The sequence below is a fragment of the Streptomyces sp. NPDC058663 genome, from assembly GCF_042716745.1.
GTDB lineage: Bacteria > Actinomycetota > Actinomycetes > Streptomycetales > Streptomycetaceae > Streptomyces.
Map to the genome: position 1 here is coordinate 111,956 of NZ_JBHXRV010000012.1, position 54,920 is coordinate 166,875.

General features: G+C 73.3%; 28 protein-coding genes (1 of these 28 cut by a window edge). 13 read left to right on the forward strand and 15 right to left on the reverse strand.

Annotated elements, in window-relative coordinates:
* The 3 genes in view from ACFWVV_RS11655 to ACFWVV_RS11665 are tightly spaced (at most 4 nt apart) and all read right to left on the reverse strand, a layout consistent with a single transcriptional unit that may run on beyond the window.
* A protein-coding gene (locus tag ACFWVV_RS11655; RefSeq protein ID WP_384346551.1) for a xanthine dehydrogenase family protein molybdopterin-binding subunit crosses the window boundary here: on the reverse strand, positions 1 to 2,068 show its 5' portion. The gene continues 317 nt to the left of window position 1, outside the view; the window shows 2,068 of its 2,385 coding nt (coding positions 1–2,068); it begins with the start codon at positions 2,066 to 2,068; its stop codon lies off the left edge, out of view.
* Between the two features lie 4 nt (positions 2,069 to 2,072).
* Positions 2,073 to 2,684, reverse strand: coding sequence for a (2Fe-2S)-binding protein (locus ACFWVV_RS11660; RefSeq protein ID WP_384346548.1), 612 nt, complete (start codon positions 2,682 to 2,684; stop codon positions 2,073 to 2,075).
* A 2-nt stretch (positions 2,685 to 2,686) separates the two neighbouring features.
* Positions 2,687 to 3,580 carry an FAD binding domain-containing protein gene (locus ACFWVV_RS11665; RefSeq protein ID WP_384346545.1) on the reverse strand — a complete coding sequence of 298 codons (894 nt, stop codon included), beginning with the start codon at positions 3,578 to 3,580 and terminating at the stop codon, positions 2,687 to 2,689.
* Positions 3,581 to 3,870: 290 nt separating this feature from the next.
* Between ACFWVV_RS11665 and ACFWVV_RS11670 the strand changes: the two genes are divergently transcribed.
* A complete protein-coding gene (locus tag ACFWVV_RS11670) occupies positions 3,871 to 5,577 on the forward strand; it encodes a PucR family transcriptional regulator (protein ID WP_384346542.1) in 1,707 nt (568 codons plus the stop codon).
* A gap of 206 nt (positions 5,578 to 5,783) precedes the next feature.
* The gene (locus ACFWVV_RS11675) at positions 5,784 to 6,605 is read left to right on the forward strand and encodes a hypothetical protein (protein WP_384346539.1); all 822 of its coding nucleotides are present in this window, start codon (positions 5,784 to 5,786) and stop codon (positions 6,603 to 6,605) included.
* Positions 6,606 to 6,699: 94 nt separating this feature from the next.
* On the opposite strand, the gene ACFWVV_RS11680 is transcribed toward ACFWVV_RS11675, so the two are convergent.
* Positions 6,700 to 7,503: a GntR family transcriptional regulator gene (locus ACFWVV_RS11680; protein ID WP_384346536.1), complete on the reverse strand. Its 804-nt coding sequence runs from the start codon at positions 7,501 to 7,503 to the stop codon at positions 6,700 to 6,702.
* A 166-nt stretch (positions 7,504 to 7,669) separates the two neighbouring features.
* On the opposite strand from ACFWVV_RS11680, the gene ACFWVV_RS11685 reads away from it, so the two are divergent.
* Positions 7,670 to 8,533 carry a (2Fe-2S)-binding protein gene (locus ACFWVV_RS11685; RefSeq protein WP_384346533.1) on the forward strand — a complete coding sequence of 288 codons (864 nt, stop codon included), beginning with the start codon at positions 7,670 to 7,672 and terminating at the stop codon, positions 8,531 to 8,533.
* Positions 8,534 to 8,754: 221 nt separating this feature from the next.
* A complete protein-coding gene (locus ACFWVV_RS11690) occupies positions 8,755 to 9,825 on the forward strand; it encodes a DUF2637 domain-containing protein (RefSeq protein WP_384346530.1) in 1,071 nt (356 codons plus the stop codon).
* Between the two features lie 102 nt (positions 9,826 to 9,927).
* Here the strand turns inward: ACFWVV_RS11690 and ACFWVV_RS11695 are convergent, their stop codons facing one another.
* From ACFWVV_RS11695 to ACFWVV_RS11705, 3 genes are all read right to left on the reverse strand, one after another.
* Positions 9,928 to 10,464: an ATP-binding protein gene (locus tag ACFWVV_RS11695; RefSeq protein ID WP_384346527.1), complete on the reverse strand. Its 537-nt coding sequence runs from the start codon at positions 10,462 to 10,464 to the stop codon at positions 9,928 to 9,930.
* A 212-nt stretch (positions 10,465 to 10,676) separates the two neighbouring features.
* Complete coding sequence (locus ACFWVV_RS11700; RefSeq protein ID WP_384346524.1) at positions 10,677 to 12,419, reverse strand: pyruvate dehydrogenase; 1,743 nt, start codon at positions 12,417 to 12,419, stop codon at positions 10,677 to 10,679.
* A gap of 75 nt (positions 12,420 to 12,494) precedes the next feature.
* Positions 12,495 to 13,649 carry a protein phosphatase 2C domain-containing protein gene (locus ACFWVV_RS11705; protein ID WP_384346521.1) on the reverse strand — a complete coding sequence of 385 codons (1,155 nt, stop codon included), beginning with the start codon at positions 13,647 to 13,649 and terminating at the stop codon, positions 12,495 to 12,497.
* Between ACFWVV_RS11705 and ACFWVV_RS11710 the strand changes: the two genes are divergently transcribed.
* Positions 13,597 to 13,923, forward strand: coding sequence for a hypothetical protein (locus ACFWVV_RS11710; RefSeq protein ID WP_384346518.1), 327 nt, complete (start codon positions 13,597 to 13,599; stop codon positions 13,921 to 13,923). The genes ACFWVV_RS11705 and ACFWVV_RS11710 overlap by 53 nt on opposite strands.
* Positions 13,924 to 15,405: 1,482 nt before the next feature.
* Here the strand turns inward: ACFWVV_RS11710 and ACFWVV_RS11715 are convergent.
* Positions 15,406 to 19,212: a S8 family serine peptidase gene (locus ACFWVV_RS11715; protein ID WP_384346515.1), complete on the reverse strand. Its 3,807-nt coding sequence runs from the start codon at positions 19,210 to 19,212 to the stop codon at positions 15,406 to 15,408.
* A 194-nt stretch (positions 19,213 to 19,406) separates the two neighbouring features.
* Here ACFWVV_RS11715 and ACFWVV_RS11720 point away from each other — a divergent pair, with 194 nt between their 5' ends.
* Positions 19,407 to 20,387: a helix-turn-helix domain-containing protein gene (locus ACFWVV_RS11720; RefSeq protein WP_384346810.1), complete on the forward strand. Its 981-nt coding sequence runs from the start codon at positions 19,407 to 19,409 to the stop codon at positions 20,385 to 20,387.
* A 335-nt stretch (positions 20,388 to 20,722) separates the two neighbouring features.
* Here ACFWVV_RS11720 and ACFWVV_RS11725 read toward each other — a convergent pair whose 3' ends face one another.
* Together ACFWVV_RS11725 and ACFWVV_RS11730 are read right to left on the reverse strand one after the other, a co-directional pair.
* Positions 20,723 to 22,180, reverse strand: a complete 1,458-nt coding sequence (locus ACFWVV_RS11725; protein WP_384346512.1) for a DNA-3-methyladenine glycosylase 2 family protein — start codon at positions 22,178 to 22,180, stop codon at positions 20,723 to 20,725.
* A 251-nt stretch (positions 22,181 to 22,431) separates the two neighbouring features.
* Positions 22,432 to 23,241: a TioE family transcriptional regulator gene (locus ACFWVV_RS11730; RefSeq protein WP_384346509.1), complete on the reverse strand. Its 810-nt coding sequence runs from the start codon at positions 23,239 to 23,241 to the stop codon at positions 22,432 to 22,434.
* Between the two features lie 58 nt (positions 23,242 to 23,299).
* Here ACFWVV_RS11730 and ACFWVV_RS11735 point away from each other — a divergent pair, with 58 nt between their 5' ends.
* The gene (locus tag ACFWVV_RS11735; protein WP_384346506.1) at positions 23,300 to 24,502 is read left to right on the forward strand and encodes an erythromycin esterase family protein; all 1,203 of its coding nucleotides are present in this window, start codon (positions 23,300 to 23,302) and stop codon (positions 24,500 to 24,502) included.
* 137 nt (positions 24,503 to 24,639) lie between these two features.
* Here ACFWVV_RS11735 and rsgA read toward each other — a convergent pair whose 3' ends face one another.
* Positions 24,640 to 25,767 (reverse strand): ribosome small subunit-dependent GTPase A, encoded by a 1,128-nt coding sequence (gene rsgA, locus ACFWVV_RS11740; protein ID WP_384346503.1) that lies wholly within the window; start codon positions 25,765 to 25,767, stop codon positions 24,640 to 24,642.
* 415 nt (positions 25,768 to 26,182) lie between these two features.
* Here rsgA and ACFWVV_RS11745 point away from each other — a divergent pair, with 415 nt between their 5' ends.
* The 3 genes from ACFWVV_RS11745 to ACFWVV_RS11755 all read left to right on the forward strand — a co-directional run bounded on the left by ACFWVV_RS11745 (position 26,183) and on the right by ACFWVV_RS11755 (position 32,583).
* A complete protein-coding gene (locus tag ACFWVV_RS11745; RefSeq protein ID WP_384346500.1) occupies positions 26,183 to 29,197 on the forward strand; it encodes a type 2 lanthipeptide synthetase LanM family protein in 3,015 nt (1,004 codons plus the stop codon).
* A complete protein-coding gene (locus ACFWVV_RS11750; protein WP_384346498.1) occupies positions 29,194 to 29,403 on the forward strand; it encodes a hypothetical protein in 210 nt (69 codons plus the stop codon). The genes ACFWVV_RS11745 and ACFWVV_RS11750 overlap by 4 nt, the downstream gene beginning before the upstream one ends.
* A gap of 276 nt (positions 29,404 to 29,679) precedes the next feature.
* Positions 29,680 to 32,583: an AAA family ATPase gene (locus tag ACFWVV_RS11755; protein WP_384346495.1), complete on the forward strand. Its 2,904-nt coding sequence runs from the start codon at positions 29,680 to 29,682 to the stop codon at positions 32,581 to 32,583.
* Between the two features lie 15 nt (positions 32,584 to 32,598).
* Here ACFWVV_RS11755 and sbnB read toward each other — a convergent pair whose 3' ends face one another.
* From sbnB to ACFWVV_RS11770, 3 genes are all read right to left on the reverse strand, one after another.
* Positions 32,599 to 33,588 (reverse strand): 2,3-diaminopropionate biosynthesis protein SbnB, encoded by a 990-nt coding sequence (sbnB, locus tag ACFWVV_RS11760; RefSeq protein ID WP_384346492.1) that lies wholly within the window; start codon positions 33,586 to 33,588, stop codon positions 32,599 to 32,601.
* Entirely contained in the window at positions 33,582 to 34,601 is a 1,020-nt protein-coding gene (gene sbnA, locus ACFWVV_RS11765) for a 2,3-diaminopropionate biosynthesis protein SbnA (protein WP_384346489.1), read from the reverse strand. The genes sbnB and sbnA overlap by 7 nt, the downstream gene beginning before the upstream one ends.
* A gap of 65 nt (positions 34,602 to 34,666) precedes the next feature.
* A complete protein-coding gene (locus ACFWVV_RS11770) occupies positions 34,667 to 34,885 on the reverse strand; it encodes an MbtH family protein (RefSeq protein WP_384346487.1) in 219 nt (72 codons plus the stop codon).
* Positions 34,886 to 35,132: 247 nt separating this feature from the next.
* Here ACFWVV_RS11770 and ACFWVV_RS11775 point away from each other — a divergent pair, with 247 nt between their 5' ends.
* On the forward strand, positions 35,133 to 44,663 hold the full coding sequence (locus ACFWVV_RS11775; protein WP_384346484.1) for an amino acid adenylation domain-containing protein: 9,531 nt from the start codon (positions 35,133 to 35,135) through the stop codon (positions 44,661 to 44,663).
* A 179-nt stretch (positions 44,664 to 44,842) separates the two neighbouring features.
* Here the strand turns inward: ACFWVV_RS11775 and ACFWVV_RS11780 are convergent, their stop codons facing one another.
* Entirely contained in the window at positions 44,843 to 46,177 is a 1,335-nt protein-coding gene (locus tag ACFWVV_RS11780; protein WP_384346481.1) for an MFS transporter, read from the reverse strand.
* Between the two features lie 133 nt (positions 46,178 to 46,310).
* Between ACFWVV_RS11780 and ACFWVV_RS11785 the strand changes: the two genes are divergently transcribed.
* Positions 46,311 to 53,606: an amino acid adenylation domain-containing protein gene (locus ACFWVV_RS11785; protein WP_384346478.1), complete on the forward strand. Its 7,296-nt coding sequence runs from the start codon at positions 46,311 to 46,313 to the stop codon at positions 53,604 to 53,606.
* Between the two features lie 34 nt (positions 53,607 to 53,640).
* Positions 53,641 to 54,627 carry a TauD/TfdA family dioxygenase gene (locus tag ACFWVV_RS11790; protein WP_384346475.1) on the forward strand — a complete coding sequence of 329 codons (987 nt, stop codon included), beginning with the start codon at positions 53,641 to 53,643 and terminating at the stop codon, positions 54,625 to 54,627.
* Positions 54,628 to 54,920 lie beyond the last annotated feature (293 nt).

Genomic DNA, 54,920 nt, shown 5'->3' on the forward strand with positions numbered 1-54,920 from the left:
CCGACAGCGGGTTGAGCGCCTTGCCGACGTCCTGCGCGCAGGCCAGTTCGATGACCTTGACCAGGCCGAGCTCGGTGTCCACCTCGACGACCGCGCGGTGTGCGGCGAACGAGTACTGGACGTGGCCGTTGCCCTGCCCGGTGCGCAGGTCGAAGGCCTCGGTGGGGCGGTGGCGCCACTCCTCCTCGATCTCCACCGACTGGTCCTCCAGTACGTCGACCAGGTCGGCCAGCACCTCGCCGCCGTCGGTGACGACCTTGCCGCCCTCCAGGAGCAGCTCGGCGGTCGCCCAGGCGGGATGGTAGGAACCGAACTTGCGGCGTCCGATCTCCAGCACCTGCTCACGGACGAGCTCGCAGGAGTTCTTCACCGCGCCACCGGTGACGTAGGTCTGGCGGGAGGCGGAGGAGGAGCCCGCGGAGCCGACCTGGGTGTCGGCCGGGTGGATCGTCACCTGGGTGACGCCGAGCTCGGTGCGGGCGATCTGCGCGTGGACGGTGACGCCGCCCTGGCCGACCTCCGCCATGGCGGTGTGGACGGTCGCGACGGGCTCGCCGTTGATGACCTCCATCCGGACCTTGGCGGTGGAGTAGTCGTCGAAGCCTTCGGAGAAGCCGACGTTCTTGATGCCGACGGCGTAGCCGACACCACGTACGACGCCTTCGCCGTGGGTGGTGTTGGAGAGCCCGCCGGGCAGTGCCCGGACGTCCGCGGCCTCGCCGGCGGCCAGCCATTGCTGCTCCGGCGGCATCGGCATCGCCTTGACGCGGCGCAGCAGCTCGGCGACCGGGGCGGGCGAGTCGACGACCTGGCCCGTGGGCATCAGGGCGCCCTGCTCCATGGCGTTGATCTGGCGGAACTTCACCGGGTCCATGCCCAGCTTGGCGGCCAGCTTGTCCATCTGCGCCTCGTAGGCGAAGCACGCCTGGACCGCGCCGAAGCCGCGCATGGCACCGCAGGGCGGGTTGTTGGAGTAGAGGGCGATGGCCTCGATGTCGACGTCCTCGACGATGTACGGGCCGACGCTGAGCGAGGACGCGTTGCCGACGACCGCCGGGGAGGCGGAGGCGTAGGCGCCGCCGTCGAGCACGATGCGGCACTTGAGGTGGGTGAGCTTGCCGTCCTTGGTCGCCCCGTGCTCGTACCAGAGCTTGGCGGGGTGGCGGTGGACGTGGCCGAAGAACGACTCGAACCGGTTGTAGACCATCTTGACCGGCTTGCCGGTGCGCACCGCGAGCAGGCAGGCGTGGATCTGCATCGAGATGTCCTCGCGCCCGCCGAAGGCACCGCCGACGCCGGAGAGCGTCATGCGGATCTTCTCCTCGGGCATGCCGAGGACAGGGGCGATCTGCTCCAGGTCGGAGTGCAGCCACTGGGTGGCCACGTACAGGTCGAGGCCACCGTCCTCGGCGGGCACCGCGAGACCGGACTCCGGGCCGAGGAAGGCCTGGTCCTGCATGCCGAAGGTGTACTCGCCGTAGACGATGACGTCGGCCTTCTTGGCGGCCTCGTCGGCGTTGCCGCGCACGATCGGCTGGCGGTGCACGATGTTGGGGTGCGGGACGTGGCCGGCGTGGTGGTCGTCGCGGTTCTCGTGCACCAGGATCGCGTCGGGTGCGGTCGCGGACGCCTCGTCGGTGATGACGGGCAGCTCGCGGTACTCGACCTTGATCTTGGCTGCGGCGCGGCGGGCGGTCTCCGGGTGGTCGGCGGCGACCAGCGCCACCGGCTCGCCGTGGTGGCGGACCTTGCCGCAGGCGAGCACCGGGGTGTCCTTGAACTCCAGGCCGTACGTCTTCTGCGCGGTGGGCAGGTCGTCGTACGTCAGCACGGCGTATACCCCGGGGAGCGCGACGGCCTCGCCGATGTCGATGGAGACGATCTCGGCGTGCGCGACCGTGGAGCGCAGGGTGTGGCCCCAGAGCATGTCCTCGTGCCACATGTCGGAGGAGTACGCGAACTCGCCCGTGACCTTCAGGGTGCCGTCGGGGCGGAGCGTGGACTCGCCGATGCCGCCCTTGGTCTTGGTGCCCTGCTTGATGTTGGTGGGTGTTCCTGTGACGCCCATGGTCCTAAACCGCGCTTTCCTGGAGTCCGTGGCCGTCCTGGCGGGCTGCGGCGAGGCGCACCGCGTCCAGGATCTTTTCGTAACCGGTGCAGCGGCAGAGGTTGCCGGAGAGCGCCTCGCGGATGTCCGCGTCGGACGGCGAGGGGTTGCGCTCCAGCATCTCGTCGGCGGCGACCAGCAGACCGGGGGTGCAGAAGCCGCACTGCACGGCGCCCGCGTCGATGAACGCCTGCTGGATGGCGGAGAGCTCCCCCGCCTCGCCGCTCTGCCCGTCGGAGGGCTTGGCCTGCCAGCGCTGGGCCGAGTCGACGCTCGTGCCGCACGCCTTGGAGGCGCAGGCGCCGCCCGGGTGCGCGGCGTCGCGGTGCTGGGCGTAGTCGGCCAGGCCCTCGACCGTGACGACCTCGCGGCCCTCGACCTGACCGGCCGCGACCAGACAGGCGCAGACCGGGACCCCGTCGAGCCGGACCGTGCAGGAACCGCACTCGCCCTGCTCGCAGGCGTTCTTGGAGCCGGGCAGGCCCATCCGCTCACGCAGGACGTACAGCAGGGACTCGCCCTCCCAGACGTCGTCCGCCTCGTGCTTACGGCCGTTGACCGTGAAATTGACGCGCATGGTTACGCAGCTCCTTCCAGCGTCGTGCGAGCGGTCTCGCGGTACTGCTCCCAGGTCCAGCCCAGCGTGCGGCGGGCCATGATGCCCACCGCGTGGCGGCGGTACTTGGCGGTGCCGCGGACGTCGTCGATCGGGTTGCAGGCACCGGAGGCGAGCTCCGCGAACTGCTTGGCGATGGACGGCGTGATGATCTTGCCGCTCTCCCAGAAGCCGCCCTCTTCGAGCGCGGCGTTCAGGAAGTCCTCCGCGGCGCGGGCGCGCAGCGGGGTGGGGGCGGCGGAGCCGATGCCGGTCTTCACCGTGCGGGACTGGGGGTGCAGCGCGATACCGAAGGCGCACACCGCGATGACCATCGCGTTGCGGGTGCCGACCTTGGAGAACTGCTGCGGGCCCTCCGCCTTCTTGATGTGCACGGCCTTGATCAGTTCGTCGGGCTCCAGCGCGTTGCGCTTGACGCCGGTGTAGAACTCCTCGACCGGGATGAGGCGGGTGCCGCGCACCGACTCGGCCTCGACCTTCGCGCCGGCGGCCAGCAGCGCGGGGTGCGAGTCCCCGGCCGGGGAAGCGGCGCCGAGGTTGCCGCCGACGGATCCGCGGTTGCGGATCTGCGGCGATCCCACGGTGTGGGAGGCGAGCGCGAGCCCGGGGAGCTCGGTGCGCAGGTGGTCCATGATCTGGGTGTACGGAACGGAGGCGCCGAGAATCACGTTGTCCTGGCCCACCTCCCACTCCCGCAGCTCACCGATGCGGTTGAGGTCCAGAAGGTACTCGGGACGACGGTGGTCGAAGTTGATCTCGACCATGACATCGGTGCCACCCGCGATGGGGACAGCGGTGGGGTGCTCGGCCTTGGCGGCGAGCGCCTCCTCCCAGCTGGCGGGGCGAAGGAAGTCCATGAGTGGCTCTCTCTTCGTGTTCGGGGGCGACTGTTCAGTTGCTGGTGCCACGTGGCTCGGAACTGCTGCTTAACGTCCTGTTCACGTGGTGGTGGCCCAAGTACACAAGCCGGGGGGTGCGGGGTGCAGTCACCGAAACCATGAAGGAGTTGGCTGGTCGCCCGTCTCGTCTTGTAGATTCGAACGAAAGGCGGAGAACAGCAACCTCTCCGCAATTCACAGTTTTCACCAGCCACACGGTCCGCGCGGCCTGCGGCGGGACCCCGACAGAGAATGGCGGCGACACGACGATGCGGCTGCGCGCCCTGCTGGAAACCGATGCGCTCGGCCTGCGCCTGCTGTGCGGCGAGGACGAGCTCGACCGTACGGTCCGCGGCGTCATGACGACCGACCTGCGCGATCCGAGCCGCTACCTCTCCGGCGGTGAGCTGGTCCTGACGGGGCTCGCCTGGCGGCACGGCCCCGAGGCCTCCGAGCCGTTCGTACGGATCCTGGCCGGGGCCGGTGTGGTCGGTCTTGCGGCGGGCGAGGCGGAGCTCGGCAGCGTCCCCGCCGACCTGGTCGAGGCGTGTGCCCAGCACCGGCTGCCGCTGTTCTCCGTCGCCGAGTCCGTGGCCTTCGCGACCATCACCGAGTACGTCGTGCGTCAGGTGTCGGGCGAGCGGGCCGGGGACCTGGCTGCGGTTGTCGACCGGCACCGGCGGCTGATGACCTCGGGCCCGACGGGCGGCGGCCCCGAGGTCGTGCTGGACCTGCTCACCTCCGACCTGGACCTGCACGCCTGGGTGCTCTCGCCGGTGGGCCGCCAGGTCGCGGGCTCGGACACCCCGCTGCCCTTCGGGGTCGGTCCGGCGCTGGCCGCCGAGCACCTGGCGGCCAGCCGCACCGGCCGCCGCAGCCCGCACCGGGTGACGCTCGGCGGGGTCACGTACTCGCTGTTCCCGATCCGGGGGGCGGGCCGGGGGCCTGCCGCGCTCGCCGGTACGGCGGCGTCCCGGGACGTGCGCGAGAGCGTCCTGTCCGACTGGCTGCTGGCCGTGGAGGCCGACGCGGGCGACTGGCCGGCCGCCCGGCTGGACCTGCTGCAGGGCGTCACCCAGCTGATCGCCGTGGAGCGCGACCGCCGCGACGCGGCCCGCACGGTACGGCGCAGGCTCGCGCAGGAAGTGCTGGAGCTGGTCCAGACGGGTGCCGCGCCCTCCGAGATCGCCGCCAGGCTGCGCGTGGCCGCCCCGGTGCTGCTGCCCGGTCTGGGCGCGGCCCCGCACTGGCAGGTGGTGGTGGCCCGCGTCGAGTGGGAGGGCGGCGAGGTGGAGTGCGGCCCGGCGGCGCAGGCGCTCCTCGAAGAGATCTTGGTGGATCCCACCGTCGCGGCCGACTCGATGGCGGCCGCCGCGGAGCCCGCCGACCGGATCGCGGTCGCCCACAGTGGCGAGGAGGCCATCGCACTGGTGCCGCTGCCCGCGGTCGCCGCCGACCATCCGGAGGGCGGCGAGAGCCCCGGGCTGCACGCGGAGACGCTGCTGGCCGCCGTGCAGGCGCCGCTGTCGGGCGGCCTCGCGGACGACGGGCGGCTGACCCTCGGGGTGAGCGCGCCGGTGCACTCCGCGGAGGGCCTGCGCGGTGCGCTGGAGGAGGCGCGGCACGCCCGCCGGGTGGCCGCCGCGCGCCCGGGGCGGGTCGCCGCCGCCGGGCACCACGAGCTGGCCTCGCACGTGCTGCTGCTGCCGTTCGTGCCGGACGATGTGCGCCGCGCCTTCACCGCGCGCCTGCTGGACCCGTTGCGGGACTACGACAGGCGGCACCGGGCGGAACTCATTCCGACGCTGGAGGCCTTCCTCGACAGCGACGGTTCGTGGACGCGCTGCGCGGCCCGTCTCCACCTGCACGTCAACACCTTGCGCTACCGCGTGGGCCGGATCGAACAGCTGACGGGCCGTGATCTCTCGCGCCTGGAAGACAAACTGGACTTCTTCCTGGCCCTGCGCATGAGCTGACGCCCGGTCACCGCTCGAACGGGGCCTCGTGACGCCGTTGCGGGGCCCGCCCTTTGTGAAAAAATTCACCCGCACTCTTGGCCCGATGGTCATTTCATGCTGTGATGCGCGCACGACCGCACGTTCCGCCGGCGTCCCACCCGACGCCCGGCGGGCGTCCGACCGGTCGCACTTCACAGCTCGATGGCGCGCTCGGGGAGGGCAATGTGGCGGACACCGCCATGTCGGATTCCGGTTCGGGGACAGATTCCGGTGCGGGTACGGGGGAGCTCGGTACGGGGGCCTTCGAGGGGGGCGGCGGGCCGCTCCAGACAGCCGTGTGGCGGCTGCGCTCCCGGGGCTGCTGGGCGGATGCGGCGGCCCTGCTCGAAGCGCGCCCCGGCGCGGGGCCCGCGCTCCAGCGGGCGGCCCTGCTCGTCGAGCGCTGTCTGTTCACCGAACAGGGGTGGCCGGAGGCCGAGGAGGCGCTGCGGGGGGCCGAGGCGCTGGCCAAGGAGGACGACGAGCGGGGCGGCGCGGCCTGCGAGCGCGGGCACCTGGCGTACGCGTCGACGGTGCTGGGCGTGCGCGACCGGGCCGACGAGGCCCGTTCCGCGCTCGGCAGGGCGGCGGCCCTGCTGCACCCGAACTCGGCGAACCGTCCGCTCCTGGACTTCCGCCGCGGACTGGTCGCCGAACACCTGTCCGACTCGCCGCAGTCCGCGCGGGCCGCCTACCGCCGGGCGCACGCCGGCGCGACCACGCACGACAAGCCGCTGCTGCTCTCCTTCACCTGGCGGCACCTCGCGGGGCTCGCCCTGCGCGAGGGCGAACTGGCCGAGGCCCGTCACGGGTTCGCCGAGTCCCTGCGGATACGGGAGGAACTGGGTTACCTGGTCGGTACGGCGCCCGCGCTCGCCGCGCTGGCGGACGCGGAACCGGAACCCGAGGCCACCCGGCTGCGCGCGGAGGCCTCCCGCCTCTTCCACCTGCTGGGCGGCGTCCCCACCTGGCTGGCCGCCCAGCTCGCCCCACCGGCCGCGATCTGACGGCACGGCGGGGCGGCGGGCCGGTTGGCCCCAGTGACGCCGGCCGCGCCGAGCTGGAGCGGCCCGCGCGGGGCGGCGCCGGAGCGCACGGCTGTCAGGCGCCCGTGAAGTGTTCTCGTACGAGTGATTCCACCACCGGCAGGTCCTGGGCGATCAGGGCCTCCAGGAGCGCCAGGTGTTCGGCCGCGTCGGCCACCAGGTCGGCCCGGCGCACGGCGGGGGCGCCCAGCAGGGGCCACTGCGCCCGCCGGTGCAGGCCGGCCGCGATGTCGACGAGCTGGGCGTTGCCGGACAGGGCGAGGACCGCGCCGTGGAAGGCGCGGTCCGCCTCCGCGTAGGCCGCCGGGTCGCCCCCGGCAGCCGCCGCCGTGGCCGCCTCGGCCAGCGGGCGCAGCGCGCGCCACTGGCCGGGGGCGACCGTGCGCGCCAGCGCGAGCATGGTCGGCACCTCGATCAGTGCCCGTACCGCGGCCAGGTCGGCTAGGTCCGACGCGGCGCGCGCGGTGACCCGGAAGCCCCGGTTGGGGACCACCTCCACCGCGCCTTCCAGGACGAGTTGCTGCATGGCCTCGCGGACCGGGGTGGCCGACACGCCGAAGCGGGCGCCGAGCGCCGGCCCCGAGTAGACCTCGCCGGGGGCCAGTTCGCCGCTGACCAGGGCGGTGCGCAGGGCTGCCAGGATCTGTCCGCGCACGGAGTGCCGCACCAGACGCGGCGCGGCGGGCCTGCGGGACGGGTCTCCGTGGTCGCCGTGGGGGTGGTCGCCGTGGCCGCCGTGGGGGTGATCGCCCCGGGCGCTGCCGTCGCGGCCCTGGCCGGCCCACTGCCCGGGAACCCGCTCCGGGGCGTGCGGACGCGCCGCCGGGGCGTGCCCTCGGGGCTGCTCCACCTGGTCCACCTCCGTTGTGCGCGCGTCTGTCCGTGTGCAGCAGCCTAGGGCCTGTCCGTCGGCGCAGGCCGGACAGGCCCCCAGGTGGCGGGCCCTTCAGTTCAAACCTCCCGTTGATCGGGTAAGGTAAGGCTTACCTGCACACGACCCGTGATTCGATTCGGTGGTCCCCTGCATGACCGTCTCCGCTCTGCTCCGCTCCCGTACCGCCGCTTCCCCGGTGGCGGAGGCCTACGCGCGCCTCCACGAGGTCTTCCCCGGCCTGGTCGTACGGGAGCCCGCGGACGGCGGATGCGTCCCGCGCGGCGGCGGCTGGGTGGGTGCGGACGAGCTCGCGGCCGGCGGTCCGGCCCTGGACGCGTTCCTGGCGTGGGACGACGCCCAGGTGCTGCGCGACTACAAGCAGCGGGCCCGCCCCGACGTGATCGCCAGCTTCGCCCTGCACCGGTACGCCTGGCCCGCCTGTTTGCTGGTGACCGTCCCGTGGTTCCTGCACCGCCGGGTGCCCCGCGTCCCCGTCGCGGACGTCGCCTTCCAGCGGGCGCGGGGCCGGATGGCCGTACGGGTGAAGGACTTCGCGTGCCTGCCGGACGATCCGGCCGCCGCACTGCCCGGCGCCCGCGTCGTGGCGGACGAGGAAGCCCTCCGGGCGGAGGTGCGGGACGCGCTGGCGGAGCACCTGGAGCCGGTGCTGGCCGGTTTCGGGCCGCGGATGCGCCGGCGGTCGCACGCGCTCTGGGGCATGGCCACGGACGAGATCGTCGAGGGCCTCTGGTACGTGGCGCATCTGCTCGGCGAGGAGCAGCGGGCCATGACGGAACTCGAACTGCTGCTGCCCGGCGCGACGGCGCCGTACCGCGCCTCCGCGGGCTTCCGCGAGCTGACCGGTCCGAACGGCGAGAAGCTGCCCACCAGGGACCGCGCGGCCTGCTGTTTCTTCTACACCCTGCGCCCCGAGGACACCTGCGTGACCTGCCCCCGGACCTGCGACGAGGACCGGGTGCGGAAGCTGCTCGCGGAGCCCGTAACCTCCGGCTGATCGCCACGCCACCCGTGCGGGTGGCGCTATTCGAACTCAACTCGGCCCACCAGAGCGGGGGTTCGAGTTTTTGCCCCTCATCCGCATGGTGCGGAGTCCCGTTGGCGTTCTCTTGTCCCGAATCCCCTTGTGCTCCTGGCGAGGTGGGCCAATATGTCGCCGAAACGCACTGGGCGCGATCCGCGGTCCGGCCGCAAGCGCTGACGCAAAGGGACTCCGCAATGAGAATGACCGACATATCGCTGGACTGGCTGCTTCCTGGCGTCGTGATGATCGCGGGTGTCCTGGCAGCGGTCGCGGTAATCGCGCGCGGCAAGCGGGCGGGCCAGAAGGCCGCCGGGTCCCAGGAGGACTCGTGGGAACGCAGCGAGGAGCGGCGCAGAAGGAAAGAGGCCTTCTACGGAAGTGCTTCCTACGTCCTGCTGTTCTGCTGTGCCGCGGTCGCCGCCGCCCTGTCCTTCCACGGGCTGGTCGGCTTCGGACAGCAGAACCTGAACCTGACCGGAGGCTGGGAGTACCTGGTCCCGTTCGGCCTCGACGGCGCGGCGATGTTCTGTTCCGTGCTCGCGGTGCGGGAGGCCAGCCACGGCGACGCGGCGCTCGGCTCGCGACTGCTGGTGTGGACGTTCGCCGGGGCCGCCGCCTGGTTCAACTGGGTGCACGCGCCCAGGGGGTTCGGGCACGCGGGCGCACCGCACTTCTTCGCCGGGATGTCGCTCTCCGCGGCCGTCCTCTTCGACCGGGCGCTCAAACAGACCCGGCGGGCGGCGCTGCGCGAGCAGGGTCTCGTCCCCCGCCCGCTGCCGCAGATCCGGATCGTACGGTGGCTGCGGGCACCCAGGGAGACCTTCGGGGCCTGGTCGCTGATGCTGCTGGAAGGCGTACGGACGCTGGACGAGGCGGTCGACGAGGTGCGCGAGGACCGGCGCCAGAAGGAGCAGAACCGTCTCCGCAGGCGGGAGCACGAGAAGCTGGAGCGGGCCCAGTTGAAGGCCATCAACCGGCAGCACCGTGCCTGGGGGCGCCACCGCAACGGCCGCCAGGTCGACGTCCCCGCTCTGGGGGCCACTGGATCGGGCTCCGCGCCGCATGCCGTCGCGGAGCCCGCCATAGCAGAACCCGGACAGCTGCCGCTTCGCTCCCGGCCCTCCCTCCAGGCCGTGAAAGGCGCTGGGAACAAGGGAGTTGACGCGAGAACGGTCGATCTGACCGCCGAGGACGACACCCAGGCCCTGCCCAGGCTCGACTCGTTGGAACAGAAGCTCAAGGACCTCGAGCAGCAGTTCGGTTAGCCGAGCAGCGGGTCCGCCCGCGCGCAGAGCGGCGGGGGCCCGGACCGGTCAGGCACCGGCCGGGCCCCCGTCGGGTCGGGCACCTGCTGGACCCCCGTCCCGTCAGTTACCGGCTGGGCCCCCGTCGATTTCGAACCACACCACCTTGCCGAGGTCGCCGCCCAGCATCCGGATGCCCCAGGCGTCGGCGAGCCCCTGCACCAGGAAGAGGCCACGGCCGTGCGTGCCCTCGTCGCAGTCCGCGAGCAGCGGCTCCGGGAGCCGCTCCAGGTGGTCGCGCACCTCCACGCGCAGGACCGTCCGGTGCAGTGTCGCCGTCAGCTCCGCTTCCCTCGCGGTGTGGATGAGCGCGTTGGTCACCAGTTCACTGGTGAGCAGTTCCGCGACGTCCGCGCAGCCCGGGCGTCCCCAGTGGCGCAGCAACTCGCGTAGTGCGTGCCGCACTTCGGGCACGGCGGACAGGTCCGCCCTGCCCAGCCGGCAGCGCAGACCGGGTGCTTCCCGGCCTGTCGTGCCCTTGCCCTCGGTGCCTGTCGTCGTCCGTCCGCCGACGGCCCCCGTACTGCCTGCCCTCGCGTCTCCCGACGCCGGGCGGCCGTGTGCGGCCGGCCCCGCCCGGCCCGGCTGCTGTCCCGTCATAACCCCCACCCACACCCCGGTTCGGTCCCTTCTGCCTCGGACTCCGTCCAGAAGTGGATGCCCCGCTCACAGCGCCGCACGCGTGTCCGGCGGGTAGGGCGTACGGACCGGGCGGCACGTTTCGCCCCTTCGCCCGATGGGCGACTGCCGTTCTGGGCGTACCGCATGCGGGGCGGCCTCGGGGACGGCGCCCGTTCTGCGGGACGGGCGTCTCAGGGACGCGGCACGTTCCGCAGGTTGGAGCGGGCCATCTGGGCCATCCGGCCGACCCCGCCCTCCAGCACGATCTTGCTCGCGGACAGGGCGAAGCCGCTGACCATGCCGGCCTTGATGCGCGGCGGGATGGAGAGCGCGTTCGGGTCGGTGACGACGTCGACGAGGGCCGGGCCCCTGTGCCGGAAGGCGTCCTTGAGCGCCCCGGCCACGTCCTTGGGCTTCTCGACCCGCACCCCGTGCGCCCCGGCGGCGCGGGCGATGGCCGCGAAGTCGGTGGGGTGGTGGCTGGTGCCGTACGAGGGCATGCCGTCGACCAGCATCTCCAGTTCGACCATGCCGAGCGAGGAGTTGTTGAAGAGGACGACCTTCACCGGCAGGTCGTACTGCACCAGGGTGAGGAAGTCACCCATCAGCATCGAGAAGCCGCCGTCGCCGGACATGGAGACGACCTGCCGCTTGCGGTCGGTGAACTGGGCGCCGATGGCCTGCGGGAGCGCGTTGGCCATGGAGCCGTGCGAGAAGGAGCCGATGACGCGGCGCTTGCCGTTGGGTGTGAGGTAGCGGGCCGCCCAGACGTTGCACATACCGGTGTCGACGGTGAACACCGCGTCGTCGTCCGCGAGTTCGTCCAGGACCGAGGCCACGTACTCGGGGTGGATCGGGGTGTGCTTCTCGACCTTGCGGGTGTACGCCTTGACGACCCCGTCGAGCGCGTCGGAGTGCTTCTTGAGCATCTTGTCGAGGAACTTGCGGTTGCTCTTGGCCCGCACCCGCGGGGTCAGACAGCGCAGCGTCTCACGCACGTCGCCCCAGATCGCCAGGTCCAGCTTGGTGCGCCTGCCCAGGTGCTCGGGGCGTACGTCGATCTGCACGGTCCGTACGTCGTCGGGCAGGAAGTCGGTGTACGGGAAGTCGGTGCCGAGCAGGATCAGCAGATCGCACTCGTGGGTGGCCTCGTAGGCCGCGCCGTAGCCGAGCAGACCGCTCATGCCGACGTCGTACGGGTTGTCGTACTGGATCCACTCCTTGCCGCGCAGGGCGTGCCCGACCGGGGACTTGATCCGCTCGGCGAACTCCATCACCTCGGCGTGCGCACCGGCCGTGCCGGCCCCGCAGAAGAGGGTGATCTTTTCGGCGTCGTCGATGAGCTGTGCCAGTTTGGCGACCTCGTCCTCCCCCGGCCGCACGGCCGGGCGGGAGGTGGCGAGGGTGAGTTCGGCGCCGCCCTCGCTGACCGGCTCGCCCGCCACGTCGCCGGGGAGGGTGACGACGCCGACGCCGCTGCGGCCGATCGCGTGCTGGATCGCGGTCTGCAGGACCCGCGGCATCTGCTTGGGGCTGGAGATCAGCTCGCTGTAGTGGCTGCACTCCTGGAACAGCTGCTGCGGGTGCGTCTCCTGGAAGAAGCTGGTGCCGATCTCGCCGGACGGGATGTGCGAGGCCAGCGCGAGGACCGGGGCGGCCGAGCGGTGGGCGTCGTAGAGGCCGTTGATCAGATGCAGATTGCCGGGGCCGCAGGAGCCCGCGCAGGCCGCCAGCTTGCCCGTGACCTGGGCTTCGGCGCTCGCGGCGAAGGCCGCGGTCTCCTCGTGCTTGACCTGGATCCAGTCGATGGAGCCATTGCGCCGGATGGCGTCGACGACGGGGTTGAGGCTGTCGCCGACCACTCCGTAGAGGCGCTGCACACCCGCCTGGACGAGTGTGTCGACGAACTGCTCCGCCACCTTCTGCTTGGCCATGGCCGGGTCACACCTCTCGGGACGACAATCACACTGACTGTCTCCCGACTTTCCCATAAACCACGGAATATGCACTTATTGCTCCCAGGTGGCCACCGCCGTCCTGTCGTCCGCGTACCCCTTGGCGCGCAGTGTCACGTCCGCGAGGAAGGCGGCGAGGCCCGGCGGGTCCTGTCCGGCCCAGCGGGCGGCCAGTTCGTCGGCGAGGGCTTCCTCGCCTCGCAACGGCTCCGCCAGACCCGCGCTGCACAACAGCAGCGTGTCACCCGATCGGGCCACCGAGGCCCGGAACCGGAAGGGGGAGCCAGGCGGGGCAGTATCCACGTGCGGAGAGGGGGGTGTGGTGATGTTGAGGTCCATGGTGAGCCGGTCGCCCTGCGGGTTTTCCTCGGGGTCCTCCGCCGTGGACCCCGGCCCGCCGTCCACCGGCGCGCCGGACAGGTTGCCCGGTACGGCGCCGAAGCCGACGACCGGAGCGCCGATGAGCGCGCCGGGGCTGGGCTCCGGAGGCTCGATGTCCTGCCAGACGCCCTCCCTGAGCCGCAGCAGGCTGCCTTCGCCGACACCGAAGAAGATCCGGTTGCGGCATTCCGGGTCGGTGGACAGGAGCAGACAGCGCAGGTCGGCGGTGTACTCGTCCGGCTGCAGGCCGAGTTCGGCGGCGCGGGCGCGCAGTTTGCCGTAGGAGCGGTCGGTGAGGCGGTGCAGTCCCGACTTGAGGTCGCCGCGGCGGCCGGCCCGGATGTCCTCGGCGAGCCGTGCGTGGCTGCGGCCGACCGCGCCCGCGATCCACCGGCAGGCCTCGCCCGCGGCGAGGTGCGCCCCCTCGGCGGCGCGGGCACCGCTGGCGACGGCGACGAGCACGAGCCCGTGCACCCCGTCGCCGAACCGCGCGGTGAGGAGTGCGTCGCGGCGCGGCTCGCCCCGGAACCGGGCCGAGTCACCGCGCACGGAGGCCGCGCGCAAGGTGTACGAGCCGTACCGGGCCCCGTCGAGCACGGTGTCGGGGACGAGGGCCCCGAGGTCGGCCGGGTCGGCGGGTGCGAGGGCGGTCGGCTCGGCGTCGTAGGTGGGCGGGCCGTCACCGACGTGGGTGGCGGTGGGGGGGCGGGAACCGCCGGTCGGGCCGCTTTCCCAGGCGGGGAAGGCGGTGGGGAGCGGCGGAACGTCGCGGAGGTTGGCCTCCGCAGCCGCGTTCGCCGCCTTCGGTACGTCGGCCGTCCTCGGCACGTTCGCGGCCCTCGGTACGTCGGCCGCCCTCGGTACGTCGGTCCTCCTCGGCACGTCCGCCGCCTTCGGTACGTCGGTCCTCCTCGGCACGTCCGCCGCCTTCGGTACGTCGGTCCTCCTCGGCACGTCCGCCGCCCTCGGCACGTCCGCCGCCCTCGGCACGTCCGCCGCCGTCGGTACGTCCGCCGCCGTCGGCACCTTCTCCTCCCCCGGAGCCTCGGGGGCCGGCGGCCGTGCGGGTTCCTCGCGTTTGCCCGCTCCGCCGACGGGGTGATGCTCCGGGCCGGCGGGTTCGAAGGGTTCAGCGGGATCGAGGGGTTGGGCGGGGCCGAAGGTGCCGGAAGGGAGGGGGGTGGCGGGTTCGGTCGGTTCGTCCCAGAGGCGGCGGGTGCGCCGTCCGCCGCCCGCACGCCGGGGGTCCGGGGCGCCCGGCGGCCCGGGAGGAGCGGGGGGAGGCCCCCAGGTCGCGGTCCCGGACAGCGGTGGCGGAGGTGCGGGCGGCTCGTCCGCCGTGCTCTCCGAGGAACTGGCGGCGCAGTCGGCGACCGCCTCGTCGCGGGCTCCGCCCTCCGGGGAGGCCTTCCCCCGCCGGGGGGCCGGCAGCCACGCGTCCCACCCCTGGGTGGCCGTACGAGAGGCCTCCGGAGAAACGGAGCGCGGGTCGGGGCGGGGATCGGGACCGGGAGTGCGGGGCGGGGTGCCGGCGGGCGGCGGCTCCCAGGGGGCCGGGCCACGCGCGGCGCCGGAAGGTCGGGCCCCGTCCGGGGGCGGTGGAGCCTCCGGGAGCGGAGGCGGGAGCGGTGCCCGGCCCGGGAGCGGTGCCGGACCGGAATCCCAGGGCGTGCCCGAGGGGTTCGCAGGATCGGAGGCACGCGGTGATCCGGGGGCCGGGCCCGGCTCCTGGCCCTGCGGCATGTCTCGGGCCAAACCCCGTTCCTGCCGGACGTCTCGGGCCGGGCCCGCGTCCTGGGCCCGCGCCGGGTCCGGGGTCCACGTCGCTTCCGAAGCCCATGTCGCGGCCGCCGGCCACGCCGCCTCCGAGGCCCAGGTCGCGTCCGCGGGCCGCGCCGGGTCGGGGTCCGGGGTGGGCGGGGAGTCCGGAGACCTGGAGGGCCGCGGCGAGGTGGTCGTGTTCCAGGCCGAATCCCGCACTGTGCCCCAGGCGGGGTCCTCGTCCCTCTCCCAGGACGACTCCCCAGCCATGGGGGTCTCCGGGGCCCTCCCCGGGTCCGCGTCGGCGGGCCACTCGGGGGGCCTGCCCGTGGTTCGGCCCGGGTCCGCGTCCGCATCCCGCCCCGGAGCCCTGCCCGTGGTCCGGCCCGGACTCCCGTCCGGATCCCGCCCCGGGCCCCTGCCCGTGGTCCGGTCCGGGCCCTCGCCCGCGGGCCTCCCCGGGCCCCTCTCCGTGGCCCGGCCCGGGGACGTGCCCGAAGGAGGAGGCGGGGGCGGCGGGGGCGTGTCCGGTGGGGGCGCGGTGAGTGGGGTCGAGTCGAAGTGGTCGTCCAAGGTCTTGCCCGTAGGTGCCGGGCCGGTGTCCGTGGTGGACTCGTCGTACAGCCGGTCCCACCAGTCGTCCTCGGCGTCTCGGCGCCGCTCCCCCTGCTGACTCATGCCCCTATTGTCCACCGCTGAGGCGATTCGGAAACGGGGCAGGAGCGAAAAAATGGTCCGCCGGGCAGCCCCACCCCCCACGGGAAGGACACCCGGCGGACCGTTTCGTGACCGGCGTACGCCTGTCGTGCGGCTGGCCGTTGGGCTAGCGCACGTCGTACGCGCGGGTCACGAGCTGGGTGACGGAGTTGCCGCGCGAGTCCGTCAGCTCGGTTTTCAGGGTGACTTGCCTGCCGGTGGCACCGGCGTGGTCGACGGTGGCCGTCCAACTGCTGCCCGCCGCCTCTGTGCTGGCGTCCTGCCAGGTCCTGCCCTCGTCGTAGGAGTAGGACAGCCGGGCTTCCCTGATCGCTCCGGGGGTGTGGCCCGCGTGCCCGGAGAGGGACAGGGTGATCTGCTGGCCATCCTTGGCGGGGAGGGTCTTCAGGCCGTCCTCCGGGAGCGCGTAGCCGGGGAAGAGGATCGGGAGCGGTGTGGAGGCGGCGCTCTCGTCGAGCTGCGAGGTGAACCTCCAGCTGGTGGTGACGCCCGTCGAGCGCTTCCAGTCCCTGGCCGGGGAGCCGATCTTGGTGATGCGCTGGGTGAGTTCGTACGCGGCCCGGTCCGCGGGAACCTCGAAGGCGCCCTTCGGCCAGCTGCTCTCGCCGACGACTTCGCCGTCGCGCGTGAGCACGAGCGAGCCGATGTCGCCGAAGCTGCCGGGGACTGCCCAGTGTTCGCGGTCGCCCCACATCGCGGCGTCGAACCCGATCCAGTTGCCCTGGCGTTCGGCGACCAGGACGGGCTTGTCCTGGGTGTCGCGCGGGGCGGTGGGGGCGATGACGCCGCCGTACCAGTTCTCGGTGAGGCGCTGGCCGGCGCGGAACTTCCGGTCGGGCGAGACCATCAGCTCACCGAACGGGAAACTGCTGCCGACGTAGCGCCCCCAGGCGGACCCGTCGGCGGGGTACAGCTCGGTGCGCGTGCCGGGGACCGGAACCGGGTCCACGAGTGCGGAGATCACGACGCGGGAGCCGCTCGGGCGCAGTGCGGAGACCGAGTCGACGAAGTCCCCGGGCACCCCCATCGCCCGGTAGCCGGACTGGACCGACGCCAGCCTGCGGTCCGACATCCCGTACGTACGGGGCGACTTGACCGGTCCCGCCTCCTGGAAGCCGAGGTTGTAGACGTAGGGGCTGCGCGCGGTGGCCTGCCAGTCCACGGTGACCTTGCCCCGGGCGAGGCGGGCCTTGAGGTCCTTGGCCTCGGCGGCGGGCACGGCCAGCAGCGGGAGGGCACCGGAGCCGAATCCGGCACTCGGGTACCAGGTGCCCGCGGACGGGCGGTGGGCCAGCACGGCGACGGCGCCCTCGGCGCGGGCGGCCTGGGCGACGGCGCCCAGGGAGGTTTCGCTGTCCGGCGCTTCGACCAGGGCGATGCTTCCCTTGACGCCCGCGGCCTTCAGCTCCGCGGGGGTGCCTCTGCCCGCGTCGGCGAGCGGGGCGGTGCCCCTGCCGTCGAGGTTGACGGAGCCGACGGGGCCGACCGAGGCGTGCAGGGCGGGACCGCCGGTGACCTGGAAGCGGCTCAGCAGCGGGGCGTACGCGCGCCAGTAACTGCCGAACTCGAACTCGCCCTCCGCGGCGCGGCCCTGCACGTCGGCGTAATAGTCGGCGACACCCCGGCCCGCGCTGAGGGTGCCGGAGTGCCTCCAGGTGTCCTTCCAGGACCGCTCGAAGGCGAGGGTGGTGCTGCGTGTCTCGCTGGGGCGGTCGGTGCGCACGCTCAGTTTGTGCGCCTTGCGGGCGTCGAGGACGACGGTGGTGTCCTTCTTGAGCTCCAGCTGCGGGTGGGCCAGGTAACTGAGCGACCGGTAGGCCCGGCCGGTGCCGTCGTCCGGGTCGCGCGTGCCGACGTAGGCGGAGAGGAAGTACGAGCCGGGGCGGACCTCGTAACGCTGCTCCGCGCTCCCGTTGTTGGGCCGGCTCTCGCCCTGTTCGTCGTCGGTGCCGATCACGTCGAGGGTGCTCACGCCGTCGGCGGGCCTGCCCTCGCGGTCGATCACCTTGACGCGCAGGGTGACGGTCTCGGGCTGTACGTAGAGGGAGAAGGGGGTGGAGACGGTGCGGGAGCCCGCTGCCGTGGCCAGCACGCGGCCTGTGACGTCGCCGTACTGGGCGCGCTCGATCCGGGCGGCGGGGTCGAGCGTCAGCGGCACCTTGACGGTGGTGCCGGCCGGGACGGTGACGCGGTTCTTGCCGAGCGTCGCGATCCTGCTCCGGAGGCGGGAACCGTCGTTGCCGGTGAGCTGCTGGACCTTGAGGTCGAGCGTGACGGCCGTGCCGGAGGTGTTGGTGTACGGCAGGTCGACGGTGGTGCGGTCGCTGCTGTGCTGGGGCCACGGGAACGTGCCGCCCTGCACGGCGGGCGCGCCGGTGACGTCGGCGTCGAGCGCGGCCTTCACGTCGAGCCGGCCGCCACCGGTCTCCCGTACGTCACCGGGGACCTGCTCGGCGGAGGAGACCAGGGCCGCCTTGACCTGCTGGGCGGTCCAGTCGGGGTGGGCCTGCCTGACGAGGGCCGCCGCGCCCGCGACGTGCGGCGTCGCCATCGACGTACCGGACATGGAGCGGTAGGCGTGCACCCCTCGGCCGCCCGCCGCGGCGGCGGAGATGGCGACGCCGGGGGCGGCGATCTCGGGCTTCAGGGTGTGGACGCCGACGGTCGGGCCGCGGCTGGAGAACTGCGCGGTGGTGTCGTCGCGGTCCACGGCGCCGACGGTGAGGACGCCGGGTGCGCAGCCGGGCGAGGAGACGGAGTTCAGCCGCGGGCCCAGGTTGCCCGCGGCCACCACGAAGAGTGTCCGCGTGCTCTTGGAGAGTTCTTCGGCGGCCGTGCTCATCGGGTCGGTGCAGTCGGTCGGCTCCTGGCTGCCCAAGCTCATGGAGACGACGTCGGCCCGCTGGTCGACGGCCCACTGCATGCCCGCGATGATCCAGGAGGCGGCGCCCGAGCCGCTGTCGTTGAGGACCTTGCCGTTGAGGAGCTGGGTGCCGGGGGCGACGCCCTTGTTCTTGCCGCCGCTCGCCGCTCCTGAGCCGCCGACGGTGGAGCCGGTGTGCGTGCCGTGGCCCTGGGCGTCGCCGGTGCCGGCGGAGTCGGTGAAGTTGTGGGCGGCGGCGATCCGGCCCTTGAGGTCGGGGTGTTCGGCGTCGGCTCCGGTGTCGAGGACGGCGACCTTGGTGCCCCTGCCGTCGATTCCGGCGGCCCACGCGGACGGCGCGTTGACCTGTTTCGTGGACCGGTCGAGGTGTGCCGTGACCTTGCGGTCGAGCCACAGCTTGGACAGGCCGGCGGCGGCCCGGGAACGGGTGGTGGTGACGTCCGCCCAGAAGTCGGCGGCCTTCGCCTTGTCGGCCTTGAGGGCGAGGCCGCCGACGGCATCGAGGACCGGGCCGCGGGTGGCGGCGCGCGGGGTGGGCGGCAGGGCGCGGGCGACGTTCACCGACGTGTCGTACACCGCGATCAGCGGCAGGGACTTCGTCGAGGCGTCGTCGTACCCCTGCCGGATCAGACCGGAGACGTTGAAGAGTTCCCGGTCGACGCGGCCGGTGGCCAGGGCCTTGGACGCGGCCTCGGGGAAGACGTAGAGGTCAGGCCTGCCGCCCTTGCCGGTGCTGGAGGTACGGGTCTGGATGAGGGGCAGCGTGCCGTCCTCGCGGGGCAGCGCGGCGGCCGCGTCCGGGCCCGGGCCCCCTTGGCTGACCTGGACCCTGTCGCCGGTGACCAGGGTGACGACGACGGTCCGCGGCTGCGTGCCGCGCGCCTTCGCGCTCCCGGTCAGCGGTCGCTCCGCGGCGGCCGGGTTCGCGGGCGCGGGGGCCGCCGCGGTCGGGGTGACCGCGGTGGCAGTGAGGACGGCGGCGGCGGCCGCCCCCCACGCCGTGCGCGATAGGCGCGGTCTCGGACGCATGCTGCTCCCCAAGTCGGTTCGGCCCACGGGTTGCCGGCCGGTGGCGAAACAGTGGCAGAGGGGCGGGTGGTGCAGGGATGATGTCGTGAGGCGGGTTTGTGCCGTGACTCATTCCCGCCAGCCGTGTGTGCTGGGTGGGGGTTCGTGGGGGCCGGGTACCGGTCCGCCCCGTGTGCGGGAGGGTGAGTGCTGAGGTGCTGGGTGCGATAGGGCTGGACGAGGCGCAGGAGGCGGCCTACCGGACGCTCGTCACGCTCGGGGCAGCCGAGGTGTCCGACCTGGCGCACCGGTTGTCCGCCGGGGAGGCCGAGACGGAGCGTGCGCTGCGGAGGCTGGAGCGTCAGGGGCTGGCGGCCCAGTCGTCGTCGGGTACGGCGCGCTGGGTGGCGGCCCCGCCGGGGGTGGCGCTGGGGGCCCTGCTCACCCAGCAGCGGCACGAACTGGAGCAGGCGGAGCTGGCGGCCGTGCTGCTGGCGGAGGAGTACCGGGCGGAGTCCTCGCAGCCCGCGGTGCACGACCTGGTGGAGGTCGTGCAGGGGGCGAGCGCGGTGGCCCACCGGTTCGCGCAGTTGCAGCTGGGCGCGGCGCAGGAGGTGTGCGCGCTGGTCACCGGGCAGCCGGTGGCCGTGACCGGGATCGACAACGTGGCCGAGGAACGGGCGTCGGCGCGCGGGGTGCTCTACCGGGTGGTCCTGGAGCGGGAGGTGCTGACGCTGCCGCGGGGCGTGGTGGAGCTGACGGCGGCCCTGGCGCGGGACGAACGCGTACGGGTGGTGGACCGGGTGCCGACCAAGCTGGTCGTCGCCGACCGGACCCTGGCCATGGTCCCCCTGACCAGCAGGGACGCCGAGCCCGCCGCCCTGGTGGTGCACGCGAGCGGGCTGCTGGAGTCGCTGATGGGCCTCTTCGAGGCCGTGTGGCGCGAGGCCAGGCCCGTCCGGCTGGGGGTCTCACCCGGTGAGTTCGTCGAGGACGGCGAGTTCCCGGACGGCCTGGACCTGCGGATCCTCTCCCTGCTGCTGGCCGGTCTCACGGACGCGAGCGTGGCGAAGCAGCTGGAGCTGGGGCTGCGCACGGTACAGCGCAGGGTGAAGCGGCTGATGGAGGTGGCGGGGGTGAGTACGCGGTTGCAGCTGGGGTGGCATGCGTACGAGCGGGGGTGGGTGGAGCGGTAGGACGGGCGCGGACGCCGGGCACTCGGAGGAGCACCGGCAGTGCCCGTGGTGCCGGTGGGGCGCGGCACGGGTGCACGCGGCCGGGCGGCCGTCGGTGCCGGGGGGCGGACGGGGGTGCCTGTTCGGTGCTGCTCAGGTGGCGGACGCGGGCGCAGACTCGGTGCTGCTCAGGTGGCGGATGCGCGCGCCGGTTCGGCCCTGCTCAGGTGCGGGAGGTGGACACGGCGGCCGGTTCGGTGCTGCTCGGGAGGCGGACGCGGGCGCACGGCCGTCACGGCCGGCGGCGGACGCGGGGGCACACAGCCGTCACTGCCACGGACGCGGGCGCACGGCCGTCACTGCCGGGATGCCCACGCGGGCATCGGCTCGGTGCTGTTCAGGTGCCTGGTGGCGTACGAGCGCCACGGCCGTCGGCCCTCGTCGTCCGGTCCGTCGGGCAGGGCCACGTCCGGGTCCCCGAGCGCGCGCATCCGGATCAGGGCCACGGTGTGCGCGTCCACCCCGGGCACGGCGTCGAGCGCCCGCGCCGCCTCCTCCCGGTCGGCTCCCGCGTCGAGCCGTACGGTGCCGTCGGTCAGGGCGGCGGCCAGTGGTCCCACCTCCGGGTCGCCGGTCAGCACGCCCGGCAGGGGGAAGAGCCGGTCCAGCGTCCCGCACGGTTCGGGCAGCGGTTCGCCGTACGTCTCGACGAGCGCGGTGGCCCGCTCCCGGCCCGCCATGATGCGTACCGCCATTTCCTCCGGATCGGCGGCACCCGGCGAGCGCAGCCCGGGGGCCGACTCGACGAGGGGGGCCAACCGGGGGTCGGCGCCGAGCCGTTCGTCGACCGCGTACGGATCGGCGTCCAGGTCGAAGAGGCGGCGCAGGCGCTGGACGGCAGTGGTGAGGTCGCGCAGATCGGTGAGCCCGATCCGGGCCTCCAGCCAGCCGGGGTGCGGGGCCTCGTCGACGGAGGCGACGCCGGTGCCGTACGGCAGCCGCAGGGTGCGCCGGTAGGTGCGGGCCCCCGGTTCGCCGAGTATCTCCTCGATGCGGGGCACGGCGTCGCGGGCCAGCAGGTCGAAGACCTGGCGGGCGGCGTAGGGGCCCCGGTAGGCGAGGCGCAGGGGGATGCCGGCGGTGGGACGGCCGGTGGTTCCGGCCGCCGGGCGCGTACCGCTGGGACCGGTGGGGCCGGCTGCCCGCCCGCGGGCTCCCGACGCGGCGCCGGTGCCGCACCTGGCCAGGCCGGTGGCGCTCTCGGCGCGGAGTTCGCTGGGGGTACGGGCGTAGATCCGCCGCACCGTGTCGTTGAACTGCCGGACGCTGGCGAAGCCCGAGGCGAACGCGATCTCCGTGATGGCCAGCCGGGTGGTCTGGAGCAACACCCTTGCGGTGTGGGCGCGTTGGGCGCGCGCGACGGCTACTGGGCCCGCCCCCAGCTCGGCGGTCAGCTGGCGCTGCACCTGCCGTGCGCTGTAGCCGAGGCGGCCCGCGAGACCCGGGACGCCCTCACGGTCGACGACGCCGTCGCCGATCAGCCGTACCGCCCGGCCGACGACATCGGCACGCACGTTCCACTCCGCCGAGCCCGGCACCGCGTCCGGGCGGCAGCGCCGGCAGGCCCGGAAGCCGTTCCCCTGGGCCGCCGCGGCCGTGGGGAAGAATCGCACGTTCACGCGCTTGGGTGTGACCGCGGGGCAGCTCGGGCGGCAGTAGATGCCGGTGCTCGTCACGGCGAAGAAGAACACTCCGTCGAATCGGGCGTCCCGGCTGCTCACGGCCTGGTACCGGGTGTCCTCGGGTGGGGTCATACACCCCAGTGTGCGCCGCGCCCTCACGCAGGGCTCGCGGGATTCGGACATCGAGCGGCGGGTGCTCGCCGCGTGCGGTAGGGGGCTGCGGTGCACTGTGGGGCGGTGACCCTATGGGGCGATGGGCCGCTTCTCGCCGCGACCGTCAATGCCGCAGCCCGCCGCTCGACCGTCAATGCCGCAGCCCGCCACTCGGCCGTCACTGCCGCAACCCGCCGCTCGGCCGTCACTGCCACTGCCCGCGGCGACCGTCATGGCCGCTTCCCGCCGCCACCGCCCTCGCCGCTGTCCTCCTGGCTCCCGCCGCCGTCCCGCATGCGGAGGTACGCGTCGAGTGCCGCGGCCCCGGCCAGCATCGCCCGCCCGCGTGCGGACAGCCTGCCGTGCCAGTCGCCCAGTGCCGCCTCCAGGGGTTCGAGTCCACCGGCCGTCCGTACCTGTGCGATCAGCGGGGCGATCTGCTCCAGCAGGTAGCCGCCGCGCCTGAGTTGGTGGGCCAGCCTGGCGTCCCGTACATCGGCCTCGCCGTAGACGCGGTACCCGGTCACCGGGTCGCGGCGTGGGCTCACCAGCCCGGCGCGCTCCCAGGCGCGCAGGGTCGCGGGCCGGATTCCGAGCTGCGCGGCCAGTGGTCCGACGAACACGCCGCCCGCCCCGGGCACCACGGCCGGTCCTGCCTCCGTGGCCGGCCCCGCTCCGTCCGGTGCGGAGGGGCCCAGGTCCGCCAGGGCGTTCTCCACCGCCCGCAGGGTCCGCCGGTCTTGGAGGAGCTGGGCGTGGCTCTCGTCGACGAGGCGGAACGCCTCCTGGTCCGCACCCTCGTTCACCGCCCGCATGACGAAGGCCGCCGTGCGGTGCCCGTGGCCGGGAATCAGGGCGAGGAACGCGTCGAGAGCTCCCGCGTGCAGCGAGTGGTAGGTGCGGTAGCCGTGGGCGGTGCGTGCGGCGGGCGGCAGGATCCCGGCTTCCTCGTAGTTGCGGACCGCCTGGGTGGACAGGCCGTGCCGACGTGCCAGATCGACCGGCCTGAGCCGTCCACCGCTTTGAAGCTTTTGGCTCATGAGGCCCCTGATCTCACACAAAAGTTTCCACCGAAGGTTCAACGATACCGTTGAAGGCATGGCAGCTGACATCAAGGAATCCACCCGCCCCTTCGAGGCCTCCGCCGTCCTGGACCTCCTCTCCGTCAAGCCCCGGCTGCTCGCCCTGGGCGAGCCCACACACGGCGAGGACACCCTGCTCGCGGTGCGCAACGAGCTCTTCCGGCAGCTTGTCGAGCAGGAGGGCTACCGGACGGTCGCGATCGAGAGCGACTGTCTGCGCGCCCTGGCCGTCGACGCGTACGTCACTTCGGGCACCGGCACCCTCGACGAGGTCATGGCGCAGGGCTTCAGCCATGAGCTCGGCGCCTCCGCCGCCAACCGCGCACTCGTGCGCTGGATGCGCGCCTTCAACGAAGGACGCCCCAGCGCCGACCACGTCCGCTTCGCCGGATTCGACGGCCCGTTGGAGATCACCGCCGCCGCGAGCCCCCGGCAGTCCCTCACCGCGCTCCACGACCTGCTCGCCGCCCGCCTGGAAGCCGACCTGCTCCCCTGCACGGCCGAGACGCTCGACCGGCTGCTCGGCGCCGACGACCGGTGGACCGACCAGGCCGCGATGATGGACCCGGCCAGGTCCGTGGGGCGGTCGGCCGACGCCGGGGAACTGCGGCTGGTCGCCGACGACTTGACGGCGCTGCTCGACGCGCGGTCGCCCGAGCTGACCGCGGCGGTCTCCGGGGACGACTGGGAACTGGCCCGGCTGCACGCGCGCACCGCTGCGGGACTGCTCCGCTACCACGCCGCGATGGCCGATGCCTCTCCGGCACGCATGTCACGGTTGTGCGGGCTGCGGGACCTGATGATGGCCGACAACCTGCTGGCTCTCGCCGCACGGGGGCCGGTACTCGCCCACGCCCACAACTCCCACTTCCAGCGGGAGCGGAGCTCGATGCGGATGTGGCAGGGGCCGGTGGAGTGGTGGAGTGCGGGCGCGCTGGTGAGCGAACGCCTGGGCGAGGAGTACGCCTTCCTGGCGACGGCGCTCGGCACGATCCGGCACCGGAGCGTGGACGCCCCGCCGCCGGACACCCTCGAAGGGCTGCTGTGCGCGCTCCCCCAGGAGCGCTGCGTCGTCGACACCCGGCTGCTGGCCGACGCCCTCGGCGCCGCGCGGCCCGCCCGCCGCGTCTCGCCCTGGTTCGGCTACGCCCCGCTGGACCCGGACCACCTGGCCTCCTTGGACGGGCTGGTGTTCGTGAGGGACGTCCCGCAGAGCTGACGGTCGCCCGGAGGCGTGCCGGGCCGGCCCGGCGGGGGTGGTTCTTCCCCGTTCCCCGTACACGTGTCGCCGGTACGTATATCAAGGAGGCACGGGGCCGTACGTGGCGGCGTACGGTCCCGTGCCCGCCGGGCCCGCTAGCGGGCCCGGGCGCCGCGCTTGGCCGCGTAGTTGTACCGGCCCTCGGCGGCCTTCTGCTTCCAGTCGCGCCGGATCTCGCCGCGCAGCCGCGCGTCCGTCTTGGCGACGATCCGCTCGTTCTCGCGGATCAGCTTGCGCCAGCTCTCCAGCCGGCGCTCGGGCAGCGTGCCGTCCTCGATGGCGGCGAGCACCGCACAGCCGGGTTCGGCGACGTGACCGCAGTCGTGGAAGCGGCAGTCCTGGGCCAGCTCACGGATTTCGGCGAAGACTTGACCGACTCCCGTCTCGGAGTCCCAGAGCCCGACACCGCGCAGGCCGGGAGTGTCGATGAGCACTCCCCCGCCGGGCAGCACCAGCAGGTTGCGGGTGGTCGTGGTGTGCCGGCCCTTCCCGTCGACGTCCCGGATGGCCTGCACCTCCATCACGTCGGCCCCGCACAGGACGTTGGCCAGGGTGGACTTGCCCGCTCCTGACACCCCGAGCAGGGCGCTCGTACCGCTGGAGACGACGGCCGACAGCACGTTGACGCCGTCCCCGGTCGCGGAGCTGACGGGGATCACCTGGACGCCCGGCGCGGTGTTCTCGACGTCCTCGACGAGGTACGAGAGACCGGTGGCGTCCGGCACCAGGTCGGCCTTGGTGAGGACGACGAGCGGCGTCGCACCGGACTCCCAGGCCAGGGCCAGGAAGCGTTCGATCCTGCCGAGGTCGAGCTCGACGGCGAGCGAGACCGCGATGATCGCGTGGTCGACGTTGGCGGCGAGGATCTGGCCCTCGGACCGCGCGGAGGAGGTGGACCGCACGAACGCGGTGCGGCGCGGCAGCAGTGCGCGGATCAGCTGTGGGTCACCGGCGGGCTCGAGTGCGGCCCAGTCGCCTGTGCAGATGACGCGCAGCGGGTCGTGCGGGGTGACCAGGGCGGTGTCCGCGCGGACGATGCCGTCGGCGGTGGCGACATCGGCCTGGCCCCGGTCCACCCGTACCACCCGGCAGGGCAGCAGCCCTTGTGCGGCGTACGGGGCGAACTCGGCTTCCCAGCCCGCGTCCCACCCGTACGGGGCGAGCGGGTGCGTGACGGAAGCCGCGGAAGCTTGGTGGAGCGAAGAGAGCGAAGAGGAAGACAAGGTGGGGCCCTTCAAGGCAAAGGGTGGCCCCGGCGACGCGCACGAAGGCGCGGAACTAAGGAGTGGTCAGCCGGTGGCCACAGAGGTGGGGACGATGAACTCCTGAATGCGGGCAGCGCCCGTCACCGTGACAGTCATCAATGTCCTCACCTCCTGCTTCTCCTCAACGAACCAACACCGTTCCCTCGGGATCGGATGAGCAGAACCATAACCCTGCCCCGGTCACGGCACCACCGGTTAAATGCGGGGCGACTCGCGCTGCCCGCGTTGCCCGCCCCGTTCGCTGTCCGCCCTGTCCGCCCTGTCCGCGCGCAATCTTGTGCAGTTGGCTGTGGGCTGACACTCTCTGGCTGTGATCGCTGCGAGCGCGTCATCAATCGTTACGAGCGCGTCATCGACCGAGGTGGACTCCGGCATGTCCGCCTGGTGGGTGCGCGGCCTTCACCCCGCCGAACTGCCGTGCAGGGAAAAGCCGGAGTGGGCGGAGTTCGCCGAGACGGTGCTTGCCGGGATGCCGGCGCAGCCGTCCGCGCCGGGCGGTGACCTGCCGGGAACGAGTGGGTTCGCGGCCGTTCTCGCGCCGTTCGCCGATCTGGCCGGGACGCGGCTGACTTCGGCGGTCGGCTGCTTACCGGTCGAACTCGCTTCTGTCGTGGGCGAGTTCAAGGGCCGACTGGCCGCGACGTTGGGGTGGCTGGCGGCCCGGACGCTGGTCCTGGAGCTCCATGTCGCCAGAGTGGGCGGGCACCTCTCGGGCGACACGGGCTCAGAGCGCTTCCGTTCCTTTCTCGGTACGGTCTCGACCCGGACCGGAATGGCCGCGCTGCTCAGCGAATACCCGGTACTGGCAAGGATCTTGGCCCAGAGCTGTGTCCACTCCGCCGCCGCGCTGGCGGAGCTCCTCGGCCGGTTCGGCGCCGACCGCGCCGAGCTGGTGGCGAACCTGCTGCACGGCGTCGACCCCGGGCTGCTCGTCGCGGTCGACCGGACGGCCGGCGACGGGCACCGGCGCGGGCGCAGCGTCGCGGTACTGCGCTTCGCCGACGGCACGCGGGTGGTGTACAAGCCGCAGCCGATCGGCGCACACCGGCACTTCAACGAACTGGTCGGCTGGTTCAACGCCCGGCCCGGGACGCCCGGGCTGCGGACGCTGGCCCTGCTGGACCGGTCCGACTACGGCTGGGTGGAGTACGTCTCCCCCGAGCCCTGCACCACGGGCACGCAGCTGGAGCGCTTCTACCACCGCCAGGGCGCACTGCTCGCCCTGGTCCATCTGCTGGACGCCACCGACCTGCACTTCGAGAACCTGATCGCGTGCGCGGACCAGCCCGTCCTGGTCGACGTCGAGACCCTCTTCCACCCGCCCGGTCCGGTGGCGGCAGGGGAGGATCCGGAGGAGGACCCGGCGGCGCTCGCACTGACCGCATCGGTGCTCAGGACGGGCCTGTTACCACATCTGCTGGTCGGGGACGAGACGGCTCTGGACGCCTCCGGCCTGGGCGGAGACCCGGGCGGCCGGTCGCCGGTGGAGACGGTGGACTGGGCGGCTGCGGGCACCGACGAGATGCGGCTCGTCCGCCGGGCCGGTGCGCTGGGCGGCGCCGCGAACCGCCCCCGGCTGGACGGCGTGGACGCCGACCCCGAGACGTACACCGAGGCGCTGCTCGCCGGGCTCCGCGCCGGGCGGCGCGCGATCCTGGAAGGCCAGGACGAACTGCTGGGCGAGCACGGCCTGTTGCAACGGTTCGCCGACGACGTGGTGCGGGTGGTGGCGCGGGACACCCAGCTGTACGCGACGGTACTGAGCGAGTCGACCCACCCCGATGTCCTGCGGGACGCGGCCGAACGGGACGCGGTCCTGCGGCTGTTGGGGACGGACGCCCTCGGTGACCCGGGTTGGCCGCTGGTCCTGGAGGACGAGATCGCCGAGTTGTGGGAGGGCGACATCCCACTGTTCACCGCCAGGCCCGCAGCGGTGGACCTGTGGAGCGGTACGGGCCGTCGGCTGCCCTGCGCCCTTGAACGCCCCGGTCTGGACCGCGTGGCCGACCGGCTCCGCGCGATGGACCGGGACGTGACCGAAAGCAACAGCGCTGGCAGCCCCGGCAGTCAGGACGGCCTCGGCAGTCAGGAGTGGATCGTCCGGGCGGCGATGGCGAGCCGGTCCACTGCCCCCGCCCACGGGACCGGTACGCCGATCGCGGAGTCGGCTACGCAGCGGGCCGCCGGACCGGGGGCGCGGATCGTCGCCCCCCGTGACCGGCTGCTCGCCGCCGCCCGGGGCATCGCGGACCAGCTGCTGGGCCGGGCCCATCACGGCCCTGCCCGGACGAACTGGCTCGCGCTGGAACTGCTCGGCGACCGGTACTGGCGGGTCGGCGCCGCAGGCGCCGATCTGGCGGGTGGCTACCCGGGGCCGGCTGTCTTCCTGGCCGACCTGGCCATGCTGACGGGAGAGTCCCGCTACGCGGAGGCGGCCCTCCGGGTGCTGCGGCCGGTGCCGCACCTGTTGGACCGGCTCGCGGCGCGGCCCGAGCAGCTCGGCGTGGTCGGGTCGGGGGGTTTCGCGGGTCTGGGCGGCATCGTCTACGCCCTCGCCCGGGTGGCCACAGGGCTGGACGATGCCGAGATACGTGACTGGATCGCGCCCGCGACGGCCCTCACGGTCGCCGCCGCCGAGGCGGAGGACACGCAGGGGGTCCGCGACGGCACCGCCGGCGGGCTGGCCGCGCTGCTCGCCGTGCACCGGATCACGGGCACGGCCGAGTCCCGGCGGGCTGCCGAGGTGTGTGCGGCCCGGCTGCTCGGGGGGCCGTTGCCCCCGACGTCCGGCTTCGCGGCGGGTGCGGCCGGGGTGGGCTGGGCGCTGCTCGGGTTCGCGGCGGCCGGGGGCGGAGCCCGGTACGAGCGGGCCGGCACGGCCGCACTGCGGTCAGCGGTGGCGGGGACGGCGGCGGCGCGCGCCGAGGGGGGGTCCGGGCTCTCGTGGTGCGAGGGCCTGCCGGGTGTCGCGCTGGCGCTGGCCGACAGCCCGGCCGCGAGGGCGGACCCCGCGTGGGCCGCGGCCGTCGAGGACGCCGTCCGGCTGGTCGCCTCGGTGGGCCCGCTGCCCGGTCACAGCCTCTGCCACGGTGAACTCGGCGTCCTCGAACTGCTCGGCGCCGCGCCCGGCCACGAGGCCGGCCGGGTGCTGGCCCGCCGGACCGGTGCTCTGCTGGAGTCTCTCGACCGGCACGGTCCCCGCTGCGGCACACCCGCCGCCCTGCCCACCCCGGGCCTGCTGACCGGCCTTGCCGGGATCGGCCACGGTCTGCTGCGGCTGGGCTTCGCAGACCTCACCGCTTCGGCGCTGCTCCTGCGGCCGCCGACTTCTGAACGTCCGTCGTATCCGACGGCGCAACCCTCCGGAAAGGTAGACCTGTCCTCATGAAGGCCAACGATTCTGTGCAGTCATGGAAGCAGCCGGGCACGCGGTCCGGCACCGCGGTCGATCACCCGGCCGGTGAGATCGTGCTGCGCGCGGGCGGCGGTCTCGGGCGCCGTTCCGAGCTGCTGGGCGCGTACCGGAGTGCCGCTCTCACGCACCCGTGGCCGACCGTGACCGTTCCCGTGGCGCCCGACGGGGAACGCGTGTAAGCAGGAGCGGCCGGCCCGGTGGCGGCCGTCTTGGAAGGTCCACCGGTGACCGGCCGACGACGAGCCGGTGAACTGTGCTCGAACCGGCGAAACCGTGGTGGCAGAACCATGAGGGTGGGGTGGCAGGGGATCCGGCGCGCCCGTCGCGCGGTGCCGGGTCCTCTGTGGGACATGCTGCTGGACGCTGCCGTTGCGATTCCCCTGCGGTTGTTGCGCCAGGATGGCCGGATTCGCAGACTTTCGAATTCACCGGGACGAGCCGGATAACCTGCAGATATGCGTACCACTTCGCCGGTCACCATCGGCCGGGACGCCGAACTCGCTTTGTTCCAGGCAACCCTGAGGGAACTTCAGCGTGCGACCGGCCACACGGTTTTCCTGTTGGGCGAGGCCGGGATGGGGAAGTCCCGACTGGTCGGCGACTGTGCCGCCCAGGCCGCCCGTCTGGGCCTGCCGGTCCTGCGAGGCCGTGGCAGTTCGGCCGGTGCGGGCATGCCGTTCCGTCCGCTCGCCGAGGCACTGCACTCGCGGTTCCGGACCAGCGGCGTCCCGACGGACCCGGAACTCGTGCCGTACCGGTTGGCGTTGGCCCGGCTGGTCCCCGAGTGGCGCAGTCCCGCGTACCCGGGATCGCCGGAGAGCGTGGTCGAACTCGCAGAGGCACTGCTGCGGCTGCTGACCGTGCTCGGCCGGGAGGCGGGCTGCGTCCTGTTTCTGGAGGACCTGCACGACGCGGACTCCGAGACCGTCGCCGTGGTCGAGTACCTGATGGACAATCTGGCCGGACAGCCCGTGCTGCTGGTGGCCACCCTGCGGCCGGACCCCGGGCCCGCGCTGGATCTGGCCCGTGCGGCCGAGCGGCGGCGGTGCGCCTCGGTCGTCGTCCTCGAGCCGCTCGACGAGCAGGGGGCCCGAGCGATCGCGGCCGGCTGCCTCGGTGTGCCGGAGCAGCGGGTGCCCGCCGCGGTGGTCGACCGGCTCATCCGGTGGAGCGACGGCAACCCTTACCTGATCGAGGAGTTGCTCGCCGAGATGGTCCGCTCCGGGGCGCTCTGCGAGCAGGGGTCCTGGGTGGTGGTCGGTGACCTGACCGGCACGGTCCCCGCGACGGTCGTCCAGGGCTACGGGCAGCGCCTCGGCCTGCTCGACCCGCAGACCCGTGAACTCCTGCTGTTCGCAGCGGTCCTGGGCTCGCGGTTCACGCTCTCCACCCTGCAGCTCGTCACCGGGCACGGTGACCGGGCGCTGCTCGATCAGCTGCACGCCGCGGCCCGGGCCAACTTCGTGCTCCCCGATGCCTCGGCGGCCGACGAGTACGTCTTCCGGCACGCCCTCACCGCGCAGGCGCTGCTGGCCGGGGTCTCCCCGGCCGAGCGGGCCGCCCTCGCGCGGCGGGCCGCGGCCGCGCTGCAGGCGGCCGACCCGGCGCTCCTGGACGACCGGTGCCGACTGGTCGCGGGGCTGCTCGTCGCGGGCGGCGACCCCGCCGGTGCGGCGCTGCTCTACGCCGAGGCGGGCCGTCGGGCGCTGGCCGGCGGAGCCTCGGGCACGGCCGTCCTGCTGCTGGAGCGCGGTCACGAGCTCGCCACCGGGCCGGACCGGACGGAGGTCACCGAGTCGCTGCTCTACGCCCTCGCCGAATCCGGCCAGCTCGACCGCGCCTTCGCCCTGGCCGCCACGCTGCCGCAGCTCGGTGCGGCGGCCCTCGGCAGCGAGCGCGGCGTCGCCCTGCACACCCGGCTCGCCTGGGTGGCCGTGATCGCCGAGCGCAGTGTGGACACCGCCCGTCAGGTGGCCGCCGCGAAGGCGCTGCTCGGCGACTCCGGCCGGCCGGAGCAGGCCGCCGCGCTCGCCGTGGTCGAGGCACACCTCGCACTGCTCCCCGGCCAGGGCGGGCGGCCTGCGGACACCGAGCGGCTCGCCCGCGAGGCGGCCGAGGTGGCGGAGCGCGAGAAACTCCCGGTGGTGGCCTGTCAGGCCTGGCAGTTGCTGGCACTACTGGCGCGCGAACGCGGTTTCGACGCGGCGGACGCCTGCCTGGAGCGGATGCTGGCGGTGGCCGAGAAGCACTCCTTGCCGGTCTGGCGGGTGGAGGCGCTGCTGCGGCTGGGTGGGAACGCCTTCATGCGGACCGGCGACGCCCGCAGGCTCGAACAGGCCAGGGACGCCGCAAGGGAGTTGGGGGCGATCGTGCTGACCCAGCGGGTGGAGGGCCTGCTGGCGATGAACTCCGTCCTGCGGGGAGACCGCGGGACGGCTCGCGAGATCATCGACCGCTGCCTCGACGCCAGCGCGCGGATGCGCAACCTCGGGACGCACCGGTACCTGCTGCTCACCTCGGCGACGCTCGCCGCGCACCGGGGCCTACGCCGGGAGATGGAGCGCGATCTGCTGGCCTTCGCCAGGGCCGATGGTTCGGAGTCCTTCCTGACGCCCGTCCTGCTCGGCCTCTGCCGCGCCTTCTGCGCGCTGCTGGAGGAGGACCGGGCGCTGGCGACGGCCGAGCTGGCCGCCGCGGTGGCCTGGGAGGACGAGCATCCGAGCATGTACTACCTGGGCGGCCGGTACGGTCTCGGCCCGCTGCTGGCCGTGCTGGCGGGCACCGCGGGCCGGGCCGAGTACGCCGCCGTTGCGGCCACCCCGGCGGCAGGACTGGCCTGGAACCGGCAGTTCCTGCTGCTCGCCGATGCGGTGCTGCTGGGCCGCGAGGGGCGGCCGGAGGAGGCGATGGCCGTCGTCCGCACGGCACGGCAGAGCGCCGAGCTGTTCCCGACCGGGCATCACCTGGGCCTGCGGCTGCTCGCGGAGGCGGCGCTGGCGGACGGCTGGGGCGACCCGGTGGGGTGGCTGCGGACAGCCGAGGAGCACTTCCACGACCTCGATGTGCCGCCGGTGGTGGGGGCCTGCCGGGCGATGATCCGGCAGGCCGGTGCGAGGGTGGCGCAGCGGCGTGGCGGGCGGGACCGGATACCGGCGGAGCTGCGGGCGCAGGGCGTCACCCCGCGCGAGTACGAGGTCTTCGAGCTGCTGGTCGAGCGGCCCGGCAACAAGGACATCGCCCGCCGGCTCTCCATCTCGCCGCGCACGGTGGAGAAACACCTGGCGAGCCTGATCCACAAGACCGGGCGGTCCGACCGGGCGGCCCTGTGCAGGCTGGCTGTCGGCCTCCGGACGGACTGACCGGCGGGTACCCGGTCAGCCGGGGAGGAAGTCCGGGATGCGGGTGCCGAGGCCCAGGTGCTCGGCGGTGCGGCGGACGAGGTCGGCGACGGCGAGGTCGAGGATGCCCAGGCCGAAGGGGGAGAAGATGGTCAGGGCGGCCTCGTCACGCCGGTAGCCGTCGTCGGCCAGGATCTCGCCGAGCGAGGCCGTGATGAAGTCCCGGTGGTTGACCCGCTGTTCGGCCAGGTGCAGCGAGGTCGCCTCCCGGCAGACGTGGTCGGCGTCGTCGACGATGTTGACACCGGCCAGGATGGTCTCCGGGGTGAGGTCGCGCAGCGACAGGTGGAGCAACAAGGTTCCCGGGCGGCAGGACTCGACGGCGAGATGGGGTGTCGAGGCGGTGGTGGCGAGCGCGATCAGGCGGTGGGCGGCGAGCGCGTCCTCGACCCGGTCGGCCACGGTCACCTTGAGGCCGGGACGCCGGGCCGTGCAGCGGGCGGCGAACGACTCGGCCCGGCTCCGGTCCAGGTCGAAGACGGTCACGGTGTCCAGTTCCGGGAGGAGGGCGGTCAGGAACACCAGCACCTCGAAGTTGATCACGCCGCAGCCGATCAGTGAGACACCGGTCTGCGGCCCCGCGGGCACGAGCGTGGCGGCGGCGAGGGCGGCACTGGCCGCCGTGCGGCGGGCCGAGATGACCGAGGCCTCCAGCAGCGCCTCCGGCTGCCCGGTCCGCATCGAGTTCAGGATGAGCGCCGCGGAGGCCCGCTCCAGCCCGGCGGCCACGTTGCCGGGGAAGGAGGAGATCCACTTGATCCCGGCCACGGGTGTGTCGTCCCCGAGGTACGCGGGCAGGCCGATGATCCGGTCGCGGGCGTTGCCGGGGAAGCGCAGGAAGACCGAGTGCGGGAGTTCGCTCAGCCCCTGCTCGTGCAGCCGGTATGCCTGGCGCACCGCTTCCACCACCTGCGACTCGGCGCCGTCGAGGGCCTGCCGGACCTGACCGGCTCCCAGAATCAGCACGGTGCCACCCCCATGGTCGGCTTCCTTTCCTTCCAGAGGTGGGAGACGTCACCGAAGTGGGCCGTCACCCAGCCGTCGTCGTAGATCGTGTCGAGGTAGCGCTCGCCCCGGTCGGGGAAGACCAGCGCGCAGGTGGAGCCGGGCGGGATGCGGTCGCGCATGCTCAGCGCCGCGGCCACCACCGCACCGGAGGAGCCGCCGGCCAGGATCGACTCGCGGGCGGCGAGCCGCCGGCAGCCGACCACGCAGTCGAGGTCGGCGATGTGCACCACCGCGTCGGCCAGACCCTCGCCGTACAGCTTCGGCCGGACGGCTGCGCCGTGGCCGGGGATCAGCCGGGGGCCCGGGGCGTTGCCGAAGAGGACACTGCCCTCGGCGTCCACCGCGACGACCTTCACCGGCAGACGGTTGGCCCGCACGTACTCCGAGCAGCCCCGCAGGGTGCCGCAGGAGCTGGTCGCGCAGAACAGGTAGTCCACCCCGCCGGGCACCTCTTCGAAGATCTCCCGCATGGTGGCGTGGTGGGCGCGCGGGTTGAGGAGGTTGGAGTACTGGTCAGGCCAGTAGGCGTGGTCGATCCGCTCGACCAGCTCACCGACCCGGCGGATCCGCATCGGCAGGTACTCGCCGGTGGCCGGGTCGGTCTCGGTGACCACCTCGACCTCGGCGCCCAGTGCCCGCATGATCGCGATGTTCTGCCTGTTGGTCCTCGGGTCCACCACGCAGATGAAGCGGAGCCCGAAGTACCCGCACACCTGGGCCAGCCCGATGCCCAGATTGCCCGAGCTGGACTCGACCACCACGGACCGGCCGGGGACGAGATGTCCGTCGCGTATCCGGTCCCGGAGCATCTCCAGCGCGGACCGGTCCTTGATGCTGCCGCCGGGGTTGTGGGCCTCCAGTTTGGCGTACATCCGGACCGGGCTCAACGGGTCGAGCCTGGTCAGCTCGACGAGCGGCGTGCCGCCGATGGTGCCGAGCACCCCGGTCGGCTCGCCGTCAGATTCGCGCATAGTCGGTTCCCAGAGGGTTCGCGCCCACGTGCGGGGCAGGGACGGGGCAGGCGTGGTCATCGGCGCTAACCGCGCGCTGTCTGCTCCATGCGCTGCCGCAGGCTGAGCGGGCGCATGTCCGTCCACACGGTGCCGATGTGCGCCAGGCACTCCTCGCGGCTGCCCCTGGTGCCCTCGGCGCGCCAGCCGAGCGGCAGCTCCCGGTCGGCGAGCCATATCGAGTACTGCTCCTCGTGGTTGAGCACGACCAGGTAGGGGCGGGTGTCGGCGTCTTCCTCGGCCATGAACGGCCCTCCTCGGCGTGTCGTCCCGCCGGCAGGAGTGCCCGGTGCGGGGTGTGTCGTTGCTGGGGTGTGTCGTTGATGCGGTACGGGGCGAGCGTGCCCGCCGCGGCGCGCCGGGACCAGAGACAGACGCGCAGCAGGACCGGCAGCCGACCGTTGCCGGTCCGTCCCTGGTGCCCCGGGGCCCGTGCCCGGCAGGCTGCGCCACGGGCGCGGTGTGCGTCATGGGGATCCGTGGAGGTAGCCGGTGGACAGCGACGACAGCTTCGGGGATGCCGGCCGTGGGACGGGTGCTGCTCGGACGGCGTCGTTCTCGCAGCAGCGGCTCTGGTTCCTCGACCAGCTACGGCCCGGATCGCCGGACTACCTGCTGCCGCTGGCGCTGCGGATCCGCGGCGCCCTGGACACCGCCGCGCTGACCGGCGCCCTGGCCGCCGTCGTGCAGCGGCACGAGGTGCTGCGCACCCGCTGCCTGTCGCTCGGCGGGGAGATCGTGCAGCAGGTCCGCGAGGTCCCCGAACTGGCCTGGGAGCAGCACGATCTGACGGGTTTCACCTCCGAGGAACGCGAGCGCCTGGCCGGTGAGCTGGTCGAGCGCGAGCTGCGCCGCCCCGTCGACCTCGCGGCCGAGCTGCCGATCCGCCCGCTGCTGGCCCGGCTGGCCGACGAGGACCACCTGCTGCTGGTCGTCGTCCACCACATCGCCTTCGACGGGCTCTCCTGGGACCTGCTCGGCGCCGAACTCTCGGCGGGCTACCGCGAGCGGACCGGCGGCGCGCCCGCCGCGCTCGCGCCGTTGCCGGTCCAGTACGCCGACTTCGCCCAGTGGCAGCACGAAAGGCTCTCCGGCCCCCGGCTGGCACAGCGCCTCGACTACTGGCGCACCCGGCTGGCCGGTCTGGCTCCGCTGGAGCTGCCCACCGACCGCCCCCGGCCGCCGGTCTGGGAGGGCGACGGCGACGTCGTACGGTTCGAGCTGCCCGCCGCACTCGTCGCCCGGGTGGACACGTTCGCCCGGGGGCACCGGGTCACCAGGTTCATGGTGCTGCTGGCGGTCTTCCAGGCGCTGCTTGCGCGCTACAGCGGGCAGACCGACATCCCGGTCGGCACCCCCGTCTCGGGCCGCTCGCGGACGGATACGGAGAACCTGATCGGTCTGTTCGTCAACTCAGTGGTGCTGCGCGGCGATCTGACCGGCCGGCCCTCGTTCGAGACCCTGCTGGGCCGGGTGCGGCAGAGCACGCTGGCCGCGCTGACCCACGCCGACGCGCCGTTCGAGCTGATCGTGGACGAGCTGGCCGCCGAGCGGGATCTCTCCCGCAATCCGCTTTTCCAGGTGTCCTTCTCGCTCAACAACGCGGCGGCCGCGCCGATCGAGCTCCCGGGACTGGCAGTCGAGCTGGTCAGGACGCCGCTGGTCGGTTCGGCGTTCGACCTCGCCCTCGACGTCGACCAGCTGCCGGACGGGCGGCTGAACGCCCGGCTCCAGTACGCCACCGCACTGTTCGACCGGACGACGGTGCAGCGCCTCGCGGACAGCCTCCGGCTGCTGCTGGACACCGTGCTGGCCGCACCGGACGCGCCGCTCGACGGGATCGAGCTGATCTCGGCCGAGGACCGGTACGCCACGGTGGAGAAGTGCAACGACACCGCCGAGCCGATGCCTGCGGGCTGCCTGCACGAGCTGCTCGCCTCGCAGGCGGCCCGCACACCGGAGGCCATCGCCGTGCGGTGGCCGTCCGGTGAGCTGAACTACCGTGAACTGGACGGCCGGGCCAACCTGTTGGCGCACCGGCTGCGCGAGGCAGGGGTCGGCCCCGAGGCACTGGTCGGCGTCTGCCTGCGGCGCGGACCCGACCTGGTGGTGGCCCTGCTCGCGGTGCTCAAGGCGGGCGGCGCGTACCTGCCGCTCGCCCCGGAGCATCCCGCGCCGCGCCGCGAGGAGCTGCTCGGCTCGGCCGGTGCCGGTGTGCTCATCACGAGCGCGGACCTCGCACCGGGCGGCTGGGCGGGCGTGGTCGTCCCGGTCGGGACGGGCACCCGGGCCGCGCCGCCCGAGCAGTGGGCGTCGCCGGACAACCTCGCCTACCTGATCCACACCTCGGGCTCCACCGGGCAGCCCAAGGGCGTCACGGTCACCCACCGCAACCTGGTCAACTACGTGAGCTGGGCCGCCAGGACCTATTTGTCGAAGGGCGCGGGTACTCCGCTCTACTCCTCGGTCGCCTTCGACCTGCCCGTCACCTCGCTCTTCCCGGCACTGCTCACCGGCGCCACCGTCACCCTCACCGCCGAGGACAGCACCCCCGGCATCGACTCACTGGTCGCCACCCTGACCGGGGACAGCTTCGACCTGGTGAAGATGACGCCCACTCATCTGGGCATACTCGGGCGCGAGTTGTCGGCCGACGTGCTGCGTACGGCCGCCCCCCACCTGGTGGTCGGCGGCGAGCTGCTGACCGGTGCCATGCTCGCGCCGTGGCAGCGGCACGCGCCCGACACGGTGGTCTTCAACGAGTACGGCCCGACCGAGACGACCGTCGGCTGCTCGGTGCTGGTGCGCCGCGTCGCCGACCTCGAATCGGGCGCGCTCCCGATCGGCGCACCGATCGCCAACACCCGGATGTACGTGCTCGACGACAACCTGCAGCCGGTTCTGCCGGGCGTGGTGGGCGAGTTGTACATCGGTGGTGCGCAGGTGGCGCGCGGCTACCACCGGCGCGGCGATCTCACCGCGGAGCGTTTCGTGCCCGACCCGTTCGGCGCGGAGCCCGGCGGCCGGCTCTACCGCAGCGGCGACCTGGTGCGTCACCGTCCGGACGGCGAGCTGGAGTTCGCCGGCCGGATCGACACCCAGCTGAAGATCCACGGCTTCCGGATCGAACCGGCCGAGGTCGAGGCCGCGCTGACCACCCACCCGGCGGTCCGCGAGGCCGCCGTCGTCGCGCACGGCACCGGCGCCGAGGCACGGCTGGTCGGTTACCTGGTGCCCGCCGAAGGTGCCGCGCCCGAGGTGGACGAGCTGCGCGCGCATCTGGGCCGACTGCTGCCCGAGCATCTGGTGCCCGCCCTGTACGTCTCGCTGCCGCAGATCCCGCTGACCCCGAGCGGCAAGGCCGACCGGCGGGCGCTGCCCGACCCGGCGGCCCACCGGATCGCCGCCGCGACCGGGTCCGGCACCGGGCCGCGCACCCCGATGGAGCACACCGTCGCCGAGCTCTGGGCCGAGCTGCTGGGCATCACCGGCTTCGGCGTGCACGACGACTTCTTCGCACTGGGCGGCAACTCGATCATGGCCACCCGGGTGGCCTTCCGGCTCCGCGAGCTGCTGGCCGTCGAGCTGCCGCTGGCCGAGGTGTTCACCGCCCGCACCGTGGCCCGGCTCGCCGAGGTGCTGGCCGTCGCCGAGCGTGCCGACCGGACGGCGATCACCCCGGTCCCCCATGACGAACCGTTGCCGCTCTCCTTCGCCCAGCAGCGGCTCTGGTTCCTGGACCGGCTGGCGCCCGGCGCCACCGACTACCTCGTCCCGTTCGCGCTGCGGCTGCGCGGCCTGCTCGACCGCGAGGCACTGTTCGGGGCGCTGGACGCGGTCGCGGCACGGCACGCCGTGCTGCGCACCCGGTACGTCGAGCGCGACGGCGAGCCCTTCCAGGTGATCGATGAGGACGCGCGCATCCCGGTGGCGGTGCTGGAGGCACCGGAGGAAGAGGAGGCGATGCGGCTGGTCCACGAGGATCTCGCGCGGCCGTTCGACCTGGCCGCGGAGATCCCGGCCCGGGCGACGATGATCCGGATCGCCGAGCACGACCACATCCTGCTCCTGACGCTGCATCACATCACGCTGGACGGCTGGTCGGCCGACGTACTGGCCGACGAGCTGGCCCGGCACTACTGCGGCCGGCCGGTCGACCCGCTGCCCGTGCAGTACGCGGACTACGCGCTCTGGCAGCGCACCCTGGCCGGCACGCCCGCCTTCGCCGGGATGCTCGACCACTGGCGCGAGCGCCTGGCCGGCCTCCCCGAGCTGGAGCTGCCCACCGACCGGCGACGACCCCGGGTGCGCGACTGGCGGGGCGACCGCGTCGCCGTGGACGTCCCCGCCGACGTCGGCGAGGCCGTCGACGAACTGGCCGCGCGCCGGGGCGTCACCGCGAACGTGGTACTGCTGGCCGTCTTCTACGCCCTGCTCGGCCGCTACACAGGACAGCGGGACCTGGCGGTCGGCACGGCCGTCTCCGGCCGGACCAGGAACGAGACCGAGCAGCTGATCGGCTTCTTCGCCAACACCCTGGTGCTGCGGGGCGATCTGTCCGGCCGGCCCACCTTCAGCGAGCTGCTCGACCGGGTGCACAGGACGGCGCTGGCCGCCTACCGCCACGGCGACCTGCCGTTCGAGCGGATCGTCGAGGAGCTGGCACCCGAGCGCGACCCGTCCCGCAACCCCCTGTTCCAGGTGATGTTCGAGCTGCGCCCACCCGCGACAGGTGCGTTCTCGCTGCCCGGCCTGGAGGCCGAACAGTTCGGCGTCGGCTGGCCGGTCGCCAAGTTCGACCTGATGCTCTCCGTCCAGCAGCACTCGGACGGACACCTGCGCTGCGGCTTCGAGTACGCCACCGCCCTGTTCGACCGCGCCACCATCGAACGGCTGGGCGGCCACTACCGGCGGCTGCTGGCCGCCGTCGTCGCCGATCCGTCGGCACGGCTGGACGAGTGGGAAATCCTCGACGAGGCCGAGCAGCGCGCCCTGGTCGCCGGCGAGGCCGTGCCCGCCCCCACCCCCGCGCACTGCCTGCCCGAGCTGATCGCCGAGCAGGCCGCCCGGACACCGGACGCAACCGCTGTGGTGTTCGGCACCGAGACCCTGAGCTACGCCGAACTCGACGCCAGGGCCGCCAGGTTGGCCCGGCACCTGTACGAGCTCGGCGTCCGCCCCGAGACCCCGGTGGCTGTCGCCGTGCGCCGGGACACCGACCTGGTCACCGCCCTGCTGGCGGTGCACCGGGCGGGCGCGGCGTACGTGCCGATCGACCCCGGCCACCCCCGGCACCGGCGCGACCACGTGCTGCGCGACAGCGGCGCGGCGGTGCTGATCAGCCAGGCCTGGATCCGCGACGAACTGCCGGACAGCGCCGCCGCCCTGGTGCTGCTGGACGAGGACCGCGAGGCGATCGCCGCGCGGAGCGCCGAGCCGCTGCCCCCCGTCGACCCGGCCTCCGCCGCGTACATCGTCTACACCTCCGGCTCCACCGGCCGGCCCAAGGGAGTGGTGGTCAGCCACGAGGCGATCCGCAACCGGGTGCTGTGGACCGTCCGCGAGCACGGCCTCGGCCCCACCGACCGGGTGCTGCAGAAGACCACCGTCGGCTTCGACGCCGCGATGTGGGAGTTCCTGGCCCCCCTGGTCTCCGGCGGCACGGTCGTGGTGGCCGCCGACGGTGTGCCGCGCGACCCGGCGGCGATGGTCCGGGCGGCGGCCGAGCACCGGGTGACGGTGCTCCAGCTCGTCCCTTCCGTGCTGCGGGTACTCGTCCAGGAACCCGGACTCGCCGACTGCACCGCGCTCCGGCTGGTGTTCAGCGCGGGCGAACCGCTGCCCGCCGAACTGTGCGACCGGCTGCTCGCTCTGCTGCCCGTCACCCTGATCAACACCTATGGTCCCACCGAGTGCGCGATCGATGTGACCTCCTGGCAGTACACCGGGGAGGAACCCGGCGAGATCGTCGCGATCGGCCGCCCGATCGACCGCATCAGGACTCTGGTCCTCGACGCCGACGGCCGGCTCACCCCGGTCGGCGTCCCCGGTGAACTCTGCGTCGCCGGTGTCGGGCTGGCCCGGGGCTACGCCGGGCGCGGTGACCTGACCGCCGAGCGGTTCGTCCCCAGCCCCCACCCTCAGAGCCCGGGCGAGCGGCTCTACCGCACCGGTGACCGGGTCCGTCGGCGCGCGGACGGCTGCCTGGAGTACCTCGGCCGGCTCGACCGCCAGGTCAAGCTGCGCGGGGTGCGGATCGAACCCAGCGAGATCGAGGCCGTCCTCTGTGAGCACCCCGGCGTCGCCGCGGCGGCCGTCGGGGTCCACGACGGGCAGCGGCTCGTCGCCCACGTGGTGCCCGTGCCCGGCGCCGACCCCGGGCCGGTCCGGCTGCGGGCCCACCTGGCCGAGCGGCTGCCCGAGTACATGATCCCGTCGGTGCTGCGCACCCTCGCCGCGCTGCCGCTGACCGCCAGCGGCAAGGTCGACCGGGAGGCGCTGCCGGGGCTGGAGGGACACACGGAGGAGCACGTGCCGCCGCGCGGCCCGGTGGAGACCACGGTGGCCGCCGTCTTCGCCGACGTGCTGACGCGGGACCGGGTCGGCGCGCTGGACGACTTCTTCGACCTCGGCGGGCACTCGCTGCTGGCCACCCGGCTGGTGTTCCGGCTGCGCGCGGCCTTCGGGGCCGACGTGCCGGTCGCCGAGGTGTTCACCCGGCGGACGGTCGCCGCTCTGGCGGAGCTGCTGGCCGCCCCGGAGACGCTGGCGGCCGACACCACAGGCCCGGTCACCCCGGTGCCCCGCACCGGGGCGGTGCCGCCCTCCTCGGCGCAACGCCGGATGTGGTTCCTGGACCAGCTCGAACCCGGCAGCCCGGAGTACCTGGTGCCGATGACCCTGCGCCTGCGCGGGCCGCTGGACACCGGGGCGCTCGCCCTTGCACTGGACGAACTGGTGGCCCGCCACGAAGTGCTGCGGACGCGGTACGTCGCGCCCGAAGGCTCGCCCGTCCAGGTCATCGACCCGCCCGCCCCCCTCGGCACCACCCCGGTAGACCTTTCCGGGCTGCCGTACCAGGAGGCGGTCGAGCAGGCCGGGGCGCTGCTCAGGGAGGAGACCGGGCGGCCGTTCCGGCTCGACCGGGAGGCGCCGCTGCGGGTGCTGCTGGTGCGGGTCCGCGCCCAGGAGCACCTCCTCGCACTGACGGCCCACCACATCGCCGTCGACGGCTGGTCGGCCGACGTGCTCACCCGCGATCTGGGGCTGCTCTACCGCGCCTGCCGCGCCGGTACGGAGGTGCCGCCGCGCCCGCCCGTGCAGTACGCCGACTTCGCGGCCTGGCAGGCGCGCTGGGCGGAGAGTCCCAGTCAGGAACGGCACCTGGCGCACTGGCGCGAGCGGCTGGCCGGGCTCACCCCGGTGGAGCTGCCGGCCGACCGTCCGCGCCCGGCCGTCCGCGACGCGCGCGGCGAGCTGCTGGCGATGGCGGTGCCCGCCGATCTCACCGAGGCCGTCGACGCGCTGGCCCGCCGGCACTCGGTGACCCCGTTCGTCATCCTGCTGGCCGCCTTCCATCTGCTGCTCGCCCGGTACACCGGCCAGAGCGACGTCTCGGTGGGCACACCGGTCGCCGGACGCACCCGCCCCGAAGTCGAGCACCTCGTCGGAAACTTCATCAACACCGTCGTGCTCCGGGCCGATCTCGGCGGCGACCCGGGTTTCACCGAGCTGATCGAGCAGGTCCGCCAGGACGTGATCGCGGCCTACAGCCACCAGGACCTGCCCTTCGAGCGGCTGGTCGACGACCTGCAGCCGGAGCGGGATCCCTCCCGCAACCCACTGTTCCAGGTGATGTTCGACCTCCAGCACGCGCAGCGGACTCCGCTCAGCCTCGACGGCATCGCGGTGGAGCGGGTCGCGGCGCCCTGGCAGACCGCCAAGTTCGACCTCACTCTCTCCCTCGGGCGGCGGGCCGACGGCAGTCTGAACGGCCTCTTCGAGTACGCGACGGCGCTGTTCGACCGAGCCACCGTGAAGCGGATGGCCGGGCACTACCTGAGCCTGCTGCGCGGAGTCACCGAGTGCCCCGAGGCGCCGCTGAGCCGCCCGTCGATGCTCACGGAGCCCGAGCGGCGACGGCTGGTCCACGAGTGGAACGACCACGCCCGTGCCGCCGCCGAGACCGTCTGCGTACCGGAGCTGTTCGAGCGGCGCGCCGTGGAGCAGCCGGACGCCGAGGCGGTCGCCTTCGGCTCCGAGACCCTCGGTTACGCCGAACTCAACGAGCGCGCCAACCGGCTCGCCCACCACCTCCGGTCGCTCGGCGTCGGCGGCGAGAGCCTGGTCGCGGTCTGCATGGAGCGCGGTCCGGATGTGGTGGTGGCCCTGCTCGCGGTACTCAAGGCCGGCGGCGCGTACCTGCCCGTCGACCCCGGACACCCGGCGGAGCGGCTCGAGTTCATGCTCCGCGACGCCGGGGTCGCCGCCATCGTCACCACCGACCGGTTCGCCGGCCGGCTGGCGGGCGTCGGCGGCCCGCTGGTGCGTACCGACGGTGACGCGGGCCTGATCGCCGCCCACCCGGCCACCGGCCTCGCGCACCGGGCCGGGCCCGGCGACCTCGCCTACATGATCTACACCTCGGGCTCCACCGGGCAGCCCAAGGGCGTGCTGATCGAGCACGGTTCCTACGCCCACCACTGCCGGGTGATCGCCGAGGCCTACGGCATCCGGTCCGACGACCGGGTGGTGCTGCTCTCCGCGCTCACGTTCGACGTGGCTATGGACCAGATCGCCGCGACCCTGCTCGCGGGCGCCACCGTGGTGGTGGCCGACCCGCTCTTCTGGAGCCCCGCCGAGCTGCCCGACCGGGTCGCCGAGCACCGGATCACCATCATGGAGATCACCCCGGCGTACTACCGGGAGGTGCTGGCCGGGCTCGCCCCCGACGACCCCAGGATGCGGGGTCTGCGGCTGATGAACGTCGGCAGTGACGTGGTCACCGTCGACGACGCGCGCGGCTGGGCGGCCACCGGCCTGCCGGGCCGGTTCCTGTGCAACTACGGCCCGACCGAGGCCACCGTCACCTGCGTACTGCACCCCGTCCCGGCCGATCCGCCGGGCCGCGGCGAGGCGGCGATGCCGATCGGCCGGCCCGTCCCCGGCACCCGGGCGTACGTCCTGGACACGCACGGCCAGCCGGTACCCGTCGGCGTACCGGGCGAACTGCATCTCGGTGGACTGAGGTTGGGCCGTGGCTACCACCGCCGGGCCGCACTCACCGCGGAGAAGTTCATCCCGGACGCGTTCGGCGCCGAGCCCGGCGCCCGGCTTTATCGCACCGGTGACCTGGTCAGGTACCTGGCCGACGGCACGATCGAGTTCCTCGGAAGGATCGACCAGCAGGTGAAGCTGCGCGGCTTCCGCATCGAACTCGGAGAGATCGAGGCCGTGCTGGCCCAGCATCCCGCCGTGCGGGCGGTGGCCGTGGTGGCCAGGGACCTCCGGCCCGGGGACCGCCGGCTGGTCGCCTACCTGGTCCCGGAGGGCGCCACCGCACCCGAGATCACCGAGCTGCGGCGGTACGCGGGCGAGCGGCTCCCCGAGTACATGATCCCGTCGCTCTGGACGACACTGGCCGAACTCCCTCTCACCTCGAGCAAGAAGGTCGACCGCAAGGCCCTGCCGGCCCCCGCACCGGACCGCCCCGAGTTCGAGCATGCGTACGTGGCGCCCCGTGACTCCGCCGAGGAGCTCGTCGCCGGGGTCTGGACGGAGATGCTCGGCATCGACCGGATCGGCGTCCACGACGACGTCTTCGTGCTCGGTGCCCACTCACTGCTCGCCACCCGGGTACTGGCCCGGCTGAGCGCGGTGTTCGGGGTGCGCGTCCCCCTGCGGCGGCTCTTCGAGGCGACCACGGTGGCCACCCTCACCGAAGTGGTGACGGAAGCGGTCGAGGCCCAGATCGCCGAACTCTCCGACGAGGAGGTGGAGGCCCTGCTCTCCCAGCAGGGCTAGGACCCGCCGCGGGGTCTCCCAGCAGGGCCAGGTACGCCACGGGGCAAACGGGCAACCGCCCTCAGGGTCGCGAGGAACTGCGCGACGTCGGCAGGCACCGCAGCCGCGCACCAGCAACTCCGGCCCGAACCACATCCCGTGGTTCGGGCCGGATCCCTTTGGTGCTGCCGCCGACGGGTTCAGCCTGTGGTGGCCGGCTGGGCTTCGGCAGGGGTGGCCTCGGTGAGGCTCGGGGCGGCGCGGACGGCGGGGCTGACAGTGGAGATGACGGCGAGCAGGACCATCCAGCCGGCCAGCAGCCACACTGTGACGTCGGCGCCGTAGCGGCTCAGCAGCAGACCGCCGATCAGCGACCCCAGCGGCACGGCGCCGAACGCGACCATGCCCGCGGCACCGAGCACCCGGCCCCGGATCCGGTCGGGAGTCACAGCAAGCTGGTAGGCGGAGATCACCACGTTCCAGACCGGGCCGACGAAGCACATCAGCGCGTACACCGCGCCGATCAGGTACGGGTTCCGCACGATCAACAGGAGCGGAACGAGCAGCGCCCAGGCCCAGTTGGCCCCGATCACCACCACCTTCATCGACAGCCGCCGCTCCAGCGCGGGGGCGACCAGCGAGCCGACCACACCGCCCACGGCGGCGACGCCGAACATCACGCCGATGGCGGCGGACGACCCGCCGTGCTGCTGGGCGCTCACGATGACGGTCAGGAACAGCGCCTGGAAGAGCAGGTTGCTGCCCGCGATCAGGAAGGTGGTGGTCCGTAGGAAGGGCTGCCGCCAGAGCCAGCGCACTCCCTCGCCGATCTCGGCGCCCAGCTGCGCGAGGTGCCCCCATGTCCCCGGCCGTCCGGGCTGTGCCGGGCGTTCGGCCTGGAAGTCCTTCCGGATCATCAGCAGTGCGCCCATCGACACCAGGTAGCTGAACGCGTCGAAGAGGAACGGAACGGCCCGGCCGAGCCCGAACAGCACTCCGCCGAGCGGCTGGCCGAGCATGGCGGCGCCCCGCGCCCGGGCCTCGTTGTGCGAAAGCGCCAGGGCGAGTTGAGAGGGGTGCACCACATTGGGTACCGCCGCCGATGCGGCGATCCTGAAGCAGACGGTGAGGGTGCCCTCGATGAAGCCCGCCACCAGCACGTGGGCCAGATGCAGGTGTCCGGCGAGCAGGGCGGCCGCGACGCTGCCGACGGTGAGGCCGCGCAGCACGTCGCACCAGATCATCGTCCGCTTGCGGTTCCACCGGTCGACCAGTGCTCCGGCCGGCAGCTGGAACAGCAGCTGCGGGAGCAGCGCGACGAAGCCGGTGAATCCCGCGTCGGCGGGCGAGCCGGTCAGGGCCAGCACCAGCAGCGCGTAGGCGACGGTGGAGACGTTCGAGCCGAGGCTCGACACCGCGGAACCCTGCCAGAGCAGCAGGAAGTCCCGATTGCGCAGCAATGACGGCACCTTGTCGGTCATGCGTCGATGCTGCGCGGACCGGTCGGTGGGCCACAGAGAAGGACGGGCACTCACACACGCAGTCCTGTCTGCCTGAACGAGCGCCGCGCTGACCCTGCTACCGCCGGCCGCCCGGTGTGCAGCCTGGATGCGGTCAGTGTCGCCCGGGTCCGGGGTCGATCCACGGCAGGTATCAGGAAGGCTGAGGATGAGCACGAGCTCGATCTCCCGCGCGGAGTTGTTGAAGCGGCGCCTGCGGGGCCTGGCGAGGGCGGCGCAGGACAGCGGGATCACGCCGGTGGCCCGGGGTGAGGCGCTGCCGCTGTCGTTCGCGCAGCGCCGGCTCTGGCTGCTGGATCAGATCCAGCCCGGCAGCACCGAGTTCCTGATGCCCCTGCGGCTGCGGCTGCGCGGCGAGTGGGACGCGTCGGCACTGCGGCGCGCGCTGGACGAGGTCGTCGCCAGGCACGAGGTGCTGCGCACCCGGTACACGACCCGGGACGGCGAGCCCGTCCAGGTGATCGACGAGCCGGGCCCGTCGGCGTTCACCCTTCTCGACCTGCGCGGCACCGGCCGGGAGGCGGCCGAGCACAGGCTGGCCGAGCTGGAGAACGAAGCCGGTGCGCGCCCGTTCGACCTGGCTGCCGAGCAGCCGCTCCGGGCGCTGCTGGTGCGGCTGGCCGACGACGACCAGGTGTTACTCCTGACGTTGCATCACATCGCCTTCGACGGCTGGTCGGAGACCACCCTGCTCACCGAACTCGACCAGCTTTACGCGGCGTTCGCCGCGGGCCGGCCCTCCCCGCTGGCCGCGCCGCCCGTGCAGTACGCGGACTTCGCCGTCTGGCAGCGCCGGCGCCTCTCCGGCACCCGCCTCGCCGGGCAGCTCGACCACTGGCGCAGCGCGCTGGCCGGTCTGGAACCGCTGGAGCTGCCCACCGACCGACCGCGCGGGCCCGTCCGCTCGACCGACGGTGCCGGTGTCGACTTCACCGTGCCGGCCGGGACGGCCGAGCTCCTGGTCCAGCTGGGGCGGCAGCACGGGGCAACCCCGTTCATGGTCTTCCTGGCCGCCTACCAGCTGCTGCTCGGCCGCTACAGCGGGCAGCACGACGTGGTGGTCGGCAGTCCGGTGGCCGGCCGGGACGAGGCGGCCACGCACGGGATGATCGGGCTGTTCGTCAACATGGTGGTGCTGCGTACCGACCTTTCCGGCGAGCCGTCCTTCGTGGATCTGCTGGCCCGGGTGCGGGAGACCGCGCTCGACGCCTACGAGCACCAGGAGACCCCGTTCGAGCAGCTGGTCGACGTGTTGGCGCCCGTGCGCGACGCGTCCCGCACGCCGATCTTCCAGACGGTCTTCCAGCTGGAGACGAGGGATCCCGCCGCCCGGACCGGCCTGGCCGCCGAGCCCGAGCCGGTCGGCTGGAGCGTGGCCAAGTACGACCTGGGACTGACCCTGGGCACCCGGCCGGACGGTTCGCTGTCGGGCCGGCTCGACTACGCCACCGCGCTGTTCGACGCGGCGACCGCGCAGCGGCTGGTCGGCCACTATCTGCACCTCCTGACGAGTATCGCCGCCGCCCCCGGCGCCCGGGTGAGCGGGCTGGAGCTGCTGACCGGCGCCGAGCGCGAGCAGCTGGCCGCCCGGCACGCCGCCGCCCACGACTTTCCGACCGCGCCGTCGCTGCCCGAGGCGTTCCAGGCCTGGGCCGCGCGCACCCCGGACGCGACCGCGGCGAGCTACGAGGGCGCTGCGCTGACCTACGCCGAGCTCAACACCGGAGCCAACCGGCTGGCGCACCGGCTGAGCTCGCTCGGCGTGACAGCGGATTCACTGGTCGGTGTCCGGCTCGACCGCGGCCTCGACCTGGTGGTGGCCCTGCTCGGGGTGCTCAAGTCCGGCGCCGGGTACCTCCCGCTCGACCCGGGCCAGCCGGCCGACCGGCTGGCCTACATCCTCGACGACGCCGCGGTGACGGTGGTGGTCTCCCGGGACGAGGTGCCGGGTGACGGTGTCACCACCGTGGCGCCGGAGGCGGATCCGGCCGACTGGCCGGACACCGACCCGGCGCCCGTGGCCGGCCCGGAGAACACCGCCTACGTCATCTACACCTCGGGCTCCACCGGCCGCCCCAAGGGCGTGCCCGTGACCCACCGCAACGTACTGCGCCTGCTGGCCTCCTGCGCAGCCGACTTCGGCTTCGGCCCCCACGACGTGTGGACGCTGTTCCACTCCTACGCCTTCGACTTCTCGGTCTGGGAGCTGTGGGGAGCCCTGCTGCACGGCGGCAGGGTCGTGGTCGTGCCGTTCGCCACCTCGCGCTCCCCGCAGGACTTCCTCGGCCTGCTCGTCGCCGAGCGGGTCACCGTGCTCAACCAGACCCCGTCGGCCTTCCGGGGCCTGATCGAGGCCGTCGAAGCCGCCGATGTGGCACCGGACGTGCTCTCGTTGCGGAAGGTGGTGTTCGGCGGTGAGGCCCTGGACGTGGCCGAGCTGTCGCCCTGGTTCGAACGGTTCGGCGACACCACCCCGGCGCTGGTCAACATGTACGGGATCACCGAGACCACCGTCCATGTGACGTACCACCAGGTCGGCGCGGCCGAGACCACGGCCGTCCGCCGCAGCCCGATCGGCCGGCCGCTGGGCGACCTGCGGGTGTACGTGCTGGACGAGGAGCTCAACCCGGTGCCCGTCGGCGTGCCCGGGCAAATCCACGTCTCCGGGCCGGGGCTGGCGCGCGGCTACCTGGGCCGGGCGGCGCTGACCGCCGACCGGTTCGGCCCGGACCCGTACGCGCCGGTGCCGGGCGCGCGGATGTACCGTACCGGCGACCTGGCCCGCTACGGCGTGGACGGTGGCCTGGAGTTCCTGGGCCGGGCCGACGACCAGGTCAAGATCCGCGGCTACCGGATCGAGCCCGGCGAGGTCGAGGCTGCCGTCACCGGCCACCCCGGGGTGGAGAAGAGCGTGGTGCTCGCCCATCGCCGTCCGGGGGAGCGCGAGTCGCGGCTGGTCGCCTACTACACCACCACGGCAGACCGGGCGGCCGGTGTGGCGGAGCTGCGCGACCACCTCGGCCGGGTGCTGCCCGCCTACATGGTGCCCGCGGTCTTCGTCCCGCTGGACGTGCTCCCGGTGACCGCCAACGGGAAGACCGACCGCCGGGCGCTGCCCGATCCGGACGCCCACCGGGCGCACGCGGAGGAGGAGCACATCGCCCCGAGGACGCCCGTCGAGCGGGTGATGGCGGAGAGCTGGGCCGAGGTGCTAAGCCTGCCCCGGGTGGGCGTGCGGGACAACTTCTTCGCCCTCGGCGGGGATTCGATCCGGGCCATCCGGGTGGTGGGCGCGCTGCGCCCGCGCGGGATCGAACTGACCGTCCAGAACCTGCTGGTGCACCAGACCGTCGAGGCCCTGGCCCGGTACGCCGAGTCGGCCGGGCCGGCCACCGAGGTCAGCCCCGAGGAACGGCGGATCGCCCCGTTCGCGCTGCTCTCGCCGCAGGACCGGGCGAAGCTGCCCACCGGTCTGTCCGACGCCTACCCGATGTCCATGGTGCAGGCCGCCATGGTCTACCAGATGGTCTCGGACCGGGACGAGAGCCCGTACCACAACATCACTCTCTTCCCCTTCACCGACGACGCCCCGTTCTCGCTCCCCGCGATGCGTGCGGCGGCGGCGCTGCTGGCCCGGCGGCACGAGATCCTGCGCACCTCCTTCGCTCTCTCCGGCTTTTCGGAGCCGCTCCAACTCGTGCACACGAACGGCACGGTGGAGGTCGGCTTCGACGACCTGCGCCCGCTCGGCCGGGACGGGGCGGCGGAGGCCGTCGAACGCTTCACCGAGGAGACCCGCAGGGCCCCGTTCGACATCACCCGGGCCCCGATGCTCCGCTTCCACGTGCACCTGACCGCCGACGACCGTTGGACCTTCTCGTTCATCGAGTGCCACGCCATCCTCGACGGCTGGAGCCACCACTCGCTGATCACCGAGGTGATGGCGGACTACCGGGCGATCCGGGACGGGCGTGAACCCGCCCCCGCCCCCACCCACACCGTCCGCTTCGCCGACCACATCGCCCTGGAACGGGACTCGCTGGCCTCCGGGGCGGACCGCGCCTTCTGGCAGGACAGGACAGGCCGGTTCGACCGGGTCGAGCTGCCGGAGAGCTGGGCCGCCGCACCGGGCTCGGGCGAGCTGCCGTACCTGATCACCGTCCCGTTCCGGGACCTGGAGCCCGGGCTGCGCCGGCTGGCCGCCGCCGCGGGAGCCCCGCTCAAGAGCGTCCTGTTCGCCGCCCACCTGAAGGCCCTCAGCGTGATCAGCGGCTCGCACCGGTTCCACACCGGTCTCGTCTGCAACGGGCGGCTGGAGACCAGGGGCGGCGAGTCGGTGCGCGGCATGCACCTGAACACCCTGCCGCTCGGTGTCGAACTGACCGGCGCGACCTGGTCCGAACTGGTCGGCCAGGTCTTCGCCGAGGAGGTCGCGGCCTGGCCGCACCGCCGTTTCCCGCTGCCGGAGATGCAACGCGAGTGGGGCGCCGGCACACCGCTGGTCGACGTCGCCTTCACCTACCTCGACTTCCACGTCCTGGACCGCAGCAGGATCGAGTCGGCGAACGTCGTCGACGTCAGCCCCAACGAGTTCGGGCTCGACGTCTGGACCTTCCCCGGCGTGCTGTACGTCTCCGGGCAGCCCGCCCGGATCAGCCGCGCCAACGGGGAGCGGCTGGCCGGGATGTACCGCCGGATCCTGGCGGCGATGGCCGCAGACCCGGCCGGAGACGCCCGCGGTACCGCCCTCGACGAGACCGAGGCGCAGCGGCTGCTCTCCTTCGCCGCCGGGCCCGGCGCGGACTACCCGTACGCATGCCTGCACGAGCTGTTCGAGCGTCAGGTCGGCCGCACCCCGGACGCCGTCGCCCTGCGCTGCGCCGACAGCAGCACCGTCAGCTACGCCGAACTCAACGCCCGTGCCAACCGGTTGGCCCGCCACCTGCGGTCACTGGGCGTCGGCCGGGAGAGCCGGGTCGGCGTCCTGCTACGCCGCGGGCCCGAGCTGGTGGTCGCGCTGCTGGGCGTACTCAAGGCGGGCGCCGCCTACCTGCCGCTCGACCCCGGCCACCCCGCGCCCCGGCTTGCCGCCCTGCTGGCCGGGACCCGGGCCGCCCTGGTGCTCTCCCAGGGCGAGTTGGCCGGGCTGGTGGCCGACGGCCCGGCCCGGGTGCTGCTGTTGGACGGGGAGGTGCCGCTCGGCGACCGATCGCCGGAGAACCTCGGCCGGACGGCCGATCCGGACGGCCTCGCCTACATCGTCTACACCTCCGGCTCCACCGGCGCGCCGAAGGGTGTGATGATCGAGCACCGTAACCTGGTCAACTATGTCTCCTGGTGCCTGGGCGGCTACACACCACTCGGTGGCACGGGCGCACCGCTGTACTCCTCGATGGCCTTCGACCTGCCCGTCACCTCGCTCTTCCCCGCGCTGCTGTCCGGGCAGCCGGTGACCCTCACCGAGGACGACGGCACACCCGGGATCGACGCGCTGGTAGCCGAGTTGGAGCGGGGCGGCTTCGGTCTGCTCAAGCTGACCCCGTCGCACCTGGCTCTGCTCAACCAGTCCCTGTCGCCCGAGGGGGTCCGCCGCGCGGCCGGCCGCCTGATCGCCGGCGGCGAGGAGCTGACCAGGGAGATGGTCTCCAGCTGGGCGGAGCACGCCCCGGACACCGTGGTCGACAACGAGTACGGGCCGACCGAGACGACCGTCGGCTGCTCGCACCTGGAGGCTGCCGCCGCCGAACTCGAAGCGGGTGTGCTGCCGATCGGGCGGCCCTTCGCGAACACCACGATGCGGGTGCTGGACCGGAATCTCGAACTCGTCCCGGTCGGGGTGGCGGGTGAGCTGTACATCGGCGGGGCGCAGCTGGCCCGGGGCTACGTCGAACGCCCTGAGCTGACCGCCGAGCGCTTCGTGCCGGATCCCTACGCTGCGGAGCCGGGCCAACGCCTGTACCGCACCGGGGACTTGGCCAAGTACCGGGAGGACGGCGTGCTGGAGTTCGCCGGCCGGGTGGACCACCAGGTGAAGATCCGGGGGTACCGGATCGAGCTGGGCGAGATCGAGGCCGCGCTGCGCGGCCACGCCGACCTCCGCGACGTCGCGGTCCGCGTGCACACCACGAGGGGCGGCGAGAAGGAGCTGGTCGCCTACCTGGTGCCGGCCGAGGGCGCCGAGATCGACGCCGCCGGGCTGCCCGCCCGACTGGCCCGGACCCTGCCGCCCTACCTGGTGCCGTCCGGGTACCTGGTGCTCGACGACCTGCCCATGACCGCGAGCGGCAAGGTGGACACCGCCGCGCTGCCGGAGTTCGCGGGCGGCGCCTCGACGCGCGGCTACCGGGCGCCGCGGACGGCGGTGGAGAACGTGCTGGCCAGGGCCTGGGCCAAGGCACTGGGTCTGCCCAGGGTCGGGGTCGACGACAGCTTCGTGGAGCTCGGCGGCCACTCGCTCACCGTGATGCGGGTGATCGTCGCACTCCGCACCGAGCACGGCATCCGGCTCTCCTTCCAGGACTTCTACCGGCACCGGACAGTGGCCGAACTGGCCCGGGTGGTGGCCGATTCCGCGACCGGGGAGGCAGGCACGGGGGCCGGCGGGGCGGAGAGCGCGGACGCGATCGTCTGGCTCCGCCGGGAAGGGACGAGGCCGCCGCTGTTCTGCGTCCACCCCGGCAGCGCGCACTGGTTCGCCCAGCTCGCCGAACACCTCGACGAGGACCAGCCGGTGGGTGTGTTCGAGTGGCCCGGGCTGACCCGCCCGTGCCGCGCCCCCGAGAGCGTCGAGCAGATCGCCGAACTCAACCTCGCCGAGCTGCGCCGGGCCGCACCGACCGGCCCGTACCGGCTGCTCGGCTGGTGCGGCGGCAGCCAGATCACCACCGAGATGGCCCGGCGGCTGTACGAGGCCGGCGAGGACGTCACGTTCCTCCTGCTGGACCCGGCACTGGACACCTACGAGCGCGAGAACATGCGGGAGTTCATGGACACCTTCCTGCGGGCCGAGGCCCTGCTGGCCCGGCTCGACGCGGCCGGTGAGGACGAGGTCGACGAGGTCCAGCGGCAGGCGCATGCCGTCCTCAACGTCATCGTCGACGACGGCGAGGTCGATCCGCCGGTGCCCGGGGACGAGTTCTGGCCCACCCGGGTGCGGGTCTGGCGTCAGTTGCTGCAGACCCGGCTGAACTACCGGCACCGGGCCTACCCGGGGAAGCTGCACCTGCTCGCGGGGGACGAGCTGGCCGCCGGGCAGCACGAGGTCGCGATCGGCGTCAGCTTCACGGACTTCACCAGCCGGTGGGCCGAACTGGCCCACGGCGGTCTCGAGGTGTACCGGGTGTCCGGCAACCACCTCGGGGTCCTGCGCGCCCCCCACGTCGGCGAGGTGGCCGAGGTGCTCACCCGCCTGCTGGACACGGGGAACCAGCAGCCCCAGAAATGACTGGCCGCCAGGTAATGAAAAGGGAAGTGCACTGATGTCGATGGACCTTGAGGTCGGCACCCATGCCGACGGGATGACACTGAACAGAGCCGACGCGCCGGCGGTCGAAGAGGTGGCGGGAGCGCTGCTGTCGACGGCCGGCAGACGGATCGACGACGTGGCATGGCTGCGGGAGGCCGGACGGCGCTGGCACGACCTGCCGGTCTCGCTGCGGAAGTCGCTGGCGGCCTTCCGGCGCGACTCCGGCCCCGCCGGGGCCTTCGTGCTCCGGGGGCTGCCGGTGAACCCGGCACTCGTCCCCGGGACGCCGATGGTGAGCGGTTCGGTGCAGCGGGAGGCGACCGTCGCCGCGGCCGCGCTGATGCTCGTCACCAACGCGCTGGGCGATCCGGTCTCCTTCCGCCCGGAGAAGTCCGGCGCGATGGTGCACGACGTCGTCCCGGTGCCCGGCAACGAGGAGTTCCAGGGCAATGAGGGGTCGGTGCTGCTGACCTTCCACAACGAGAACGTCTTCCACCCGCACCGCCCGGACTACGTCCTGCTGCTCTGTCTGCGGGCCGACCACCACCGGGTGGCCGGGCTGCGGACGGCCTCCATCCGGCAGGTGGCCCGGCTGCTGAGCGACGAGAGCCGCGAGGCGCTGTTCCGGCCGGAGTTCGTCAGCGCGCCGCCGCCTTCGTTCGGCCTGCCACCGGGGGAATCGGAGCCGCACGCGGTGCTGAGCGGCGCACCCGAGGACCCGGACGTCCGGGTGGACTTCGCGGCCACCGACCCGCTGACCCGGCGGGCCGACGCCGCGATGCGGGAGCTGCAGGCGCTGTTCGCCGAGCACGCGCTGACCCACTACCTGACCCCCGGTGACCTCGCCATCGTGGACAACCGGGTGACGGTGCACGGGCGGACGGGGTTCACCCCGCAGTACGACGGCCGGGACCGCTGGCTGCAGCGCACCTTCGCCGTCCAGAACCTGCGTCGCTCGCGTGTCCACCGGGCGGACGACGGGCACGTGCTGGTCGGCTGAGCTCCGGCCCGATTGGCCGGTACGAGCACCGCGGTGGCGGGGCACCCCTAGGGGGGGAGTGCCCTGCCACCGCGGCCTTTCCGGGAGACGTACGGGTTACGGGAGGCGTACCGGCTTGACGGGGCGTACGGGCTTCCGGAGACGTGAGACGTGGAGGTTCCGGAGACGTGGAGGTTCCGGGGGCGTACGGGTTCCGGGGGCGTACGGGTTCCGGATGCGCACAGGTCTCCGGAGGCGCCCGGGCTTCCCGAGGCGTACAGCGCAGAAGGCGGGCCGCCCCCGTCCTGCAGGGG

Coding starts and splice junctions, on each gene's coding strand:
- ACFWVV_RS11660 (WP_384346548.1), bottom strand. CDS start 2,684: ATGCGCGTCAATTTCACGGTCAACGGCCGTAAGCACGAGGCGGACGAC.
- ACFWVV_RS11665 (WP_384346545.1), bottom strand. CDS start 3,580: ATGGACTTCCTTCGCCCCGCCAGCTGGGAGGAGGCGCTCGCCGCCAAG.
- ACFWVV_RS11670 (WP_384346542.1), top strand. CDS start 3,871: ATGCGGCTGCGCGCCCTGCTGGAAACCGATGCGCTCGGCCTGCGCCTG.
- ACFWVV_RS11685 (WP_384346533.1), top strand. CDS start 7,670: ATGACCGTCTCCGCTCTGCTCCGCTCCCGTACCGCCGCTTCCCCGGTG.
- ACFWVV_RS11690 (WP_384346530.1), top strand. CDS start 8,755: ATGAGAATGACCGACATATCGCTGGACTGGCTGCTTCCTGGCGTCGTG.
- ACFWVV_RS11695 (WP_384346527.1), bottom strand. CDS start 10,464: ATGACGGGACAGCAGCCGGGCCGGGCGGGGCCGGCCGCACACGGCCGC.
- ACFWVV_RS11700 (WP_384346524.1), bottom strand. CDS start 12,419: ATGGCCAAGCAGAAGGTGGCGGAGCAGTTCGTCGACACACTCGTCCAG.
- ACFWVV_RS11715 (WP_384346515.1), bottom strand. CDS start 19,212: ATGCGTCCGAGACCGCGCCTATCGCGCACGGCGTGGGGGGCGGCCGCC.
- ACFWVV_RS11725 (WP_384346512.1), bottom strand. CDS start 22,180: ATGACCCCACCCGAGGACACCCGGTACCAGGCCGTGAGCAGCCGGGAC.
- ACFWVV_RS11730 (WP_384346509.1), bottom strand. CDS start 23,241: ATGAGCCAAAAGCTTCAAAGCGGTGGACGGCTCAGGCCGGTCGATCTG.
- ACFWVV_RS11735 (WP_384346506.1), top strand. CDS start 23,300: ATGGCAGCTGACATCAAGGAATCCACCCGCCCCTTCGAGGCCTCCGCC.
- ACFWVV_RS11745 (WP_384346500.1), top strand. CDS start 26,183: ATGTCCGCCTGGTGGGTGCGCGGCCTTCACCCCGCCGAACTGCCGTGC.
- ACFWVV_RS11750 (WP_384346498.1), top strand. CDS start 29,194: ATGAAGGCCAACGATTCTGTGCAGTCATGGAAGCAGCCGGGCACGCGG.
- ACFWVV_RS11755 (WP_384346495.1), top strand. CDS start 29,680: ATGCGTACCACTTCGCCGGTCACCATCGGCCGGGACGCCGAACTCGCT.
- sbnA (WP_384346489.1), bottom strand. CDS start 34,601: ATGCGCGAATCTGACGGCGAGCCGACCGGGGTGCTCGGCACCATCGGC.
- ACFWVV_RS11770 (WP_384346487.1), bottom strand. CDS start 34,885: ATGGCCGAGGAAGACGCCGACACCCGCCCCTACCTGGTCGTGCTCAAC.
- ACFWVV_RS11785 (WP_384346478.1), top strand. CDS start 46,311: ATGAGCACGAGCTCGATCTCCCGCGCGGAGTTGTTGAAGCGGCGCCTG.
- ACFWVV_RS11790 (WP_384346475.1), top strand. CDS start 53,641: ATGTCGATGGACCTTGAGGTCGGCACCCATGCCGACGGGATGACACTG.